64 protein-coding genes, 2 tRNA genes and 2 pseudogenes (1 of these 68 cut by a window edge) are annotated in these 56869 nt (G+C 40.5%); 14 read left to right on the top strand and 54 right to left on the bottom strand.

The window, feature by feature from the left end; all coding sequences use genetic code 11:
* The 4 genes from BAU16_RS09840 to BAU16_RS09825 form a co-directional block, all read left to right on the top strand.
* Positions 1–252, top strand: the 3' portion of a protein-coding gene (locus BAU16_RS09840; RefSeq protein WP_137605001.1) for a GntR family transcriptional regulator. The gene continues 129 nt to the left of window position 1, outside the view; the window shows 252 of its 381 coding nt (coding positions 130–381); its start codon lies beyond the left edge, outside the window; the stop codon is at positions 250–252.
* A gap of 1 nt (position 253) precedes the next feature.
* Positions 254–1132: an ATP-binding cassette domain-containing protein gene (locus tag BAU16_RS09835; protein WP_048604812.1), complete on the top strand. Its 879-nt coding sequence runs from the start codon at positions 254–256 to the stop codon at positions 1130–1132.
* A gap of 12 nt (positions 1133–1144) precedes the next feature.
* Positions 1145–2359, top strand: coding sequence for an ABC transporter permease (locus tag BAU16_RS09830; RefSeq protein ID WP_137605000.1), 1215 nt, complete (start codon positions 1145–1147; stop codon positions 2357–2359).
* Between the two features lie 194 nt (positions 2360–2553).
* Positions 2554–3945, top strand: a complete 1392-nt coding sequence (locus BAU16_RS09825; RefSeq protein ID WP_137604999.1) for an L-cystine transporter — start codon at positions 2554–2556, stop codon at positions 3943–3945.
* 67 nt (positions 3946–4012) lie between these two features.
* On the opposite strand, the gene BAU16_RS09820 is transcribed toward BAU16_RS09825, so the two are convergent.
* The 4 genes from BAU16_RS09820 to BAU16_RS09805 are packed head-to-tail and all read right to left on the bottom strand — an operon-like array spanning position 4013 to position 6602.
* Positions 4013–4309, bottom strand: coding sequence for an antibiotic biosynthesis monooxygenase family protein (locus BAU16_RS09820; protein ID WP_048604809.1), 297 nt, complete (start codon positions 4307–4309; stop codon positions 4013–4015).
* Positions 4310–4367: 58 nt separating this feature from the next.
* Positions 4368–5786 carry a signal recognition particle protein gene (gene ffh, locus BAU16_RS09815; protein ID WP_048604808.1) on the bottom strand — a complete coding sequence of 473 codons (1419 nt, stop codon included), beginning with the start codon at positions 5784–5786 and terminating at the stop codon, positions 4368–4370.
* Between the two features lie 14 nt (positions 5787–5800).
* Entirely contained in the window at positions 5801–6139 is a 339-nt protein-coding gene (locus BAU16_RS09810; protein WP_048604807.1) for a putative DNA-binding protein, read from the bottom strand.
* Positions 6099–6602, bottom strand: a complete 504-nt coding sequence (locus BAU16_RS09805) for a DUF523 domain-containing protein (RefSeq protein ID WP_137604997.1) — start codon at positions 6600–6602, stop codon at positions 6099–6101. The genes BAU16_RS09810 and BAU16_RS09805 overlap by 41 nt, the downstream gene beginning before the upstream one ends.
* A gap of 131 nt (positions 6603–6733) precedes the next feature.
* On the opposite strand from BAU16_RS09805, the gene BAU16_RS09800 reads away from it, so the two are divergent.
* From BAU16_RS09800 to BAU16_RS09790, 3 genes are all read left to right on the top strand, one after another.
* Complete coding sequence (locus BAU16_RS09800) at positions 6734–7441, top strand: response regulator transcription factor (RefSeq protein ID WP_048604805.1); 708 nt, start codon at positions 6734–6736, stop codon at positions 7439–7441.
* Positions 7438–9168, top strand: coding sequence for a sensor histidine kinase (locus BAU16_RS09795; RefSeq protein ID WP_048604804.1), 1731 nt, complete (start codon positions 7438–7440; stop codon positions 9166–9168). Before BAU16_RS09800 ends, BAU16_RS09795 begins: the two co-directional genes overlap by 4 nt.
* Positions 9169–9319: 151 nt before the next feature.
* Positions 9320–9721: a DUF4809 family protein gene (locus BAU16_RS09790; protein WP_137604995.1), complete on the top strand. Its 402-nt coding sequence runs from the start codon at positions 9320–9322 to the stop codon at positions 9719–9721.
* 86 nt (positions 9722–9807) lie between these two features.
* On the opposite strand, the gene BAU16_RS09785 is transcribed toward BAU16_RS09790, so the two are convergent.
* A complete protein-coding gene (locus BAU16_RS09785; protein WP_048604802.1) occupies positions 9808–10284 on the bottom strand; it encodes a GyrI-like domain-containing protein in 477 nt (158 codons plus the stop codon).
* 91 nt (positions 10285–10375) lie between these two features.
* Here BAU16_RS09785 and BAU16_RS09780 point away from each other — a divergent pair, with 91 nt between their 5' ends.
* A complete protein-coding gene (locus BAU16_RS09780; RefSeq protein WP_137604994.1) occupies positions 10376–11293 on the top strand; it encodes a helix-turn-helix transcriptional regulator in 918 nt (305 codons plus the stop codon).
* Between the two features lie 33 nt (positions 11294–11326).
* Here BAU16_RS09780 and BAU16_RS09775 read toward each other — a convergent pair whose 3' ends face one another.
* Positions 11327–12193 carry a phosphate ABC transporter substrate-binding protein PstS family protein gene (locus BAU16_RS09775; protein WP_137604993.1) on the bottom strand — a complete coding sequence of 289 codons (867 nt, stop codon included), beginning with the start codon at positions 12191–12193 and terminating at the stop codon, positions 11327–11329.
* Positions 12194–12371: 178 nt separating this feature from the next.
* Between BAU16_RS09775 and BAU16_RS09770 the strand changes: the two genes are divergently transcribed.
* Positions 12372–12575, top strand: coding sequence for a DUF4649 family protein (locus tag BAU16_RS09770; RefSeq protein ID WP_048604800.1), 204 nt, complete (start codon positions 12372–12374; stop codon positions 12573–12575).
* A gap of 44 nt (positions 12576–12619) precedes the next feature.
* On the opposite strand, the gene BAU16_RS09765 is transcribed toward BAU16_RS09770, so the two are convergent.
* Positions 12620–13801, bottom strand: coding sequence for a pyridoxal phosphate-dependent aminotransferase (locus BAU16_RS09765; protein ID WP_137604992.1), 1182 nt, complete (start codon positions 13799–13801; stop codon positions 12620–12622).
* Between the two features lie 162 nt (positions 13802–13963).
* Here BAU16_RS09765 and BAU16_RS09760 point away from each other — a divergent pair, with 162 nt between their 5' ends.
* Positions 13964–14689, top strand: coding sequence for a DUF2087 domain-containing protein (locus BAU16_RS09760; protein WP_048604798.1), 726 nt, complete (start codon positions 13964–13966; stop codon positions 14687–14689).
* A gap of 235 nt (positions 14690–14924) precedes the next feature.
* Positions 14925–15281, top strand: a complete 357-nt coding sequence (locus BAU16_RS09755) for a hypothetical protein (RefSeq protein ID WP_048604797.1) — start codon at positions 14925–14927, stop codon at positions 15279–15281.
* Between the two features lie 60 nt (positions 15282–15341).
* Here the strand turns inward: BAU16_RS09755 and BAU16_RS09750 are convergent, their stop codons facing one another.
* From BAU16_RS09750 to BAU16_RS09645, 22 genes are all read right to left on the bottom strand, one after another.
* Complete coding sequence (locus tag BAU16_RS09750; RefSeq protein WP_048605330.1) at positions 15342–15854, bottom strand: prevent-host-death protein; 513 nt, start codon at positions 15852–15854, stop codon at positions 15342–15344.
* 221 nt (positions 15855–16075) lie between these two features.
* Positions 16076–18259: a heavy metal translocating P-type ATPase gene (locus BAU16_RS09745; protein ID WP_371851509.1), complete on the bottom strand. Its 2184-nt coding sequence runs from the start codon at positions 18257–18259 to the stop codon at positions 16076–16078.
* 14 nt (positions 18260–18273) lie between these two features.
* On the bottom strand, positions 18274–20442 hold the full coding sequence (locus tag BAU16_RS09740; protein WP_137604991.1) for a heavy metal translocating P-type ATPase: 2169 nt from the start codon (positions 20440–20442) through the stop codon (positions 18274–18276).
* Complete coding sequence (gene copZ / locus BAU16_RS09735; RefSeq protein ID WP_048604795.1) at positions 20443–20652, bottom strand: copper chaperone CopZ; 210 nt, start codon at positions 20650–20652, stop codon at positions 20443–20445. It abuts the gene before it with no gap.
* A gap of 29 nt (positions 20653–20681) precedes the next feature.
* Positions 20682–21122: a CopY/TcrY family copper transport repressor gene (locus BAU16_RS09730; RefSeq protein WP_137604990.1), complete on the bottom strand. Its 441-nt coding sequence runs from the start codon at positions 21120–21122 to the stop codon at positions 20682–20684.
* A 183-nt stretch (positions 21123–21305) separates the two neighbouring features.
* Complete coding sequence (locus BAU16_RS09725) at positions 21306–22295, bottom strand: aldose epimerase family protein (RefSeq protein WP_137604989.1); 990 nt, start codon at positions 22293–22295, stop codon at positions 21306–21308.
* A 143-nt stretch (positions 22296–22438) separates the two neighbouring features.
* Positions 22439–22510 (bottom strand) — tRNA-Gln (locus BAU16_RS09720).
* 1 nt (position 22511) lies between these two features.
* Positions 22512–22595, bottom strand: a tRNA-Tyr gene (locus BAU16_RS09715).
* 90 nt (positions 22596–22685) lie between these two features.
* Positions 22686–22919, bottom strand: coding sequence for a DUF2969 domain-containing protein (locus BAU16_RS09710; RefSeq protein WP_048604792.1), 234 nt, complete (start codon positions 22917–22919; stop codon positions 22686–22688).
* Positions 22920–23064: 145 nt separating this feature from the next.
* The gene (locus BAU16_RS09705) at positions 23065–23715 is read right to left on the bottom strand and encodes a CBS domain-containing protein (RefSeq protein ID WP_048604791.1); all 651 of its coding nucleotides are present in this window, start codon (positions 23713–23715) and stop codon (positions 23065–23067) included.
* 3 nt (positions 23716–23718) lie between these two features.
* The gene (locus tag BAU16_RS09700) at positions 23719–24420 is read right to left on the bottom strand and encodes an ABC transporter ATP-binding protein (RefSeq protein WP_048604790.1); all 702 of its coding nucleotides are present in this window, start codon (positions 24418–24420) and stop codon (positions 23719–23721) included.
* Positions 24420–25196, bottom strand: coding sequence for an ABC transporter ATP-binding protein (locus BAU16_RS09695; RefSeq protein WP_048604789.1), 777 nt, complete (start codon positions 25194–25196; stop codon positions 24420–24422). Before BAU16_RS09695 ends, BAU16_RS09700 begins: the two co-directional genes overlap by 1 nt.
* Positions 25177–26151: a branched-chain amino acid ABC transporter permease gene (locus BAU16_RS09690; RefSeq protein ID WP_161527008.1), complete on the bottom strand. Its 975-nt coding sequence runs from the start codon at positions 26149–26151 to the stop codon at positions 25177–25179. The genes BAU16_RS09695 and BAU16_RS09690 overlap by 20 nt, the downstream gene beginning before the upstream one ends.
* A 9-nt stretch (positions 26152–26160) precedes the next feature.
* Positions 26161–27039 (bottom strand): branched-chain amino acid ABC transporter permease, encoded by an 879-nt coding sequence (locus BAU16_RS09685; protein WP_048604788.1) that lies wholly within the window; start codon positions 27037–27039, stop codon positions 26161–26163.
* 82 nt (positions 27040–27121) lie between these two features.
* Positions 27122–28303 carry an ABC transporter substrate-binding protein gene (locus tag BAU16_RS09680; protein ID WP_137604987.1) on the bottom strand — a complete coding sequence of 394 codons (1182 nt, stop codon included), beginning with the start codon at positions 28301–28303 and terminating at the stop codon, positions 27122–27124.
* 202 nt (positions 28304–28505) lie between these two features.
* Positions 28506–29384: an ROK family protein gene (locus BAU16_RS09675; RefSeq protein WP_048604786.1), complete on the bottom strand. Its 879-nt coding sequence runs from the start codon at positions 29382–29384 to the stop codon at positions 28506–28508.
* A gap of 56 nt (positions 29385–29440) precedes the next feature.
* Positions 29441–29884: a GNAT family N-acetyltransferase gene (locus BAU16_RS09670; RefSeq protein ID WP_048604785.1), complete on the bottom strand. Its 444-nt coding sequence runs from the start codon at positions 29882–29884 to the stop codon at positions 29441–29443.
* 16 nt (positions 29885–29900) lie between these two features.
* A complete protein-coding gene (gene yidD, locus BAU16_RS09665; RefSeq protein ID WP_082147279.1) occupies positions 29901–30179 on the bottom strand; it encodes a membrane protein insertion efficiency factor YidD in 279 nt (92 codons plus the stop codon).
* 127 nt (positions 30180–30306) lie between these two features.
* Positions 30307–30993, bottom strand: coding sequence for a 3D domain-containing protein (locus tag BAU16_RS09660; RefSeq protein WP_137604985.1), 687 nt, complete (start codon positions 30991–30993; stop codon positions 30307–30309).
* 409 nt (positions 30994–31402) lie between these two features.
* Positions 31403–31579, bottom strand: coding sequence for a DNA-directed RNA polymerase subunit beta (locus tag BAU16_RS09655; protein WP_069959643.1), 177 nt, complete (start codon positions 31577–31579; stop codon positions 31403–31405).
* Positions 31580–31592: 13 nt separating this feature from the next.
* On the bottom strand, positions 31593–32891 hold the full coding sequence (murA, locus tag BAU16_RS09650; RefSeq protein ID WP_048604783.1) for a UDP-N-acetylglucosamine 1-carboxyvinyltransferase: 1299 nt from the start codon (positions 32889–32891) through the stop codon (positions 31593–31595).
* A gap of 97 nt (positions 32892–32988) precedes the next feature.
* Positions 32989–33222 carry a DUF1146 family protein gene (locus BAU16_RS09645; protein ID WP_048604782.1) on the bottom strand — a complete coding sequence of 78 codons (234 nt, stop codon included), beginning with the start codon at positions 33220–33222 and terminating at the stop codon, positions 32989–32991.
* Positions 33223–33479: 257 nt separating this feature from the next.
* Between BAU16_RS09645 and BAU16_RS09640 the strand changes: the two genes are divergently transcribed.
* Entirely contained in the window at positions 33480–34124 is a 645-nt protein-coding gene (locus BAU16_RS09640; protein ID WP_137604984.1) for an HI_0552 family protein, read from the top strand.
* A 58-nt stretch (positions 34125–34182) separates the two neighbouring features.
* On the opposite strand, the gene BAU16_RS09635 is transcribed toward BAU16_RS09640, so the two are convergent.
* From BAU16_RS09635 to BAU16_RS09565, 15 genes are all read right to left on the bottom strand, one after another.
* Positions 34183–34605: a F0F1 ATP synthase subunit epsilon gene (locus BAU16_RS09635; RefSeq protein WP_048604780.1), complete on the bottom strand. Its 423-nt coding sequence runs from the start codon at positions 34603–34605 to the stop codon at positions 34183–34185.
* 13 nt (positions 34606–34618) lie between these two features.
* Complete coding sequence (gene atpD / locus BAU16_RS09630) at positions 34619–36025, bottom strand: F0F1 ATP synthase subunit beta (RefSeq protein ID WP_137604983.1); 1407 nt, start codon at positions 36023–36025, stop codon at positions 34619–34621.
* A gap of 26 nt (positions 36026–36051) precedes the next feature.
* Entirely contained in the window at positions 36052–36954 is a 903-nt protein-coding gene (locus tag BAU16_RS09625; RefSeq protein WP_048604778.1) for a F0F1 ATP synthase subunit gamma, read from the bottom strand.
* A 14-nt stretch (positions 36955–36968) separates the two neighbouring features.
* Positions 36969–38525 carry a F0F1 ATP synthase subunit alpha gene (gene atpA, locus BAU16_RS09620; RefSeq protein WP_048604777.1) on the bottom strand — a complete coding sequence of 519 codons (1557 nt, stop codon included), beginning with the start codon at positions 38523–38525 and terminating at the stop codon, positions 36969–36971.
* Between the two features lie 21 nt (positions 38526–38546).
* Positions 38547–39092, bottom strand: coding sequence for a F0F1 ATP synthase subunit delta (locus tag BAU16_RS09615; RefSeq protein ID WP_048604776.1), 546 nt, complete (start codon positions 39090–39092; stop codon positions 38547–38549).
* Positions 39079–39603 (bottom strand): F0F1 ATP synthase subunit B, encoded by a 525-nt coding sequence (atpF, locus tag BAU16_RS09610; RefSeq protein WP_048604775.1) that lies wholly within the window; start codon positions 39601–39603, stop codon positions 39079–39081. Before atpF ends, BAU16_RS09615 begins: the two co-directional genes overlap by 14 nt.
* A gap of 414 nt (positions 39604–40017) precedes the next feature.
* Positions 40018–40230, bottom strand: a complete 213-nt coding sequence (gene atpE, locus BAU16_RS09605; protein ID WP_048604774.1) for an ATP synthase F0 subunit C — start codon at positions 40228–40230, stop codon at positions 40018–40020.
* Between the two features lie 31 nt (positions 40231–40261).
* Positions 40262–40981, bottom strand: a complete 720-nt coding sequence (gene atpB / locus BAU16_RS09600; protein ID WP_048604773.1) for a F0F1 ATP synthase subunit A — start codon at positions 40979–40981, stop codon at positions 40262–40264.
* A gap of 310 nt (positions 40982–41291) precedes the next feature.
* On the bottom strand, positions 41292–41753 hold the full coding sequence (gene smpB, locus BAU16_RS09595) for an SsrA-binding protein SmpB (RefSeq protein ID WP_048604772.1): 462 nt from the start codon (positions 41751–41753) through the stop codon (positions 41292–41294).
* 14 nt (positions 41754–41767) lie between these two features.
* Complete coding sequence (rnr, locus tag BAU16_RS09590) at positions 41768–44092, bottom strand: ribonuclease R (protein WP_137604982.1); 2325 nt, start codon at positions 44090–44092, stop codon at positions 41768–41770.
* On the bottom strand, positions 44092–44856 hold the full coding sequence (locus tag BAU16_RS09585; protein WP_048604770.1) for an alpha/beta hydrolase: 765 nt from the start codon (positions 44854–44856) through the stop codon (positions 44092–44094). The genes rnr and BAU16_RS09585 overlap by 1 nt, the downstream gene beginning before the upstream one ends.
* A 181-nt stretch (positions 44857–45037) precedes the next feature.
* Complete coding sequence (gene secG, locus BAU16_RS09580) at positions 45038–45274, bottom strand: preprotein translocase subunit SecG (protein WP_048604769.1); 237 nt, start codon at positions 45272–45274, stop codon at positions 45038–45040.
* Between the two features lie 132 nt (positions 45275–45406).
* Positions 45407–45682, bottom strand: coding sequence for a GNAT family N-acetyltransferase (locus tag BAU16_RS09575; protein ID WP_048604768.1), 276 nt, complete (start codon positions 45680–45682; stop codon positions 45407–45409).
* Positions 45682–45954, bottom strand: a complete 273-nt coding sequence (locus BAU16_RS09570; RefSeq protein WP_048604767.1) for a (4Fe-4S)-binding protein — start codon at positions 45952–45954, stop codon at positions 45682–45684. Before BAU16_RS09570 ends, BAU16_RS09575 begins: the two co-directional genes overlap by 1 nt.
* 123 nt (positions 45955–46077) lie before the next feature.
* Positions 46078–47022 carry an alpha/beta hydrolase gene (locus BAU16_RS09565; protein ID WP_137604981.1) on the bottom strand — a complete coding sequence of 315 codons (945 nt, stop codon included), beginning with the start codon at positions 47020–47022 and terminating at the stop codon, positions 46078–46080.
* A gap of 228 nt (positions 47023–47250) precedes the next feature.
* Here BAU16_RS09565 and spxB point away from each other — a divergent pair, with 228 nt between their 5' ends.
* Complete coding sequence (spxB, locus tag BAU16_RS09560) at positions 47251–48972, top strand: pyruvate oxidase (protein WP_137604980.1); 1722 nt, start codon at positions 47251–47253, stop codon at positions 48970–48972.
* A 46-nt stretch (positions 48973–49018) separates the two neighbouring features.
* Here the strand turns inward: spxB and BAU16_RS09555 are convergent, their stop codons facing one another.
* From BAU16_RS09555 to BAU16_RS13810, 6 genes and pseudogenes are all read right to left on the bottom strand, one after another.
* Entirely contained in the window at positions 49019–49951 is a 933-nt protein-coding gene (locus BAU16_RS09555; protein ID WP_161527007.1) for a siderophore ABC transporter substrate-binding protein, read from the bottom strand.
* Between the two features lie 10 nt (positions 49952–49961).
* On the bottom strand, positions 49962–50720 hold the full coding sequence (locus BAU16_RS09550) for an iron ABC transporter ATP-binding protein (RefSeq protein WP_137604978.1): 759 nt from the start codon (positions 50718–50720) through the stop codon (positions 49962–49964).
* Complete coding sequence (locus BAU16_RS09545) at positions 50717–51673, bottom strand: iron chelate uptake ABC transporter family permease subunit (protein WP_048604763.1); 957 nt, start codon at positions 51671–51673, stop codon at positions 50717–50719. The genes BAU16_RS09550 and BAU16_RS09545 overlap by 4 nt, the downstream gene beginning before the upstream one ends.
* Positions 51670–52614, bottom strand: a complete 945-nt coding sequence (locus tag BAU16_RS09540) for an ABC transporter permease (RefSeq protein ID WP_161527006.1) — start codon at positions 52612–52614, stop codon at positions 51670–51672. Before BAU16_RS09540 ends, BAU16_RS09545 begins: the two co-directional genes overlap by 4 nt.
* A 256-nt stretch (positions 52615–52870) precedes the next feature.
* Positions 52871–52987 (bottom strand): annotated as a pseudogene (locus BAU16_RS13815) (hypothetical protein); the annotation flags it as partial.
* Positions 52980–53216, bottom strand: coding sequence for a DUF1694 domain-containing protein (locus tag BAU16_RS13810; RefSeq protein ID WP_371851508.1), 237 nt, complete (start codon positions 53214–53216; stop codon positions 52980–52982). The gene BAU16_RS13810 and the pseudogene BAU16_RS13815, both read right to left, overlap by 8 nt.
* A 349-nt stretch (positions 53217–53565) precedes the next feature.
* Between BAU16_RS13810 and BAU16_RS09525 the strand changes: the two genes are divergently transcribed.
* On the top strand, positions 53566–55182 hold the full coding sequence (locus BAU16_RS09525) for a SulP family inorganic anion transporter (protein WP_171000786.1): 1617 nt from the start codon (positions 53566–53568) through the stop codon (positions 55180–55182).
* A gap of 78 nt (positions 55183–55260) precedes the next feature.
* On the opposite strand, the gene BAU16_RS09520 is transcribed toward BAU16_RS09525, so the two are convergent.
* The 4 genes and pseudogenes from BAU16_RS09520 to BAU16_RS09510 form a co-directional block, all read right to left on the bottom strand.
* A complete protein-coding gene (locus BAU16_RS09520; protein ID WP_161527005.1) occupies positions 55261–55899 on the bottom strand; it encodes a restriction endonuclease in 639 nt (212 codons plus the stop codon).
* Positions 55900–55977, bottom strand: a pseudogene (locus BAU16_RS13805) (hypothetical protein); the annotation flags it as partial.
* A gap of 12 nt (positions 55978–55989) precedes the next feature.
* On the bottom strand, positions 55990–56160 hold the full coding sequence (locus BAU16_RS09515) for a hypothetical protein (RefSeq protein WP_161527004.1): 171 nt from the start codon (positions 56158–56160) through the stop codon (positions 55990–55992).
* 167 nt (positions 56161–56327) lie between these two features.
* A complete protein-coding gene (locus BAU16_RS09510; protein ID WP_048604759.1) occupies positions 56328–56699 on the bottom strand; it encodes a hypothetical protein in 372 nt (123 codons plus the stop codon).
* Positions 56700–56869: the final 170 nt, after the last annotated feature.

The following is a 56869-nucleotide window of genomic DNA, read 5'->3' as shown; positions in this document are numbered from 1 at the left end:
CAGTTGTTGATGAATCCAAACACGGTCAGTAAAGCCTACAAAGTCTTGGAAACGGAACAAGTATTGGTAACCGTCAAAGGCAAAGGTACCTTTGTCAAAACGATGACAGATTCCCCAAGAGATGAGGTTCGGATTTTGCAATTGAAAGAACAGCTCAAAGAATTAGTGATCGAAGCACTGCATTTGCAAATCTCGCAAGCTGAGTTGATTACTTGGGTCAAAGAGGCCGAAGAAAAGTTAGGAGGACAGTAGCATGAAAATTACGAATCTCTCAAAAAAAATCGGACAAAAACAAATTTTGGAAAAAATTGATTTTGTCCTTTATCCAAATGAAATTGTGGGACTAGTCGGTCGAAACGGTTCGGGGAAAACAACTTTATTTCGGACAATTGCCGATCATTACTTACCGGAGAGTGGAACGATCACCATCAATGACCGCAATTTACAACAAGATCCAGCATTAAAGGCACAGATTTTTTATATCGATGAAGTCGATAATTTTCTAAAAGCCTATTCGCTGAAAAAAATCGGTGAGTTTTACCGGGCAGCTTATCCTTTCTTTGATCAAGACCAGTTTCTAGCATTAACAAAAGAACATCAGCTACCGTTGCATCTTTCCTACCGCCGCATGTCAAAAGGAATGCAAGGCCTGTTCCAAATGATTCTGGCAATTAGCTCGAATGCCACGTATTTATTGTTGGACGAACCTTTTGACGGTTTAGACGTCATTATTCGCAAAAAAGTAATTGGGTTATTGTTAGGTCATATCGCGGATGGAAAACGCACGGCAGTCATCGCTTCCCACAATTTGCAGGAATTAGAAGGAATTATTGATCGTGCATTGCTCATCAAAGGACAGACGATCGTCAAAGATTACCGTTTGGAAACGATGCGGGAAACGGCAAAAAAATTCCAAATGGTCTTTAAAACTAAAAAAGTACCGCAAATCGTTAAAGACAATTCAAAACTGATTGCTTTCCAAGGACGGGTGGTCGTTGCTGTGTTTGAAAATTATGATACCCAATTAGCGGCCAAAATCTTGGCAGAACAGCCGTTGGTTTTTGAGGAACTACCGTTATCCTTGGAAGATTTATTTGAAGCAAATCTAAATAAAGAAGAACTTTACAGATAGGAGGAGTTATCGATGCTTAAAACGATTTATCAAAAACGCTACGGCAAGATTTTGATTGGCCTTATGTTGCTGATTATTGGCAGCTATGCACTAGATGGGTACAATACTGTAACCTCATGGCACCGAACCAATGACCATTATCAAGCAGAAAAAACAAAGAAAGAATATATCGAGCATCCAGAATATTATACGTATTGGGATGAGAATGCGCAAAAAGATGTCTCCTACCCTTCTTATGAAGAATATGTTGATCAAGCGTTATATGTTTTTCAATCGATGGAGGATGCTGCCGGAGCTCCTTCCGATCAAGAAAAACGCAAGGAATATGATGAAAACGAAACCTATTATCATGTTTCAGGTAGTCTCTTTTCCCGTTTAGTGATTTTACTTGTGGCACTTGCCGGATTTTTGCTCTTCTTTGTGGATGAGAAAACCGCCTTTAATCGTTTCTTATTCTCATTGCCCGTTAGTCGCAAAGAACTATTTCGTAAAAAAATCACCCATATTGCCTTCCCTCTTTTGGGTTCGGTAATTTGCGGGCAACTGCTTTACACCTTCATTTTCTATTTTGGGATTCCACAACCCTATATGAATGTGGAATTGACTCGGTTACTTTTTTCTGTCGCAAATAATTTCTGTTTGATTGTCTTAGCCTTGTCGTTGAGTATCTTTATTGGCTCAATGGTCGGAAATCTGATTTTCGGTCCTCTGACATGGCTCATCTTTATCGGCTATGTCAGCCTTGTTCCACAAGCCGTCAATTATTATATCAATTTAGGAGAATTGGCACAGGGCAACGATTCTCATGTCATGTCTAATTTAGGTAACCTGCTCTTTATTCTTGAAATTGGTAAAACCAGTGGACGTTGGTATATGGGACTGCTGGCACTCATTCTTAGCGGACTATTTTTATTATGGGCGTATCGAAATTTCCAAAAATTATCATTGGAACACGATGGGGATTACTTGCTGCATTCACATTCCCGCTTCCCAATCTTTTTACTCATGACCTTGTTTGTTTTCTCCATTCAAAATACATTTTTCAGCGGTTGGGACGATTACTTTTTTAGAATTTTAGAAAAGAAAGAAGCATCGATTTTTCCGCCGATTTTCCAAAGTTTGTTTGTTTTATTGGTTGTTGCAGGAATCTGCTTTACCCTCGTTTACTTCTCCAGTATCAAGACCTGGCTTCGCTTGCGAAAAGAACGCAAACTGGCATTACGTTAAATTTAATTCATCCTTTTTAAACCGGAAGAAAAGTTTCTTCCGGTTTTTTGTGATATCTTTTCATTATCACCGTACCTATTTTTGTATCGCACATAAGTTAGATTTATACTGATAGCAAAACCGGCTTATGATACACTCAGTCATGTATTAAAATTTGTTTTCATTAAAAATGATTAACCTATAGGAGGAAAAACATGGAATTATTTCTTACACTTTTGATTATCACGTTTTTTGTTGGACTAGTTTACGTTTTATACCAACTCAGCAAACGCCACGTTAAATTCTCAACACGGGTTTTCGCCGGATTGGGCATTGGGGTCGTTTTTGGCGGCATCGTCCAATTACTATTAGGAAACGGAAATGAAAGCATCACTTCGGCAATGTCTTGGATCAGTATCGTCGGTAGTGGGTATATCTCTTTCTTACAAATGTTGGTTATGCCTTTGGTTTTCATCTCAATCGTTGGCGCTTTTGTTAAAATGAAAGCTTCCGAAAAAATTGGAAAAATCAGTACAACGATTCTGATTTCACTTTTGGGAACTACCGCTATTTCAGCACTTATTGGTTATGGTTCGACGATTTTATTTGGCTTACAAGGCGCAAAATTTTCCGAAGGTGCTGCCGAAACAGCTCGGATTGCTGAACTTGCGACTCGTCAAGAAGCGGTTGCTGATTTGTCGATTCCTGAACAAATCGTCTCATTTATTCCAAAAAATGTTTTTGCAGATTTCGCTGGTACTCGTGCAACCAGCACAATTGGTGTCGTGATTTTCTCCGCATTCGTAGGAATCGCTTATCTGGGAATCAAACGCAAAGCACCAAAAGAAGCAGAATTTTTTGCGAATCTGATTGATAGCTTGTATAAACTGATTATGCGTATCGTAACTTTGGTCCTGCGCTTAACACCTTATGGTATTTTAGCTCTGATGACCAACGTCATGGCAACCAGCAACTTTACTGCTATCGTCAATCTTGGGAAATTTGTTCTTTCTTCCTACGTTGCTATTCTCGTTATGTTCCTTGTTCATTTGTTGATTTTGGCAACAGTCAAAGTAAGTCCTGTGACTTATTTGAAGAAAACCTTCCCTGTATTGAGTTTCGCTTTTTCTTCCCGTTCAAGTGCGGGTGCTTTGCCATTAAACATTGAAACGCAGCATAAAGCCTTAGGTGTTGACGAAGCAACAGCCAATTTTGCTGGAAGCTTTGGTTTATCCATTGGTCAAAACGGCTGTGCCGGTATCTACCCAGCGATGCTGGCAACGATTGCGGCGCCAACAGTTGGAATCAATGTGTTCAGTCTTGAATTTATTTTGATGTTAATTGCTGTCGTAACAATCAGTTCCTTCGGTGTTGCCGGTGTTGGCGGCGGTGCAACCTTCGCCTCATTGATTGTTTTAGGTTCAATGAATTTACCGGTTGCAATCGTTGGTTTAGTTATTTCTGTTGAACCACTGATTGACATGGCACGGACAGCATTGAACGTCAGCGACAGCATGGTTGCTGGTTTGGTGACCAGTGCCCGTATCAAAGAATTGGATCGGGATACTTTGAATGATGCGGATAAATTTGTCAGTGAAAATGCTTAACCATTTCAAAAAGGGTGTTTCTCAAATCGAGAAACACCCTTTTTCTATCGATTACTTATGTTACCTGCTAGTTTGGCAAATCGCTAAATCGTTCAACCTTCATTTTAAGTTTGTACTTTGTTCTAAGATCAGCAATTTGTTTCATCATGGGCGATTTGTGGTGAATAGCAATTGCTTCTTCATCTACCCAGCGATCAATCAATAGCACGGACTCCGGATCTTCTAATGGAAAGTAATAGTCATATTTTTCATTTCCTGCCTGCTTGCGAATTGCTTCCACGATTTTTTGGGAAATCATTTCCTCTGCAAACTTCCTTGCATTTCCATTCTTACCGGTATACAAAATATTCACTGTGATGCTCATCTTTTTCTCCTTTTGAAAAAGCTGCCGAAAATCGCTCATGATTACGACAGCTTGTTTCTTATTTCCGCTTTTTCTTTTTCTTCTTATTTTTCTTTATCATGCGGTTCATGGCCATTTTACCCAGTTTGCCTTTTACTCCGGTACCAAACATTTGATCCATACCGGGAACGTTCATATCCCCTTTGGACATTTTTTGCATCATGGTCCGAGCTTCTTTGAACTGCTTGATCATTCGATTGACTTCAACAACGTTATTTCCTGATCCAGCAGCAATCCGGCGGCGACGGCTAGGATTCAGCAGGTCAGGATTTTCCCGTTCTGCCGGTGTCATAGAAAAGACCATCGCTTTTTTCCGAGCTACGTCTTTTGGATCAACTTTGACATTTTCGATACCAGGAACTTGGTTCATTCCAGGAATCATTTTCAAAAGATCCTCCAACGGACCCATACCCATCACTTGATCTAATTGCTCGATAAAATCGTTGAAATCAAAGGAATTTTCCTTCATTTTCCGCGCAAGTTCTTCAGATTTCTTTTCATCAAAATCTTGTTGCGCCTTTTCGATCAATGTCATCATATCCCCCATACCAAGGATACGACTTGCCATTCGATCCGGATGGAAGACTTCAAGGTCCGTCAGTTTTTCACCGGTACCAGTAAATTTGATTGGTGCACCAGTGACTTGGCGAATCGACAATGCTGCCCCGCCTCGAGTATCACCATCTAATTTGGTGATGATTACCCCGGTAATACCCAGCTGTTGATTGAAACTTTCTGCTACATTGACTGCATCTTGCCCAGTCATCGCATCTACGACCAACAGGATTTCATTTGGCTGTGCCACTTCTTTGATTTGTTGCAGCTCTTCCATCAACGCTTCATCGATATGCAACCGTCCGGCGGTATCGATCAAAACATAATCATTTTTCTTTTCCCGCGCGACTGCCATCCCTTGGCGAACGATTTCGACAGGACTGACATCTGTTCCCATATCAAATACTGGTACATCTAATTGCTGTCCCAACACTTTCAACTGGTCAATCGCCGCTGGACGATAAACGTCGCCTGCAATCATTAATGGACGTGCTTTTTCCGTTTTAATCAAATGATTGGCTAATTTTCCGGCAAAGGTGGTTTTCCCTGCCCCCTGCAGACCTGCCATCATGATGACCGTCGGAATCTTTGGTGATTTTTCCAAACCAACCGTTTCAGAGCCCAATGTCTTGGTTAATTCTTCATCAACGATTTTAACGATTTGTTGTGCTGGTGATAAGCTTTCCAGTACTTCTGCACCGATTGCCCGCTCCCGTACATTTTTCGTAAACTCTTTGACTACCTGTAAGTTAACGTCGGCTTCTAAGAGAGCCAAGCGGATTTCCCGCATCATTTCTTTTACATCTGCTTCAGAAATTTTTCCTTTTCTCCGCAGTTTGCTCATTGCCTGCTGGAGGCGTTCTGTTAAATTTTCAAATGCCATCTCTATTCATTCCTTTATTCATCAATTTCTTGGATCTGTTTTACTAAATCAGCTAAGATTTCATCTTTTGGATAATGTGTCACAGCATACTCTGTCAATTGATCTAACACTTCACCCCGCACGATATAATCAGAAAACAAATGAAGTTTCTTTTCGTAATCCTCCAAAATTTTCTCCGTACGTTTGATGTTGTCATAGACTGCCTGACGACTAACGCCGTATTCTTCGGCGATTTCTCCTAATGAAAAATCATCGGCATAATAAAGTTCCATATAATTCATTTGTTTTTCCGTCAATAATGTAGAATAAAACTCAAAGAGGGCGTTCATGCGGTTCGTTTTTTCGATTTCCATCAACTTCCTCCATCATTTCCTGCCAATTTTCTTCTGAATAGACCTTGATTCCTTGCATAAGAAAGTAGGCCGTTGCTACGCCGACACCCGTTTTTTTCGTTCCCGAAAAGGTCCCGTCATAAATCATCTGACTGCCGCAAGAGGGGCTGCGTTCTTTTAGAATGAGCTGAGTGACTGCGGCTTCTTGTAATTTTTGATAGGCTGTACGGGCACCTTGCTTAAACATTTCCGTCACATTGGCGCCTTCTTTTGTCAAAACCTTCGCTTTGTCCTGCCAGACATCAAAGCCGTCACCGCCAACGATTTCTGCGGCCTCTCGTGGGATTGGTAGCCCTCCCAGTACTTCTGGACAAATTCTAATTGCCTGTCCTTCATCTACTAACCGGACCAAAGAAGGAATTTTTTGCGTTCCACCATCATAACGACAGAAGACACCGCCTAAGCAGGCACTGATTCCAATCATGAAAAACGCCTCCTTCTCTTGATGTTAGACCGATGTTTATTATAGCATTTATTTTGCATCGGCAATAGTACCAAAACCTAATAGTATGCTAAAATGAAAGTACAAATTTAAGGATTTTTAAGGAGCAGCAAATGAAAAACGTATTAATTGTTGACGATGAACCCTCAATCATTCGGCTTTTGACCTTCAATCTCGAAAAAGAGGGCTATCAAGTGACCGCTGTGTTGGACGGTCAAGAAGGATTGGACCAAGCTTTGACGGGTGCTTTTGATTTTATTATTTTAGATGTCATGCTGCCCTCCATTGACGGCATGGAAATCACAAAAAAATTACGTCAGGAAAAAATTGAGACACCAATTCTGCTGCTGACGGCAAAAGATGACACCATCGATCGAATTCTCGGATTAGAGATCGGTGCTGATGATTATTTAACCAAACCTTTCAGTCCTAGAGAAGTCACTGCGCGAATGAAAGCGATCAACCGCCGATTAAAACCACGGGAAACAAAAGAAACCCTTCCCGAAGAAAATCAACTTTTGCAAATTGGTGAGATTCAAGCCGACTTGACCAACTATCAAGTGTTTCTCCGAGGAGAGGCGATTTTTCTTACACCAAAAGAATTTGAACTGCTGGTCTATTTTATGAAGCGTAAGGATCGAGTCATTGATCGAGACACCTTGCTGGATCGTATTTGGAAATTTGATTTTACCGGTCAAAGCCGCATCGTCGATGTTCATGTTAGTCATCTGCGGGAAAAAATCGAAAAAGATCCAAAAAATCCTGATTATCTCTTAACGATCCGCGGCTTCGGATATAAATTTCAGGAGCCGAAAGAATGAGAAAAAAAATCGATCTGCTCCTCTGGTTTGGGTTGTTACTGCTGATTTTTTTTGGTGCATGGCGGTTAATCAGTAATTTTTATCAGCAGCAAGTGTTAAATCAGCAGGAACAATACCTTGAAAAAAAAGGAAATCTGTTGATTCGTCTTTCAGATGGCGGCAGCGACCAACAGGAGCTGGAGGTTTTAGCAGAAAACTACATTGAAAACTCCGATGAGCGGGTCACTTTATTGGATAAAGACGGAACTATTATTTTTGACACCTTTGACTCCTCCTTGTCCGGTACCCGCTCGGATCGTCCAGAAATCAAGGCCTTGCTGTCGGGAGGAAAACTGGGGATTTCCCTTCGTCACAGTCGAACGTTAGATCAGGAGTTGCTGTATGTTGCCTTGCCTTTGACACAACAAAATCAGTCAATCGGTATGCTGCGCATTGCCGAAACCACCGCCGGCTTTTTGGCAGAGGCTGAAACGGTCAAACGCTCTATTTTAATCGTCTATTCGATTCTGTGTTTTTTGATTAGTCTATTGCTTTTTTATTTTTTGCGGCAACGAAATCGACCAATCGAAACCGTTTTACCGGTATTAAAAAAAATGATTGCACAGCCGAATCAAACGGAAATGATTTTGCAACCTTCACCAGAATGGGAAGAATTGTATCAGACAGTCAATCAGTTGAGCGAACAAATGAGTCAGACCTATCAGGCCTATACCGCAACGGAAAACCAACTGTACACATTGTTAAATGAACTAATGATCGGTGTTTTTATAATTGATGAACAGCATCAGTTGGTCATGATGAATCCTACAATGAAGGAACAGTTGGGAATTTTTCAAGAAATTGATCCGGCTACGAATTTTGCGGAACAAATCAAAGACACGCAATTGATCCAATTGATTTATCGGGTAAACGAAGAAACACCGATTCATGAAGAAGTCACCATCCATGAACCTAACGAACGAGTGCTGGATGTCAATTTGCGCATCTTCAATGAACAACGACAGCTTTTAGGAATCTCCTATGACCTTACCCGTGTCCGTCAACTGGAAAAAGTGCAACAAGATTTCGTCAGTAATGTTTCCCACGAATTGAAAACACCCGTGACCTCTCTGATCGGTTTCACTGAAACGTTATTGGATGGCGCCAAAGAAGACCCAGAAACACTAACAGAATTCTTGACGATTATGCAAAATGAAGCTCGTCGACTGGAACGTTTGATTCAAGAAATCATTCAGCTTTCTAAAGGACAACAGAAATTGCCTTATCCCACCGAAACGCTCCAATTAATGCCTTTGCTGCAACAATTGATTGGCAGCTATCAAAGCCTACTAAAGAAAAAAAAGGTAACGATCAGGATTGATGGCGATAGCCAAGCCCTTTGGCAAACGAAGCGAGAATTATTTTATCCTATCGTTAAAAACCTTGTGGAAAATGCAATCCATTATTCACCAAATGAGAGTCAAATCACTATTAGCTTTCGATTGAAGGATGGACTGACCCTCAACGTGCAGGACCAAGGAATTGGCATCGACAGCGACGATCAGGAACGAATCTTTGAACGCTTCTACCGCGTGGACAAAGCCCGTAGTCGGCACTCTGGGGGCACTGGGCTGGGGTTAGCTATCGTGAAAGAATACACGCAACGCTTGGGCGGAGATATTACGGTTGATAGCCATTTAGGTGTCGGTTCAACGTTTGTAGTTCATCTACCACCTTTAACAGAATAAAGAAAAACCCACAAAAGCCGAAAATTTGCTTTTGTGGGTTTTTCTTTGGGCCCATTTTTATTTGAAAGCGCTCAATTATTTTTCTGAAAGTGGTTGATTGTTCCCGTAGCTGTGCTATGATAAATGCAGAAAGAACGGAGGAACATTTTTTATGAAAGATGCAGTAATCACGACAAAACATTCTCTACTGGACGGCGGCTGCAATGCCTGCGGCTTCGTTGAATGTACCACACATACGTTACAATACAACGGGCAAGAACTGCCTGTTTCTGATTTAGATGTCGAAAATCTGGTTGCCACAATCGTTCGTGCCAACCAATGGAAAGAATCCTACGAACCAGTTGGAATCGGTGACGATGCCGTTGTTTTCAAAAAAGAAATGCAAAAAGTAGCTGTGACCGAAAACGGCAAATTTTTGACCTATAAAAATACAACAGCAAACAAAAGTACTCTTGCTGAAAACAAACTTTGTGACGATTGTCTTTTTGACAAAGTCAATGAAGTGCTTGCCCTTTTCACTTTGCCACCTGTACAATTTTCATTTGCTGAATAATTATGCGCTAGTCCAATTTAAAAACAGCCGGCAATGCTGTCTTCTTGTTTTTCTACAAACAAGAAAACAGGTCGCTGGCTGTTTTTTTATTTACTTAAAGGAATGCGCAATTCAACTTCTGCATCCATCGCATTGCCGTTTAATAATGCTTCAACCACAAAAGTATCGCCTTTGTACAGTTCAGGATGTTCTGGTAAGATTTCTCCAAAAAACTCACTGATAAGTTGATCGAATAGTTTCCGACTAGGACCACCTTTTCCCTTTAGTACAATATATTCTCCTGCAGGGATGATACGTTCTTGCGCTTCAGGATCATTTGTTGTCGTGTTTGCTCCAGCAAAGTATTCCAAGACATCGCCTTTTGCTTCACTCAAGGCATAGCCGATTTTATCTGTGCTTTCTGCCATCAAAGCAGGAAATTTTCCGCTTTTAGCAAGAGAAAAGAAGTGTTGGCTTTTCTTTTCGGAAACTTCTTTTACATTTTCCAATGTAGGTAATGGTAATGCTGCTGGATATCCTTTAATTGCGGTTTCTTTAAATACTTGAATTTCATATTGAGTCATTTGTTTTGCCTTCTTTCATTTGGTATGAGTATACTATACCTGATTAAATACGACAACTAGCTGTCATATATTTCAGAAAAGGAAAAAAATTATGCGTATCGAACGATTGATCAGCATGATCATGATTTTACTAAGAAAAGAACTTGTCTCCGCACAAGAATTTTCGGAGCTATTTGGTGTCTCCAAACGAACGATCATGCGGGATGTAGAAGCACTTAGTCTGGCCAATATTCCAATTTACTCCCAACGGGGCAGAAACGGCGGCATCGGTCTGCTGCCAAATTACAAGGTCGATAAAAAATTATTAACGGCGCAGGATATTCAACATTTGCTGATTGCCTTAGGAAGTGTCCAGCAACTGATTGAAAGTCCAGAAATCAAAGCGACCATCACCAAAATCCAAGCAATGCAAGAGGAACAGACCGCAACGGATGCTTTATCGATTCAATATACCAGCTGGCTGGGAACAACCGAATTAAAGCTCCTTGCAGAAAAATTAAATCACGCCATCACGGCTCATGTTTTAGTAACTTTTGATTACTTCGACCGAGAAGGGCAGCTCAGTCAGCGAACCATCGAACCTTATCATCTTACATATAAAGGGGAACGCTGGTATTTGCAAGCATATAGTCTTGAACGAGATGCTTTTCGAATCTTTCGCCTTTCTCGCATGACCAATGTTCAAATTAGTCAAAAAACGTTTGCTCCTCGCTTTTTTCAGGCTCGACTCCTTGATTTGCCCAATGAAGGAATCTATCCGGGATTTACGATTCTCACACTGCAAGCCCACCATCTACTGCGGGATGTTTTAGTCGAACGTTTCGGTGAAGCAACGCTGAAACCAATCAATGAAGAAGAATTTCTGATTACCCTGCGTCTACCAAAAAACGAGGCCTCTTTTCGATTTTTGCTTTCTCTGGGTAGCCGTGCCAAAATCATTACCAGCGAAGAACTTTTTTTGACGGAATTTAAAAGCTATCTTCAAAACGTGGTCGCAAACTATATGTAAAACAGAGGCAGCTGACGCTGCCTCTGTTTCTCTTTAATTTAATTCTGTGACTTCTCCATCAACGGAGCGCTCCACCTTCATCTCAGTAATCGGCAGATACCCTAATTCTTTGACCGGTCCTTGTTGGATTTCTTCTTCCAGCATATAGTCTAAAAATTTCTTGACGGCTTCTTCTGGCTCTCCTTTTGTATACATGTGCTCGTAAGACCAGATTTTCCACTCATTGGTTTGGATTGTTTCCGGGGTTGGCTCTACTCCGTCAACAGAAAGCGTCTGTAGAGAATCATCTAAATAGGACAATGCAAGATAGCTGATTGCTCCCGGTGTCTCAGCGACGATTTTACGAACAGTTCCTGAAGAATCCTGTTCCTGTGATTGAATTGTTTGCGCACCATCCAAGCCCCATTTCTCAAAGGTTGCCCGTGTGCCACTACCGGATGCCCGATTAATTACGGCAATCTCTTGATTTTTCCCACCGATTTCTTGCCAATTCGTGATTTTTCCGGTGAAAATATCAACCAGTTGCTGTTTTGTTATATTTTCTACGCCATTTTCTTTGTTGGCGACTGGTGCCATACCCACTACTGCTACTCGGTGGTCGACTAATTTATCCGCATCAATTCCGTCCCGTTCTTCTGCGAAAACATCAGAATTACCGATGGTTACAGCACCTTCTGCTACCTGACTTAATCCTGTTCCGCTACCGCCACCTTGTACAGAGATCGAATAATTGGGATTTTCTGCGGTAAAACTGGTTTGAGCAGCTTCCACTAAGGGTTGTAATGCCGTGGAACCTACTGCAACGATTTTTGTTGTTTCCTCACTGCCATTTGAACCCGAACTGCCGCAACCTGCTAAAATTATTCCTGTTAACGCTAAAAAGAAGCCGATTTTTTTCACTTTGTTTCTCTCCCCTCTTGATTACATTCTTAGTGTACCAAGGGGATGTAAACCTCCGATTGACTTGTTGTAAAGGTTTGGTGAAGGGATGTAAAGTTTGTGTAAATCCTTCGAGTGTTTAAATAACTTATTTTTATAAAAAAGTGCTACACTTAATAAAAAAATGAGGTGATATTTTATGTTAGAAATCCATTATATCGTCAGTGATCATGCGGAATCTATCAAAACCTACCCAAAGGCCAGTGATTTTGTTGCCGCGCAATATAAGGAAGTGCCTGATTTACAGGACAATTATCCTGTAACCAAGGTTCTTATCGATGGCAAGGAAGTCCTGTTAGAAAATAAAACCATCGGCGGACTTTTTGACTATTTAAATCGCTAAAAAAAGCAGAAATCTCCTATTTTTTTCGGAGATTTTTGCTTTTTTTATTTTTGATTTTCAGGAGTTTGTAAATATTTCGCCAAGCGTTCCATCGCTTCTGTCAGATTTTCCATACTGGCAGCATAACTCAGACGAACATAGCCTTCTGCCTCTGGACCAAAAGCGATTCCCGGAATAAGCGCCAGCTGATTTTTTTCCGCTAAGTCGACGCAAAATGCCATTGAATCTTGAGTAAAGGACGCTGGAATTTTCGCAAAAATATAAAAAGCCCCGGATGGTTTGGCAACCTCAAAACCGAAGCCGGACATTTTTTCAAAAAGAAAATCCCGTCGCTCCCGATATTCCTCTCGCATCACTGCTGCATCGTTGATTCCTTGAATCAAAGCCTGAACCGCAGCTTTTTGTGAAATCGTCGAAGCCGCGGTCACCAAATATTGATGAACCTTGATGATTTCAGCAGTCAATTCTTTTGGTGCAAAAATGAAGCCAATCCGCCATCCAGTCATCGCATGAGATTTTGACAGGCCATTGATTAAAATCGTTTGCTCCGGTAAAAATTCGGCGATGGATACATGGGTTTGATCGTAGCTCAATTCACTATAAACTTCATCGCTCACAACAAAAACAGAATACTTTTTCAGTACTTCTGCTAAAGCTTGAACTTCTTCTCGGGAATAAGTTACCCCCGTTGGATTGCTTGGATAGTTTAAAATTACTGCTTTGACCTCATCCCCATGTTCCTGCAACGCTGCTTCCAAAACTTCTGGAGATAAAACAAAACCATTCTTACTGGTATCCATATAAACTGGCTGTGCATCAGCCAAAGTGATCACAGGTTCATAGCCAGGATAAATAGGTGCCGGCAGCAAAACCTTATCTCCTGGATTTAAAATTGCCAATAGCGAAGCAGAAATTGCTTCTGTAGCACCGATCGTCACTAAAACTTCAGATAACGGATCATAGCTTAAGCCGTATTTTTCCTTCAAAAAATGTGCTGCTGCCTGCCGAACATCAACTAGCCCCGACATACCCGTATAATGACTGAAGTTTTTTTCAATCGCATCAACCCCAGCTGCTTTAACATGCTCAGGTGTATTAAAATCTGGTTCCCCTAATGTCAGTTTAAGAATATCAGGAATACCAGAAACTTTTTCATCAAACTGACGGATCAAGGAAATATGGATGTTGTATACTTGTTTATTAAAACGTTGACTTAATTTATTCATAGTAATCAGCTCCTAGCTCTTATCCTACCATAAATTATCAGAAAAATTAATCATTTTTTAATCTAAAAAACAATCAAGGCGATTGTCGTCTGTATTGCAAACGAATTTAATTTATGTTAGCATTTATGTAAACAAGAATTAATCTCGTTTGGAGGAAAGCAAATGAAAACAGAAAAAGTGTATCAATCAACAGATTATTTGCAGGGATTTTTTACTGCCGATGATCGTTATGCCTGTTTGTACTGTGACCAAGTTTATGAGGAAGGGTTGATTTACACAGTAGAAGAACAGCCGATGACGGCAAAAAAAGCCATGGAATGCCATCTTGCTATGGCTCATAATGGCCCCTTAGCGGCACTTTTGGCACAGCCTCGGGAAATCAGCGGCTTAACAGAGAGCCAACAGGAAATAATCGCTCTTTTTTCGCAACAATTATCCGATGCGGTCATTGCTCAACGGCTGGGTATCTCCACCTCGACTGTGCGCAACCATCGCTTCAAGCTAAAAGAAAAAGAACGGCAGGCGCAAGTATTTTTAAGCATGATGCAACTGTTGCAGACAGATCATTACCTGCTTCCTCATATCGGTGCAAAAATGGTGGATGATCGCTATCAAATCACTGAAGCCGAAAAACAAAAAGTCCTAGCCAACTATCTGGATGAAAAGGGACGAATTTCACAATTTCCAAGTAAGGAAAAACGAAAAATCATCCTATTGACAGTGATTGCCCAACGGTTTGACCCTCAGAAAAATTATTCTGAGCCGGCTGTCAACGAAATTATCAAACAATTTATGGATGATTTCGCCACGATTCGTCGCTATCTGATTGAGTACGGTTTTTTAAAGCGAACAAAAGATGGCAAAACCTATTGGGTAGCAACCGAATAATTTTTAGCGGTCGCTTCAAAAGTGAATCGCTAAAAACGACAGCTTTCCATTATGAAGGCTGTCGTTATTTTATCAATAATTAATAACAAAACTTGAGTTGTCTTTCATTCCAGCAATAGTTTCCTTAAATTTTTATCATCTGCCAAAAGATTCCTTCAATAAGGTTGCTACTTTTATTTTTTATCCCTAGAATAAGGGAAAGCAAGTACTTTGCAAAGTAGTCAGGAGGTGTAATGTGTCCAAAAAAATTATACGATTACCTATCGTACTTTTTTGTTTGCCGGTTGTATACTTCTCACTTGTCTTGGATAATCATTACCACTCAAGCATTGGATTTTTCATTTCGTTATTTTTTGCATTAGCGATCGGGTTTTATTCAAAAGCTGCCCACCAAATGAAATGGTGGCTGGCGGGAAACTTATTGAGTACCCTTTTATCTTTGTTATTGCAAGCCAATCATCCAGAATGGCATTTCTTTTATCAACCGTTTCATCCCACGATCCTAGTTTTTGGCTTGTCACTTTTATATTTGATTCCCCAAATCGTTGGTATCGTCTGGGCATCTTTTCTACGAATTTCTTTGCCTCAGTAATCTTCATACATAGAAAAAAAGGCGATCTGCCCAACGGATCGCCTTTTGCTTATTTATAAGCTAGATTTCTTTGAGAAAAATTTTTTTGATAATCAATTTATCAAACATGCTGGAAGTGCTGTCTTGTTCTCCAATCACTTCTGCAATCACCGTTTTGCCATTGTGTTTTTTTCGCAATTGATAGGCGATTTTTCCACTTTCTTTTAATTCAGTAACCATATCTACCACCCCGCCGAAACCGGTTTTGCGGGTAATAAAACCTAATGCTACCATTCGTTCATCTAAGTTTTTTGCAGAAATCGTAGCTCCTGTAACCAATGTATGGTGCATAACGGATAAAAATTCATCCAACCCATCGACTGTGGTCAACTCGTCTTCTACTTCCGGCCGATTATTTAATTCCTGTAATAATGTCTCGTATTGTTCTTGGGTCAGCATCACACCCGCTACTTTTTCACGATTAAACACATATACCGCAGTCCCAGCTTCCCGTGCTTGATTGAACACGTCCATTGGTGATTTTTTGACCTCAGTGATGGAAGTAGTGGGAACCTCTAACTTCTTCAGTTCCATTTGTCTTGCTCCTTTTGATGTCGTCATTTTTTCTAACGTATATTGTTCCACGAAATTTCTCCACGCAGAACACAGATTCTTGCTTCAACGTTCATATTATAGCATATCTGCCCCCGGGAACTATAGGCGAACAGGGAAATTTTCCCCGATTCTATTCGTAAACAGCAACTTTTTCGCAAAAAAAAGAGAAGATTTTCTCTCATCTTCTCTCTAAAAAATAATTATTCACTTTTTATTTTTAATGTCATGGCATTGATCGCAACAATCACCGTGCTTAAGGACATTAAAATTGCTCCTACTGCCGGGTTCAAGATAATACCGATAGGTGCGAGAACACCGGCTGCCAGAGGAATCGCCAATATATTGTAGCCGGCACCCCACCAAAGATTTTGCACCATTTTTTTCCGGGTTTGTTTTGCTAAATCAAGAAAGTGAAGAATATCTTCGGGATTGCTGTTGGTCAAAACCACATCCGCAGAATCGATTGCCACGTCTGTTCCGGCACCAATTGCAATACCGACAGTAGCACGGGCTAAACTTGGGGCATCATTGATTCCGTCTCCCACCATTGCGACCCGTTTTCCTTTAGCCGTCAGTTGACGAACGATTTCTTCCTTACCATCTGGAAGCAATTCTGCATGAAAATTTTCTAACCCAATATAGTTTGCAACCGCAGCGGCAGCTTTTTGGTTGTCTCCTGTCAACATAACTGGTTCAATGTTTCGTTCCTTCAAGGCTTGAATAAAGGCTTTTGCTTCCGGTTTGATTTGATCTCCTAAAGCAATTAACCCAATCAATTGTTGATCAATCAGCAAATAGCTGATGGTGTTGCCTTGTTCTTGATATTTTTTCGTCTTCTCCCCGTCAAGGGACAAGTTTTCTTCCTTCAAAGCTTTTTCATTGATGATTTTTACTTGGTGGCCTTCAACGGTTCCTTCCAATCCAACACCGGAAATATTTTTAATATTTTCCCCAGAGTAAATCGCAACTTCTTTTTCTTTGATGTATTTCATAATCCCGGTTGCGATTGGGTGATTGGCGGAAGCTTCCATTGCTCCGATATATTTTAACACTTCTTCTTGACTGTACTCTTTCGCCAAGACATCAACACCTGTGACAGAAAAGGTTCCTTGAGTCAAGGTTCCTGTTTTATCCAGCAAAATCATATCTAACTCATGAGCATACTCTAAAGCATTACGATTTTTCAACAACAAGCCATTTTTTGCCGCAATCGACGTAGATCTTGCTACAACGAGCGGAATTGCTAATCCCAGTGCATGGGGACAGGCAATAACAAAAACCGTTACCATGCGATCCAATGCCGTAGCCAAATCAGCCACGATCAGCCAAATAACAAATGCCAGAATACCGGCAATCAGTGCGACATAAAAGAGCCACTTGGCTACTTTATCAGCCAGTCCTTCTAATTTGGATTTTTCTGATTGCGCTTTGCGGACCATCTCCATCACTTTGGCGAGGTAGCCGCTTTCCCCTGTTCCAGTAACTTTGATTTGAATCGTACCATTGCCATTGACAGATCCACCAATGACCTTGGCACCTTCTGCTTTTACCACGCCCCGTGATTCACCAGTCACCGCTGATTCATCTACAGTCGTTGATCCTTTTTCAATAACTCCGTCCGTTGGCATCTTATCACCGGCACGAACGATCAATTGTTCCCCTACTTTAATTTCTTGCAGGGAAACTTTCTCTTCTCCGTCTTTTGTTAGACGTGTGACAGTATCCGGTAGTAATTCTGCTAATTTTTTCAACGCATCACTGGCATTCGACACGGCATTCATTTCGATCCAATGCCCCAGCAGCATGATAACGATCAACGTTGCCAGTTCCCAGAAAAAGTCCATGACGTGTTCTCCATGAAGAAAATGATTGGCAACAAATGCGTAAAGACTGTAAATATATGCCACCGAAATTCCCATTGCAATCAGCGTCATCATTGCTGGATTTTTTTGTTTCAGTTCCATTTTGGCGCCGCTCAGAAATGGTTGTCCGCCATAGATAAACAAAACCGTTGCCAAAATCAATACTACCCAATCAGAACCGGGAAAGGTAAATTGAAAAGGTAACTCAATGCCCATCATCGGCGATAAAATGACAATAGGAATTGCCAACACCAGAGAAAGCCAAAACTTTTGTTTAAAATTCCCCATGTGCATCGAGTGATCCATCCCACCCATGTCATGATCCATATGAGACATATGGTCCATGTGGGACATGTCGTGGTGCTTATGATCCATCTGATGCATCTCATGGTCACTCATCTCATGGTTCCCCTTCTCGTGACTGCTGTGATGTTTCCTATTTTCTAGCTTATGCTCCTCATGATTATGCTCATGATGAGGCATTTCATGATTGTGGGGCATCTTCTTTTCTTCTTTCACCATCAACCCTTCTTTCTTTAAATTTTGGTACGATTTAAACTCAATGAATTTAATAAAACACTGACCGAACTAAAGGCCATGGCACCACCGGCAACGATTGGATTCAAAAAACCCAATGCTGCAAAAGGAATACCAATCGTATTGTAAATAAATGCCCAGAAAAGATTTTGCTTGATTTTGCGAATCGTTGCTTTTGACAGTTTAATCATTTGGCTAAGGTAGGTCAAATCACTGTGAATCAATGTAACATCCGCCGTTTCCATCGCAATATCCGTTCCGCTGCCCATTGCAATCCCCACATCTGCTAAAGCCAAAGCAGGCGCATCATTGATACCATCTCCTACCATGCCGACGACTTCTCCAGCTTCTTGTAATAATGCAACTTTCGCCGATTTTTCTTCCGGCAAGACTTCTGCAAAAATATTTTCCGATGAAATTCCTACTTGCTGCCCAATGTATTGGGCGGCCTTTTGGTTGTCACCGGTCAGCATGTATACCTTGATACCAGCTGCATGTAATTGCTTGATTGCGGCTTGAGAGGTTTCTTTAATCTCATCTGCCACTGCTACTGCGGCAAGAATCACACTTTCATCCGCTAAAAACATGATTGTCTTTCCTTGTGCCGTCCATTGTTCTGCTGCTTGTTGTAAAGAATCAGAAATTTTTTGTGTCAAAAATCGACGGGTACCGATTTGATAAGTTCTTCCTTGAATCATTCCTTGGATTCCTTTACCGGGAATTGCTTGAAATTGTTCTACTTCCAACCTGTCAATAGCTACTGTGTAATCAAGAATCGCTTTTGCTAAAGGATGTTCCGATCCAGCTTCTAAACTAGCAAAAATTGCTGCCGCTTGGTCATTTTCTGTAAGAAAATCCGTTACCACTGGTTGTCCTACTGTTATCGTACCAGTTTTATCCAAGATGACGCTAGTAATATGCGAGGCGGTTTCCAACGCTTCACCACCCTTAATCAAAATCCCATTCTTCGCACCTAAACCTGTACCTACCATAATTGCAGTGGGAGTTGCTAAACCTAGGGCACAAGGACACGCAATGACCAATACAGCAACACTATGGATAACCGCCGTTTGCCAATCTCCACTCAAGAAACCTGTCAAAAGCAATGTTATCGCTGCAACAATCAATACAACCGGCACAAAAATACCTGAGATACGATCGGCAATTTGTTGAATTGGCGCTTTTGATCCTTGTGCATCTTCCACCATACGAATAATTCGTGCCAATACGGTTTCATTGCCGACTTTTAGTGCTCGAATTTTTAAATTTCCTGTCGTATTGACAGTCCCGCCAAACACAGTAGAATCTTCCTTTTTTTCCACTGGCAGACTTTCTCCTGTCAGCATGCTTTCATCTACTGCAGTACTTCCTTCTAATACTTTACCATCGACGGGAATTTGTTCACCGGGACGGACGATAATTTCCATACCGGTTTCAATTAATTCAACCGGCAATTCTACTTCTTCTCCATTTTGAAACACCCGTGCCGTTTTTGCCTGTAGTTTCATCAACTGTTGGATTGCTTTGCTGGTTCTTGTTTTGGCAAGAATTTCTAAATATTTTCCTAATAAAATTAGAGCAATAATCATGCCGCTGCTTTCAAAATACAGTTCATGAACACGATCGGCAAAAAAGCCGTTATACACACTTAATGCAAAAGCCGCCGTTGTCCCCATCGCTACCAATACATCCATGTTCGGGGCATTGGTTTTGATTGCGTGATACGCCCCCTTATAAAAACGAGCCCCAATCAAAAATTGGATAGGTGTAACCAAAACCAATTGGACCAATGGCTGATGGAAAAACATCACCCATTCTTGATGATTGCCCAACAGCATCGCCACCATTGAAACCATTAGAGGTGCTACTAAAATTAGGCTGACAATTACATCTCGTTTCATTTTAAAAAGATAGTTAGCTTTTTCTGCCGCTACTTGCTGCCGATGAGCTTCATCATCCAAGATCGCCCCATAACCAATACTTTCCACACTGGCAATTAAATTCTCTGCCGTGGTCTCCGCAAATTGAACTGTCGCTTTTTCAGTGGCAAGATTCACTGTCGCCGCTTTTACTCCCGGCTGTGCGTTAAGCTCTTTTTCTACTCGTGCGGAACAGTTAGCACAGGTCATGCCGGTGATTACAAAGTTTTGAACTTTTGTTTCACTCATTTATAGCACCTCTGTTGGGTATCCGACTTCAGTGATCTTGTCTGCAATTTGTTGTCCCGAGATTTGCGCTTCATCAAATTTCACAGTTCCGGCATTTTTCTTCAGCTGGATCTTCACCTTTTGAATTCCGGGTAATTCCTTGATACCATTTTCTACCTTTGCGACACAATGTTCACAGTTCATTCCTTTAATTGCAAATGTTTGTTTCATAAAAAATCTCTCCCTTTGAATTAATTTTTTTAATGATGGGCTTTGCAGTTGCACTGCCCGGGAATACAGTTACAGATGATTTCAGGAACGGCTTCTTTTTTCGCTAGAACTTCTTGAATTTTATCAATATCTTCTTGCGTTAACGCTGCTTCTGAAATCAAATCAGCGATCGTTCCTCCCACTCGTTTTGCGCAGATATGGGAAAATAATGTTTCCGTGGCACTTCGCACAGTTTCTGCTTCACCGACTGTTGGATGATAAATAAATTTTTTCCCTTCCGTTTCTGTCCAAACGGCTTCTTTTTTTACCAGACGTCCCAGCAATGTTTTAACCGTCGCCAGTTTCCAATCCATCGTCTCTGAAAGCAGATGATCGATTTCTTGGGCCGAAGCTGCACCCAATGTCCACAATACCCGCATGATCTCCCATTCGGAATCGCTAATTTTGATTGGTTCACTACTTGTGATCATAGAATCCTTCCTTTCTTCCGATGAATGGAACAAACTTTCCCTTCAATTTATTAAAGGTAAAATCATTTTTGTTTACAAACGTAATCGATCTAACAAAATGAAGTTTACACTTGTAATCGAAAACTGTCAACCCAAAAGACAAAAAAAGACTCCTGATTTCTCAGGAGCCGAATTTCTTACTTGTTAAAATACCACATGATACGTGGTTTTTGAATAAAATGGTTGCTCAGGGCGCAACACGATGTTTCCAAATTGCGGGTATTTTTCCGTACCAGGAACTTCTTGCGGTTCGATGGCAATTCCTCCATGATCCACCATTTCCCCATGCTTCATCGATGTGCCGGCTTCAGAGGACCCCGTCGTATAGATGACCACTGCCGATGCGGTCGTTTGAATTTCCAGTCGAACTTTTTCGTCGGGACTCGTCAAAACTAAATCATTAGCAGCTTCATGATCTAAAAGAAACGGGTCATCTAAATAGGTATTCCCAATTTTACGGCCAGCAACAAAATCAAATTTGGTTCCAGCCACATCAACTTTTTTCCCTGTCGTTGTCACATCCGGATTGGTTTCAGCAACCTGTTTGGCACCTACTTGCAAGGTATGCTCATTGATTGAATTGGCAGGTGAACCAGTTAAATTGTAATAGCCATGATTGGTAGGATTATATATTGTTGGTTTATCCGTTGTCGCAACATATTCAATTTGGTAGTTATTGTCATTATCCAAGCGATACGTGATTTTAGACGTAACATTTCCAGGAAATCCATCTTTTCCATCTGGATAGGTCAAGCTAAAAACCACCCCCGCATTGTCTGCTTCTTCAAAAGGTTCTGCAGACCACATTTGTGTATCATAGCCTTCAAAACCGCCATGAAGCGTATTTCCGCCATCGTTATCCGGAGTCTGATAGGTTTTTCCATCAATCGTATATGCCGCACCTGCGATTCTGCCGGCTACTGGACCGATAGTTGCTGCATAATAGCGAGCCTTTTTATGTTCCTCGATAGTTTTGAAACCTACCAATAAGTCTCGTTCCTGTCCTTCAACTGGGACGATCCATTCTAACGCCCGTGCCCCTTGCGGACTGACCGCTAGTTTCACCCCATGAGTATTTTCAATCAAAAAATAGGTTCCATAGGTTTCATTTGTTTGCTTTTTTACACGTACCATTTTTACACCTTCCTCATAAAAAATAAAGCCTTTTCATTACTAGTATAGACGTACCGGAAAGTCTCGTCAATTGTATAGTAAAATTTAGTAAATATTTTCCCAACAAAAAAACGAAACCCATGAAGAGCTTCGTTTCTAAATGACTGGGGTAGCTGGATTCGAACCAACGCATGAGGGAGTCAAAGTCCCTTGCCTTACCGCTTGGCTATACCCCAATGGTGGAGGAGAGTGGATTCGAACCACTGAACCCGAAGGAACGGATTTACAGTCCGTCGCGTTTAGCCACTTCGCTACTCCTCCAAAAAGGTTTCTTAAAAAACCTGACTACGTTATGATACAAAAAAACCTATGAGTTTGCAAGTGATAATTTCAATTTTTTTTACAATTTTTTTAATCGTGCAAATTGTGTTGCAAAATAATTGCTTCGACTGCTGCATCAAAGTTTTTATAGGAACCTAAGTCTTCTTCCCCTAGAAAACTTTCAAATTCTTTTGCACTAACTGTCAATACTTCACCAATCATTTTTTTACCAATAATCAATTGTGTGACTTCATATTCTTTGCCTTTGATCGTTTTTTTTGTTTCTTCCAAACGAACTTCAATATCTTTGTTTTTCTTTGACATGTCCTCACCTCGTCTTCATCTTTTTTCTGTCAGGATGACCCTTGCTTATTTTATCATATTTCACAGAAATTAACAGGTTTTCCGTTAGTAAACCAAACAAGGCCAGCTGACGACTAGCACTGCCTCTAGTGTCAACTGGTCTTTTTTATTTATGACCGCTCGTCAATACTGCATCTACTACAAGATAACCGGCGTTTGTCAAAATTTCTCGTACCCGGTCAACTTCACGGCTTTCCACTTGGATTTCCACGATCGTTGATAGCGCCATGCGATTGACGACAATCGTCAAAATACTTAAATCATGATCTGTTAGAACTTTTGCCAGCTCCGCCAACACACCTTTGTGATCTTCGGTGATTTGAAGGGTCACACGAGTTCCTCCGTCATTATAACCGGTGATTTTCAAAAAGGCATCAAAAATATCATTGTTGGTAATCATTCCAACGACCCGATCTTCATCAACTACCGGTAATACACCAATGTTGTTTTCCCGCATCTCAAAAATAGCATCTTCCAGTAACGCATTCGGCGGAATCGTCTGAACATTTTTTTCCATTACATCGCCGACGGTGGTTTTGTTTAACAGGTAATTTACTTCATACACACTTAGGCTCGTCGCTTTTGAAGGCATCGCTGCAGAAATAATTCCTTCGGTGATTAATCCCACCAACCGCTCGTCCTTCAAGACTGGTAATCGGTGGATATCATGCTGCTTCATTAAATCGACCGCATCAAAAATCGGTGTTTCTGGATGAACAACAACCAAGTCTTTCGACATAAAATCACTTACACTCATCTTTTACCCTCCCAAATAAGCTTTCTTCACTGCTTCACTAGCTAAAAGTTCTTGCCCCGTTCCTTCTAAAACAACTTTCCCTGTTTCCAAAACGTAGCCGCGATCCGCAATGGACAGTGCCATTTTTGCATTTTGTTCAATCAGTAAAATCGTTGTACCTTGCTGCTGAATTTCTTGAACGATGGAAAAGATTTCTTTGATAAAAATTGGTGCCAACCCCATAGATGGTTCATCCAGTAAAAGAAGTCGGGGTTTTGACATCAATGCCCGGCCCATTGCCAACATTTGTTGTTCCCCACCGGATAAAGTAGAAGCGTCTTGGGTTCTTCTTTCCTTCAAGACGGGAAATTTTTCAAATACCTGTTCATAATCCTGCTTAACTTCTTTATCTTTCCGTAAAAAAGCACCCATCTCTAAATTTTCTTGAACGGTCAGTCCGGAAAATACGTGGCGACCCTCTGGTACCTGAGATAAGCCTTCCGCAACAATCTTTTGCGGAGCTTCTTTGACAATATTTTTTTCTTCAAATAAAATCGTTCCATTGGAAGGACGAATCAAACCGGAAATCGTTCGTAAAATCGTTGTCTTGCCAGCACCATTTGCACCGATTAACGAAACGATTTCGCCTTTTTTCACTTCAAAGGAAACGTCATGCACCGCCTGGATCATCCCATAATGAACCGATAAATTTTCAACCTTTAGCATTACATTTCGCCTCCCAGATACGCTTCGATTACTCGCGGATTTGATTTGATGGCCTCTGGATCACCTTCTGCAATCACTTGTCCATATTCCAGTACATAGATTCGCTCACAGACTTCCATAACCAGACTCATGTCATGTTCAATCAATAAAATCGTCAATTGAAAATCTTGTTGAATCTTACGGATCAATTCGGTTAATTCTGCGGTTTCTTGTGGATTCATGCCGGCTGCCGGTTCGTCAAGAAACAATACTTTAGGTTCCGTTGCCAATGCCCGCACGATTTCTAAGCGACGCTGTTCCCCATAAGGCATATTTTTTGCCAATGTATCGGCTTTTTTTTCCAATCCAAAAATTGCCAACAGCTCCAATGCCTTTTGATGCAATTTTTCTTCATTTTTATAAAATTTTGGCAAACGAAAAATACTTGTGAAAAAGTTGACCTGATGTTTGCCGTTCATGGCGATCAACACATTTTCCATCACAGTCAATTCTTTGAACAAACGAATATTTTGAAACGTACGGCTCATACCTTTTTCAGCTACACGATACGGCTTGATCCCATTCAATCGTTCCATTGTTCCTTGATGATCCAGCAACACATCACCTTCACTGGGTTCATAAACACCCGTCAAAAGATTGAAAAGAGTGGTTTTCCCCGCACCATTTGGACCAATCAAGCCCACAAGTTCATTGGTTTCTAAATACATGCTGACATGGGAGACAGCTGCAAGTCCACCAAAGTTTTTTGTCAAATTTTTAACGTCCAACAGAGGCATCTGAATCATCTCCTCTCTTAAATTTATTCATTATCCGTTTCACAGAGAATTCCCAAGTGCCTAATAGCCCACCTGGTTTAAAAATCATAATGATGACTAACGCTAAGGCATAAATAATCATTCGTAAAACACCAAAGTCTTGCAGGAACATATTCAAAATTCCCAACACGACAGCCGAAACAACAGCTCCCGTAGTACTGCCCATTCCGCCGAAGACGACGATAATCAAAATATCGATTGATTTCATAAAACCATAATCTTTTGGAAAAACTGATTGTTGAAATCCGGCAAACAAGGTACCGGCAATACTAGCAGTGACAGCGCCGACGACAAACGCTACTACTTTGTATTTCGTCGTGTTGACACCCATTGATTCCGCAGCAATTTCATCTTCACGAACCGCTAATGTCGCCCGACCCGGTCCACTATGAACAAAGTTAGCTACCACGATAATCGTTAGGACGGTAAAGAGATACACCATTTCCCAACTTGTAAAAGGCAAAATCCCAAAAATTCCAGCGGCACCTTTTGTAAGATCCGACATGTTGACAATCAAGATTCGGATAATTTCCGCAATTCCCAATGTCGCTATCGCAAGATAATCACCTTTTAAGCGCAGGGTGGGAATCCCGACCACTACCGCAACGATACCAGAAATCACCATCCCCACCAGCATTCCTGAGAAAAAGCCAAGATAGGTTGGATTATTGATTGCCATAATCGCCCCGGAATAGGCACCGATCGCCATAAATCCCGCATGACCTAAAGAAAACTGCCCAGAAAATCCGATAATCAAGTTCAATCCAACAGCTAAAATGATATTAATTCCGATATTCACGATGATTCGATTCGTAAACAGCGTGATAATTCCACCATTATAAAGAGCCAATAAAACGCCATAGATCAGCAGCGCAACCGCCAACCAACCTAAATTATATTTCAGATTTTTTTTCATGGTTGACACCTACACTTTCTCTTTGATATTTTTCCCTAAAATACCGGCCGGACGAATCAGCAGAATCAAAATCAAAACGATATAAACAATAGCATCTTTAAAGTCGGAAAAGCCAAGAGCCGTCGCAATCGTTTCAATCAGTCCAATGACAAAGCCCCCAAGCGCAGCACCAGGAATAATTCCAATTCCTCCCAGAACCGCCGCTACGAAGGATTTCAGCCCGGGAACAACTCCCATCAATGGATCAATTGAATTGTAGTAAAGTCCAATCAGCATACCGCCAGCCGCCGCCAGCGCTGAACCTAGTGCAAAGGTAAAGGAAATCGTTCGATTCACATTGATGCCCATCAATTGCGCTGCATCCGGATCAACACTCACTGCCCGCATCGCTTTTCCCATCCGAGTTTTTTTGACGATAACTTGTAGTAAAATCATTAAAAACAACGAGATAAATAAAATCAATAATTGAATATTGCTCACTTCGATAAAGCCTAATTGATAGGTCTTTCGTTCAATCACTTGCGGAAAAGAGCGTGTGTTAGCGGAAAAAAAGTACGTCATGACATTTTGCAACAAAAAGGAAACACCGATTGCTGTGATCAATGCCGAGATCCGCGTCGATTTTCGCAAGGGACGATAGGCCAAAAATTCAATGGTCACACCTAAAATTCCGCAGACAATCATAGAAAGAATCAAGGCTGGAAAAAAGCCCAACTTTAATTGATTGATCAAAAAGTAGCCAATAAAACTCCCAATCATATACACTTCGCCATGCGCAAAGTTGATTAATTTGATAATCCCGTAAACCATTGTATAGCCTAGTGCCAACAAAGCATAAATACTTCCCAAAAACAATCCATTGATTAATTGTTGGATCATTGTTTCCATTTCATCACATCCACCCTATCTGTTTTTGTAAAAAAGGTGGAGCTACCTCCACCTTTTCTCAGTTCATTTGTTTTGTTCATTACTAATCCAAAGTTACTGCTTCAGCAGAAGTTTCTTTTCCTTCCGTCATACCCAAAACGACCGCTGCTTTTTCTGGATTGTGGTTTTCGTCCATTGAGATATTCCCGGTAACACCAACAAAGTCTTTCAATTCAGTAAGTCCAGTCGTAATTTTGTCTGAATCAGCAGAATCTTGATCTTCCATTGCTTGTTTCAGCATATAAACCGCGTCATAGGCCAAGGCAGAAAATTGTGAAGGTTCTTCATTGTATTTTCCTTTGAAGGCTTTGATAAAAGGTTCCACTTTGTCTGTTGCTGGGGCTTTGGTTGAGAAGTGGGCGGTATAATAAACATCCGTCACATTTTCAGCACCGGCAATTTCAACAAGTTTCGCATCACCAAAACCATCGGCTCCGATGATTGGCTGGGTGATACCCATTTCCCGAGCTTGTTTGATGATCAGACCATCTTCTGCATAATAACCAGGAACAAACAAAACATTAAAGTCTTCTTTTTTAATTTTTGTCAGAACTGCTTGGAAATCTTTGTCGCCAGCGGTAAAGTTTTCTTCCATTACAATGTCGCCGGTATATTCTTCTTTAAATGCTTTTGACAACCCAGTTGCATAATCGCTGGAATTATCTCCTAAAATAACTGCTTTATCAGCTTTCATAGTATCGTTAGCATATTTTGCCAAGATTTTTCCTTGGAAGCTATCTTGGAAACAAGAACGGAAGCCATATTTTTGTACCTCATCACCAGAAAGTGTGATGGAATCATCCGTTCCAGATGGTGTAATTAACGGCACCTGTGCATCTGTAGCACTTGGCAGCGCCGATTTTGTGGCACCGGAAGTCGCAGGTCCAATCATTGCGACAACTTTACTATTCGTTGTAAGATTTGCCGCAACGGTTCCGGCTTCGTTATTATCTGATTTGTTGTCTTTTTCAACAATTTCTAATTTCTTTCCTAATACCCCGCCATCCGCATTGATGGTCTCAACGGCAAGATCGATTCCTTGTTTTTCAGCACTGCCATATGCAGCAACCGAACCTGACAATTCCAAGTTCACGCCGATTTTAATCGTGTCACCTTCTTGTTTGTTTCCGCCGCCTGATCCGCCAGCGCTATTATCTGCTTTTGGTGCAGCGCTACAAGCACTTAATAAAAAAGCCGCCGCCAAAAATACCAATTTCTTTTTCATAAAAATCAACCTCCCATTTCTCCCTTGAATATGTTAACCAATATACTGAAAATTTTCGGAAAAGTCAATGAATTTTCAGAATATTTATTTTTTTCTGAATAGCACAAAAGATTAGGTTACACTAATGATATTATCATCAACAGCACATTTATACAAACAAAAAACAGTTGTCGCAGATTTCTCTGAAACAACTGTTCCTTTGTTACGCTTCTCCTTGTTGACGGGCATAAAAGTTGGCCGCCGCTCCTACAAGATTGGCATCATTGCGGTATTCGCAAAGAAGAATTTCCGGTACAAAATCTTTCAAGCCCTGTTCCTCTAATTTTTTTAACATCCGTTGATTGATTTCATCTACGAGGCCTTCCTTGGCGCTGACACCTCCGCCTAAAATAATTACTTCCGGATCAAAAGCAAACTGGATACTGAACAAGCCCTGAGTCAAATAATCATAAAATCGATTAACCTCTTCTTGAGCAACCAGATCTCCCTGCTCAGCTAAATCAAAAACATCCTTACCACTCTTAGCTGTTCGTTCAAGTCCCATGCGATCACAATAGCGCCAAGCCATTTGAACTGCAGTTCCTAATTTTGAAAAAGTTTTGCCGTTATCAAGATACATCAGCCCAAATTCTCCACCATATAAATGGGCACCTTTAGTAATTTGTCCTTTAGTAAACAAAGCACCCCCTACTCCAGTTCCAATTACGACAAAGGCGACATTTTGATAATCTTTGCCCGCTCCGTTGTAAAATTCCGCCATTCCGGCACAGTTGGCATCATTTTCAATCGTCACTGGTAAACGGAACAAACCAGCCAACTCATCAAAAATATTGAACCCATGAATATAAGGAATTGCACTGATACCATCAATTCGTTGCAAATCAACGTTCACCACACCTGGTGCAGAGATACCGACACCTGTAATTTTTTCCGTGGCTTGTTCCTGCACTTCCTTTAATTTTTCTTTCATTTCATCCCATGTGGCAGGAGTTGGAAATTGGTCGACACGACTCAATTTCTCCCCAGTCCAATAACCATATTTTACTGCTGATCCTCCAAAATCAAATACCAAAATTCCCATAATAAAAAAACCCTCTCTTTTTTAGTAAGCGGTTACGCTTGATTGTCAAAAAAATTTCAAAGTTTCCGTGATAAAATCACTTGATTTCGCAATCGTTCCCCATTTTCGTAAATTGGTTCAGAATAATGAGTGACAAAATAATCTTGAATAATTGCTTTTTGCTGAAACTTTTTCTTCCTATAAAGATGCAGTGCTGGTGACGACAAGTCACCTGTTTTGATAAGAACCTCTTTTAATGGTGCTTGCTTGCGCATCTGTTGAAAGCTTGCCTCCAACAATTTGCCACCGATCCCTTTTCCCTCGTGGTCTGAAGCTACTGACAGATTTAAAATCTCCCACTCCGACCTTTCTTGAAAAACAATGATCCCAATAATCTTCGTTTCTGCATAAACCAAGATCTGGCTGTCAGAAAGATAGCCTTCGACCATTCCCCGATCAGGATCGGCCTCCAGCAGCAACGCCCAAGGAAGTTCCTCAGAATCCTTCAATCTTCGAATCATTTTTTCTCCCTTTAAATCATTTCTTTCTTTTATAAGTATAAACCGGTTGAATTTTATCACTGGTATTACGCTTTAGTGTAAATTTTGTGGGTACATAATCGATTCCACCTTTGACAAATGGATGGCAACGAAGGATTCGTGCTATCCCCATCAAACTGCCCTTTAGCCCACCATGAACCCTGAGCGCCTGAAGTGTATAACCGGAACAGGTGGGATAGTAACGGCATCTAGGAGGAAACAGCGGCGAAATAAAGCGCTGATAGCCTCGTACCAATAAAATCAAAAAGCCTGTCATTTCTTCCCTTCTTTCAAAAAAACTATACCTTGTTTTCTAAAGAGAAACAAGTCCTAAACATGTTCCTTCTGAAATTCTAAACAAAAAAAGCCTCAGCTTTTAACTGAGACTTTCATCCTTTTGATTGTTAGCTCAAAATGGTTACTGTCACTTGGCGACGACCCCAAGAGTTACACTCTGCGGCTGTTGGAAAGTGGACATCAATGATATTTCCTTGAATCGCTGAACCAGTATCTACCGCATAAGCTTCCCCATATCCTTCCACATAAAGGCGAGTCCCTAAAGGAATTACGCTGGGATCTACTGCAACCGCCATTGGATTTTCTAGTAGATTTTGTCCCGTTGCTGTTACGGTTCCTCCGCCTAAAGCATCCGCCGGGTCAGAACTGTACGCAGTTGATTCCATAACCATTGTTTGACCACTTGGTTGGCTTTCTTCTGCCACTGCTTCCTCGGCAACCTTCGCTTCTTCCGCGGCCTGTTCTTTTGCGGCCTGTTCTGCTTTTTCCTTCGCAGCTTTTTCGGCTGCGGCTTTTTCTTTCGCTGCCTTTTCCTTTGCAGCTTTTTCTTTTGCCGCTTTTTCAGCTGCGGCTTTTTCTTTTGCTGCAATATCAGCTTTCACTGCAGCTACGGCTTCGCCATTTGCAGTCAACGCCAGTAAAGAGCTGGATAATTCTTTTGCAGAATCATTTGATACAATCTCTGTATCAATGGTTGTTTTTTCATCTTGGGTTTCAGCAGCGTATACCGGTAAAATATTTCCGATTGCTAATACGGCTGCAGTCATCATAACAGGAATTAAACGTGTCTTCATAGTTAATATTTTCCTCCTAATTTCGTACGAGATGTATCTTAGCATGGAAGAAACAGTCGTAGGTTACGAGGATATTAAGGCTCATTAACACAAATGATGAAACCCTTTTCTAAAATGTCATAAAAGAAATATTCTCAGTGCTCTTTCATGAAAATGAGAATCGTACCATAAACAAAAAGCATTATAACAGGAAAAAAACAAAAAAAATTAAAAATAAAGAAGATTATTATTCAACGACGAAACAATTCAAAAAAGGAAAATTTAGACCAATATTGACCTTCATTTTCTAAAAAATCACTTTAAAAACGCCAATATTACATATTTTTTACAAATAAGTCAGAAGAATAAAACGATTTCTTCACAAAAAGAGCCAGACAGTAAAACTGTCTAGCCCTTTCAAAGGATAAAATTATTTCATAAAGTCAAGAATGTGCGTCCATAATTGCGGATTGAAGACCTTCAGGGGCATTCCATCACCGATGACGCCATAGCCAATCATCGTACCGACAATAAAAAGAATAAATGCCAGCAAAATGACAAGAAATATCTTGATCAACGTTGTTAAGACATACCGATTCGTCCTCATTCATGCACTTCCCTTATGCGTTTGTAACTGGAGCTTTGGCAGATGTTCCTTCCACAGCGACCCGTTCCACATTTGCACCTAATTTTTCTAATTTTTCATGGAATTTGTAGTAACCACGATCAAGGTATTTCAAATTACGAACTCGAGTTATTCCTGTTGAACGTAGCCCTAATAAAATCAACGCTGCTGCTGCGCGTAAATCTGTTGCATACACCAATGCGCCTTGCAACGCATGTCCGCCTTCGATTACTGCAATATTTCCATCGATTTTCACATGGGCATTCATTCTACGCATTTCTTCCAGATGTTGGAAACGATTTTCGAAGACTGTTTCTGTCACGATGCTCGTTCCTTCAGCCAACATTTGGATTGCAGTCATTTGTGCCTGCATGTCTGTTGGAAAACCTGGATGCGGCATCGTCTTCACATCAGTAGGTTTGATATGCTTCGGACCGATTACCCGCAAACCTTCTTCTTCCTCAATGATTTGCGCACCCATTTCAGATAATTTCGAAATCAATGGACGGTTGTGTTCAGAGATACCATCTTGAATCAAGATATTTCCTTCCGTCATCGCCGCTGCAACCATGAAGGTCCCTGCTTCAATTCGATCTTGAACGATAGAGTGGGTTACTGAATGAAGATGATCGACACCTTCGATTCGCATTTTTTCTGTCCCTGCACCATATACTCGTGCACCCATTTTATTTAAGATATTAGCCAAGTCAACGATTTCTGGTTCGCGAGCCACGTTTTCAATGACTGTCGTTCCTTTTGCTTTGACAGCTGCCATCATAATATTTTGCGTTGCACCAACACTTGGAAAATCCAAATAAATCATATTTCCAACTAATTCATCAGCAATTGCTTCGATATAACCATCTTTTTGGATAATCTTTGCACCCAACGCCTGGAATCCTTTTAAATGCAAGTCAATCGGACGTTTACCAATGGCACATCCTCCTGGCATTGCAACCTTCGCATGACCATTACGAGCCAACAATGGCCCCATAACTACGATAGAGGCCCGCATTTGACTAACCAGTTCATAAGGAGCTTCTACACTTAATGACCGTGAAGCATCAACAGTCACTCGATTTTTTTCTTCATCAAAAAAAACATCCGCATTTAGGTGATGAATAACTTCATTCATCGTTAAAACATCGGATAAAATAGGGACATTATCTAAAGTTGTAACGCCTTCTTCAGCCAGCAACGTTGCAGCCAAAATCGGCAAAACGGCATTTTTCGCACCTTCGATTTTTACTGTTCCTCGTAGTTGATTCCCGCCTTGAACAATAATTTCTTCCATTAAAATTCCCTCCAGAATATGCTCTGAGCGAATTATTTCACTCAAAATCTTTTTTATTATACCACAATTACCAACGAAAAGGACCCTTTTTAATCGATTACTGAATCATCAAAAAGAGATTTCTGACTAACGCCATCAGCTCCAAAAAAAAGGAACTTGCGCCATACCCAAGTGCAATAGCGATAAACACAAGGACCATCCGAATTTGTGTGGTATACAGCGGTTTAAAAAATGTCTCGATCCGCAATGAACGTAAAGACCAAAAAGCGAGATAAATAAATGCGAGATGACTAACGATTCGAACGATTGCATCGATTCCATAAACTTGCATTTTCTGTCTCCTTTTTCAAAAAATTTACGATAGATAAATAATAACATAAAATACGAATTAAAAAAAATACTTTTCACTTTTTCAGTCTTTAAACGGTTTTTTAAAAGTCTTTTTTGAAGAAAAACCCGAGATTCCGCGTTTTATTCAAAAAAAAAGCTTTCTAATTATTGGAATCTATCATTTTTTTATAATCTTTTCCCTCCTAGAGTAAAAATTGTTATAATAAAAAGGCACCTAAAGTGAAAGGAACTGAGTTTATGGAATTGACAAATCAAGATTTTCAGTTATTTGATCGTGAAACTTTTGCTTTCAAACAATTGAAACTTACCTATACAGAAGCTGAGATTGAACAGCTGAAAAATGAGTATAAAACAGTCTGGGATAAATGGAAGGCGGTTAACTTGGCCAGTAAGGAATTACTGACTGTCGAATTGGGAAAACCAAAAATCGAAAGTTGGACGAATGGTTGGAATTTGCGGAATCATTTCTGGTGTGCATTACGTGGCGCCGATCGACTCAAACAAGCCCCTTGTCTTGCTGTTCTTTTGAATAAAAAGAACCTGCAAATCTATTTAATGTATCAGCATTATAAGAGTGATGAAAAGCAACTCTCAAAAAAACGCTACAATCAGCTTTTAGAGGAATTAACTGATTGGAGTAAAACGATTGATGAAACAACTTATTTTATTTGGTCCAATGAAGAGTCTGAATTAAACGATCATCTTCCCTTAGCCGATTACCTTGCTTCGACACAGCGGCAACAAGAATTTACCCAAGGATTGGAAGTATCTACTTTCCAACTAGGTGTGCAACTTCCCGCTGGTGAAATCAAAAACGTCGAACAGAAAATTGCAACCTATTTAACAGAGTTGTACCCTCTTTACCAAAAATTAGTCGATTAGAATCGCAAAAAGCCTACTCACGAAAGGAAATCCCTTAGTGAGTAGGCTTTTTTAGAAATCAGCCGTGTTTTGAAACATTGATCCGATTGATTGCGCGGTGCAATGCGACTGTCGCCCGTCGTAATTGGTCGACATCTTCAACTTGCTTGGCTTCTTCAATCAGTTTTTCTGCACGTTGTTTTGCTCGTTCAGCACGAGGTACATCAATGTCCCGTTCTCGTTCGGCACTATCAGCAATAATGGAAACGATATTGTCTCGAACTTCCATAATGCCGCCATTCACTGCAATCCAGTCCACGTGCGTATCAGAATCTGTTCGCTTGACACGAACTTCATCGATTTTCAAAGGCACGATGATTGGTGCGTGTTTTGCCATGATCCCAATCTCACCGTTAGAGGTATTCGCCACAACGATTTTTGCATGGTGATCATAAACGAGTCCAGCCGGAGTTACCACATTAACTGTCAAATAGTTATCCATGGGGCACCCCTTTCTAGTAACCTAATTTCTTAGCTTTTTCAGCCGCTTCTTCGATTCGTCCTACATTTCGGAAGGCTTCTTCTGGAAGATCATCATATTTACCATCTAAAATAGCTTTAAATCCTTTGATTGTATCGGCAACCGGAACATAAGAGCCCGGTAATCCGGTAAATTCTTCAGCCACATGGAAGTTTTGTGAAAGGAAGAATTGAATTCTCCGCGCACGAGCAACCAATGTTTTTTCTTCATCGGATAATTCGTCCATCCCTAAAATAGCGATGATGTCTTGTAATTCACGATAGCGTTGCAGTACGTGCTGTACTTCTGTCGCTACTTGATAGTGCAATTCCCCAACAATTTCCGGAGCCAAAGCACCTGAAGAAGATGCCAATGGATCAACCGCAGGATAAATCCCGATTTCAGTTAATTTACGTTCCAAGTTGGTTGTTGCATCCAAATGGGCAAAAGCCGTTGCCGGTGCAGGGTCCGTATAGTCATCGGCAGGAACATAAATTGCTTGAATGGATGTAATGGAACCTTTTTTCGTTGAAGTAATCCGTTCTTGCAGTTGCCCCATTTCAGTTGCCAGCGTTGGTTGATACCCAACGGCAGATGGCATCCGACCTAGCAATGCAGAAACTTCTGAACCAGCTTGAGTAAAACGGAAAATATTATCAATAAAGAGCAGCACATCTTGGCCTTCTACATCACGGAAATATTCCGCAATCGTCAAGCCGGTCAACGCAACCCGCATCCGGGCACCAGGTGGCTCATTCATTTGTCCGAACACCATGGCGGTTTTTTCGATAACGCCGGATTCTTTCATTTCAAAGTAAAGGTCATTTCCTTCACGAGTTCGTTCCCCAACACCGGTAAACACGGAGATACCACCATGTTCTTGTGCGATATTGTGGATTAATTCTTGGATCAAAACGGTTTTACCAACACCAGCACCACCGAACAAACCAACTTTCCCACCTTTTAGATAAGGAGCAAGTAAATCAATGACCTTGATTCCTGTTTCTAAAATTTCGGTACTTGTGCTTAATTCGTCAAAATCTGGCGCTTTTTTGTGGATTCCGCTGCGTTTTGCATCTTCAGGAAACGGTTCTTCCAAATCGATCGTATTTCCTAAAACATTGAATACACGACCTAGAGTTTCTTTCCCAACTGGTACAGAAATCGAACTACCTGTGTCGATGACTTCCGTTCCCCGTTGCAAGCCGTCTGTCGATTCCATAGCGATAGTTCGGATGACACCATCGCCAAGTTCCAAGGCAGCTTCTAAAACGACTTTTGTTTTTTTTTCGTCATTCTTGTAAACAACTAATGCGTTGTTAATATCTGGTAAGGATTGATCTAACGAGAATTCCACGTCAACAACGGGACCGATTACTTGAACAATCTTGCCTGAACTCATTTGTTTTCCTCCATTCATTCTCGAAATTATTCTAGTGCGGAGGCACCGCCGACAATTTCGGTAATTTCTTGGGTAATTGCCCCTTGACGTGCGCGATTATAAGAAATCGTCAAATCATCAATAATATTTTTTGCATTATCTGTTGCTGTTTTCATTGCGGTCATTCCAGCAGCATGTTCTGCAGTTTTTGCATCAACGATCGCCCCATAGATCAAACTTTCCGCATATTGTGGAAGTAACTGGTCTAAGATGTCCTCTTTCGAAGGTTCAAACATATATTCTTGCTCATAGGTTTGTGCTTCTTCTGGATCTAAATCAGTGATGGGCAGCATTTTTTCTACCCGAAACTGACTGGTCAATGAGTTGATGTGGTGATTGTAACAAACATACAATTCATCAAAAACTTCATTTTGATACATTGTTGTTGCCATTGTCACGATTTTACGTACTTCTTCAAAGCTAGGCTGATCCGAAAGATTCCGCAATTCATAAGCAAGATTGACGCCTCGCGTTTTGAAAAAATCTGCACCTGTTCCGCCAATTGCAATCATGACATACTCATCTGGAGATTTATGGTCATCTGCCAGCATCGTCATCATTTGTTTCAAGATCGAGCTGTTATAACCGCCTACTAATCCTCCATCGGATGTAATCACGATATAACCAGTCTTTTGAACCGGACGACTGATCAGCATGCTGTTGAAATCAAGACCTTCTTTATTCGTTTCCTTATTGATGTCAGTGATTTGACTGGCAGTTAAATGGGTTACGACTTCCCGGACTTTTGAAGCATACACCTGAAATTGCTTCGAGTGAGCTTCTGATTTCGTCAATTTTGCAGCAGAGACCATTTGCATGGCGTTGGTGATTTGACTGGTCTTCTTAGTAGAAGCAATGCGTTGCTTGATTTCATTTAGAGAAGCACCCATGTTTATTCACCTCTTTACGAATGTTCGATTGTTGACATTTTTTCCTGTGCAGAAGAGGTATTCGCATTTGATGCCATAAAGATTTCTTTTGCTTCTTTGATGGCTGCATCGATGGTTTCTTCTGCTGGTAAATCTTTGGTTTCACGAATCGTTTCGAAAATATTTGGATGGTTGGCATCTAAATATTCAAAAAGTGATTCTTCAAAATCCAAAATACTTCCCACTGGAATACTGTCAATAAATCCATGTGTCAGTGCATACAAAATGATGACTTGTTTTTCAACAGCAAGTGGTGCATGCAATTTTTGTTTTAAAATTTCTACTGTTCGACGTCCACGATTTAATTTGGCTTGCGTTGCAGCATCCAAATCAGAACCAAACTGTGTGAAGGCTTCTAGTTCACGATAGCTGGCTAAGTCCAAACGCAATGTACCGGCAACTTTTTTCATTGCTTTGATTTGCGCGGAACCTCCTACACGTGAAACGGACAATCCAGCATCTACGGCAGGTCGAACACCTGAATAGAACAAATCACTTTCTAAGAAAATTTGTCCATCTGTAATAGAAATTACGTTGGTTGGAATATAGGCAGAAATGTCTCCTGCTTGTGTTTCAACAAATGGCAAGGCAGTCATTGAACCACCGCCTAATTCATCACTCAATTTTGCAGCACGTTCCAATAGACGAGAATGCAGATAGAAAACATCCCCTGGATATGCTTCACGACCTGGTGGCCGACGTAACAGCAACGAAAGTTCACGATAAGCGACCGCTTGTTTTGACAAGTCATCAAAGACAATTAAGACATGCTTGCCGTTATACATAAATTCTTCACCCATTGCAGTACCTGCATATGGAGCGATATAAAGTAATGGTGCTGGTTGAGATGCCCCGGCAGCGACCACGATCGTATAATCCATTGCACCAAATTTGCGCAAGGTTTCAACTTGTGCCCGAACCGTTGAATCCTTTTGACCGATTGCAACATAAATACAAATCATATTTTGACCTTTTTGGTTGATGATTGTATCTACAGCAATCGACGTTTTCCCGGTTTTCCGGTCACCAATGACTAACTCCCGTTGTCCACGACCGATTGGTACAAGGGCATCAATGGCTTTCAGCCCAGTTTGCATTGGTTCAGAAACGGATTTCCGTTGCATAACGCCTGGTGCTGAAGCTTCCACTGGACGTGATTTGTCCGTATTGATTGCTCCTAATCCATCAATAGGTTGTCCTAATGGATTAACGACTCGTCCAATCATCGCTTCCCCAACAGGAACTTCCATGATTTTTCCAGTTCGTTTTACTTTATCACCTTCACGAATGGTTTCAAAATCTCCAAGGATAATGATCCCGACATCGTTTGTTTCTAAGTTTTGTGCCATGCCGTAAGAACCGTTTGAGAATTCAAGCAGTTCTCCACTCATGGCATTTTCAAGACCGTGAGCCCGAGCAATACCGTCTCCGACATAGGTCACGGTACCGATTTCTTCAACTGTTAATTCGCTTTGAAAATTTTTGATTTGTTCTTTGATCAAGGCACTGATTTCTTCAGCTTTGATGGCCATTCGATTCACCTCTTTACATATCTATTGTTTGCGTAATTGGGTGCGCAAACCTTCCAAACGGTTTCTGATGCTGCCATCAATGACTTGATGGTTTGCCTCAACGATCACACCGCCGATTATTTCTGGATCAACACGCTCCGTCAACTCCGCTTTTTCATAACCAAGACGCTGAGCGATTTTCACCGCTACTTGCGCTTTTTGCTTCTCAGTTAATTTTACGGCAGTCGTGATGGTTCCTGAGATCACATTTTTTGCTTCGTTATACCGACGCTCATATTCATCGATAATCAAGATAAGATCATCCATGCGATTGTAGCGGTAAACGACTTCGAGAAAATTCTTAACGATCCCATTGTATTCTTGAAGGATTTGCTCCATGATCGTACGTTTACTAGTTAAATCCAAACGGACATCACTCAGAATATTACCCAGATCCGGAATTTCTTGAAAAACATTGCGTAACGATACAAGTTCTTGATAAACAGTTTCTGACTGCTGTTCTTCGACCGCCAGTTCAAACAGCGCTCTGCCATAACGTTTACCAACTGTGAATTTATCTAGTTTCATTAGATGATCCTAGACTTTCAATGTATTGATTGATTAAAGATTCATGCATTTCAGGAGAAAGCTCTTTGTTTAATATTTTTTCAGCTATTTGCAAAGAAAGCGTCGTAACGTCGTCTTTCACCGCATTTAAAGCTGTTTCTTTTTCCAAAGAGATATCGGATTTTGCCTTTTCTTTTAGGCGGATCACTTCGTCTTTGGTTTCATTTAAAATATTTTGACGGCTCAATTCTCCACTATCTTTCGCGTTTTTGATGATTTCAGCGGCTTCTGAACGAGAACTCATCAATTGTGTCTGACGCTTCTCTTCAAGTTTAGCAGCATTAATCCGCGATTCTTCTGCTGAATCTAAATCATTGGCGATCTTATCTTCTCTTTTTTTCATTAAATCGGCTATTGCACTCCAAGCGAAGTGTTTCAACAGCGCGAGTAAAATAACGAAAGCTCCACTTACAGTGATTATATTACCAAGCATTGTATTTTGGACTTCCGCAAGTACCAGCTGATTTAGCATAAGCGTATCTCCTTGTTCATATTCAGGTAGGAAATTTTTTCAAATTTCTTTCCATTTTCACGCCGTATATAATTCCACTAGATCTCTTAAAAAAAGTGGAACTGACATCCTTGTTCATATTCAGGTAGGAAATTTTTTCAAATTTCTTTCCATTTTCACGCCGTATATCATTCCACTAGACCTCTTAAAAAAAGTGGAACTGACATCCTTGTTCATATTCAGGTAGGAAATTTTTTCAAAATCCCTTCCACATTCCAGACGCCCTATCTCATTCCATTAAACATCATGGAAAAAGGGGAACTGACATCCTGTTCATACTTTCAGTGAAAATTGTTTTTCTTCAAAATTGTCTGTCTCAAGAATCATGCAAAAAAGCAGAACACGGATATCAAACAGTTCTGCCTCTCTTCTTAATTAACGGAAGACTAGAAGTAAAGCAACAACCACACCTAGAATAGGAACAGCTTCGACTAGCGCTACACCGATAAACATAGTTGAACGTAATTGTGTTGCCATTTCTGGTTGGCGTGCCATAGATTCAATCGTTTTAGAAATAACTTTTCCGTTACCATAACCTGCCCCGATTGCTGCTCCGACGATTGCGATACTTGCTGCGATAAAATTCATAATTTTTTTCCTCCTAATTGTAAGTCCTAGTTTATTCTTCTGCCTCAATCTTATGGCTCATAAATACCATAGATAAAGTGACGAACACGTATGCCTGAATGGCACCAATAAATAATGAGAAACCGATCCAAATCATTTCAAGAGGGATAACGAAAGGTAAAGAAATCCATCCGACTTGGTTCATCATACTTGCGATCAGGCCTAATAAAACCTCACCCGCAAAAATATTACCATAGAGACGCAATCCTAATGTGATTACGTTTGTGAATTCTTCGATAATTTTGATAGGCAGTAAAAAACTGACCGGCTTAAAATAAGAATTCGTAATATACCCTTTTAATCCAAATTTCTTTACCCCAAAGTAATGCGTTAAAGAGATCATTATCAATGCAAGAGTAAGTGTTACAAATGGATCAGCAGTTGGGCTTTTCCAAAAAGTGATCTCATCACGAGTCACGATTTTTGTCACAAGTCCAATTTCATTGGCAACAAAAACAAACAGGAACATAGTCAATGAAAGCAAGTGAAAGTTGTTGACTTCATTTCCGGGTAAGTTATCAGAAAGAATCCCGCGGACAAAGTCGATCACCCATTCAATAAAATTCTGTTTGCCTTTTGGTTTGAGCTGCAGATTTCTCGTACAGGCAAAAACTAAGACGAATACGATAATACACGTGATTGCTACCATCAAGGTCACCGTACCGTCAAACCAAATTGGACCAATATGAAACATTAGTGATTTGTCTTCCAATATTTCTCACCTCTTTTCCCACAAGTTCCAGAGACTTCTGGTTAATAATTGCTGTAATGCCAGTAGGTTGATAACCAATCGGTATCATACCACCACCACTGAAAAATTTCAAAACATTTTCAGCAAAAATTAGACAAATTTGCTCATTTGAATAATAGCATTTTCAAATAGGTATAATAAGAAAAGATAATGTATCCTCTTTCCTGAAATTGGAAGTTGATATACAAGTATCTTCTGAGTAAATGCTATCAAAAATCATCAACTTTAGAAAGCAATAACCATCAGATTTGAAAAAAACATTATAAGAATTCTATGAGAAATTTTTGAGGGCACGTTTGATCTGTCTTTCTTGATCTTTTCGTTTCAGCGTTTCCCGCTTGTCATATTGTTTCTTCCCTTTTGCTAACCCAATCAAAACTTTGGCATACCCGTCTTTGATATACACCTTCAAGGGAACGATCGTCATACCGTTGCTTTGTGTTTCTCCCACTAGCCGGGCAATCTGCTTTTTGTGAAGCAATAATTTCCGTGTGCGTAGTGGATCATGATTAAAAATATTCCCCTGTTCATAAGGGCTGATATGCACATTTGATAAAAAAGCTTCTCCATTACGGATCCGAACGAAACCGTCTTTTAAATTGATTCGGCTATTACGAATCGATTTGATTTCCGTTCCCTGCAAAACGATTCCGGCTTCCATCGTATCAACGATGGTATAGTCATGGCGTGCTTTTTTATTTTGCGCAATCAATTTTCCTTCACCTTTTGGCATAGGTCCACCTCCAGTTATTTACCTTTTTTCTTGATGCCTTTATAAAATGGCTTCTTCTTTTTCTTTCCTTTGATACTTCCTTTTGCGCCGCCACGGTTCTTATTATAAGAGCGTTCTTTTTTCTCATCACTGCCTACTTTACGCCGTTTTGGTTTTTTACGGGCTTGCTGAATTGGTTCGACTTCTTCAGCGGACAACAACTCAAAATCGATTTCCCGTGTTTCCGGATCAGCTTTCACGACTTTGACTCGTACTTTTTGACCAATTTTAAAGGTCAATCCCGTTCGTTCTCCTACCAAGGCCAAATGATTTTCAATAAAGTGGAAGTAATCCTGCTTCAGTGCATTGATATGAATCATACCCTCAATAGTATTTGGCAGCTCGATAAAAATACCAAATTTCACGACGGAACTAATGATTCCATCGTACTCTTCATCAATATGATCCGCCATGAATTCGGCTTTTTTCATACTGTCAACTTCACGTTCCGCCTCAACTGCCCGACGCTCCATTTGAGAACTATGCACAGCAATATCCGGCAATTTTTCTGCCCATTGTTGCTGATTTTCTTCTGAGGAATCCTCTGTATAGGAACGAATCAAGCGATGAACAATCAAATCTGGGTATCGGCGAATTGGGGAAGTAAAATGCGTATAATATTCCGCCGCCAATCCGTAGTGCCCGTAATTTTCTTCGGAGTATTTGGCTTGTTGCATGCTCCGCAATAGCATGGTATTGATCACCGGTGATTCCGGCTTATCTGCGACATCTTCCACTACCTTTTGCAGATCCTTAGGTGTGATTGACCCTTTGGACTGTTTGACGACTAAACCGACTGCAGCGGCAAAATCGAAAAAGCGACGCAATTTGTCTTCTTTTGGTTCTTCGTGAATACGATAAATAAAGGGAAATTTTTGTTTGGAAAAATGTTGCGCCACTGTTTCGTTGGCTGCCAGCATAAAGGATTCAATCATCCGCTCTCCAATACCTCGTTCACGAAGAAGGATATCTAAAGGATGCCCTTTCTCATCAACCAAAACTTTTGCTTCACGATCTTCAAATGAGACAGCTCCGCGATTGGTCCGCATTGTCTCTAAAATCTGATGCAATTCTGCCATTGTTTCAAACATTGTTGTTAATTTTGCGTAGCGGGTTCGAGTTTCTTCTTTTCCTGCAAGAATCTCATTAACTGCCGTATAGGTCATCCGTTCTGCTGTTTGAATGATACTTTGGAAAATATCATAGGAAACGATTTTTCCGGCAGCATCAATCTCCATCTCACAGCTCATTGTCAGCCGAGGAACATGAGGATTCAACGAACAGATGCCATTAGAAAGCCGTTGCGGCAACATAGGGATTACACGGTCCGTCAGATAGACACTGGTTCCCCGTTCGAATGCTTCGCCATCCAACTTGCTGTCAGGAGTCACATAATAAGAAACATCCGCAATATGGACGCCTAGAAAATAATTGCCGTTTTCTAATTTGCGCACCGTAACCGCATCATCCAGATCCTTTGCATCTTCACCATCAATGGTAACGATTTGTTGATTCCGCAAATCTCGACGTTCTGGAAAATCAGCTGGATCAATTTGATCGGCGACTTGATCAGCTTCTGTCAAAACTTCTTCCGGAAATTGAGTAGGGATTCCATTGGCTACAACGATAGACAAGATATCCATTCCAGGATCATTTTTGTGTCCGATTACTCGTTTGACGATACCTTCTAAACTAGTAGCATACCCTTTTTCCGGATAATGAGAAATCTCCACAATCACAATGTTGCCGTCTACAGGGCGGACGCCTTCTGCTGCAACGTACACACTTAAGTGACTGATTTTTTTATCCTTGGGAACTACTACCCCATACAAATCGGTTTCCTTGATTTCATCTTCTGGAAACAGGGTAAATTCACCAACGACTTGTGTCATACTCCGTCGTCGAATCTCCACGACTTTTCCTTCCGCTCCCCGATCTCCAAAAGGATCTGATGGCTTCATGATATCAATTGCGACAGTATCCCCATCCATTGCGTAACCCGTTGCTTCTTTAGGAATATAAATATCCTCTTCCTCTGGATCGACCGTTACAAAGCCAAAGCCTCGTTCATTTCCTCGGAAAATCCCTTCGACTAAAATTTGTTTCTGCGGTAATTTGATTTTTCCCTTTTTAGTAAATACGAGAGTTTTTTCTCTTTCCATTTGGGCAATTGTCTGCACTAAGGCTTTAAAATCTTCCCCTTTTTGTAACTGCAGTCCTTCAGCGATTTCTTCAGCTGAAAAACTTTTTTTACTGTTTTCTTCAATAAACAGCAAAATTTTTTCTTTAATATTCTTCACTAATTTCCCTCATTCCAAGCGAGTGCTTCGATAAAGTCCAGTACATCTCGCTCAAAGTTTTTATGTACGGGATCGACAGTGATTACATGTCCACTGTTAGGGTACCATTTCAAGGTCAATTTGGTTTGCAGGAGTTGCTGAGCGGTTTGAAAGACCGTTTTCGGATCAATCATCTCGTCTTTCCCCCCCTGTGCCAAGAAAACCGGGCTATTCGTATTGACCAACTGACTTCCTGTTTGCTCACCAAATGCTTCGATGGTAGTTAATTGCTGTGCTACACCAGATTTTATTGTTGCCAGTTTGTCTGCCAATTGCGCTTCTGTAAGCTGACTATACTTGTACACTTGCTGTGCATAAGTCACAAAACTTTCCGGTACCGTATTGTTTGTTTTTAAGACTGGCGAACAAAACGCCCCACCACCAATAATTGCACGATCTTTTGTCGTCAATGCCTGCATCGCAAAAATTCCGCCCATAGATAAACCGAACACAGCAATTTGCTGATGCCCTTTCTCCTTTAAAAACGCAAGAGCTTCTAGTACATTTTCCCACCAGATCTCCGGTGATTCTTGTAAAATATCTAGCGGTTCCAGCGTACCATGTCCTTTAAACATCGGTGAATAGACCGTATACTCGTGTTTTTCTAAGAAGCGATGCAGCATCCGCACATCATTTGGGCTGCCTGAATACGCATGCAGCAGTAAAACTGCTCGTGGCCCTTTTTCACTAAAAAGTGTTTTTGGTAAATTTTGTTTTACTCCCATTTGTTCCACCTCGCAACCCCAATTTTACCATACTTTTGCTAAAGCACTCAGCTTCTCGCATTTAAGGATTTTTTTGCATAAAAAAAGTGAAGCACAAGTCAATCGTTCTGTTGATTTGTGCTTCACCTATTGGTTTTATTCTCAGAAATGAACCTCTTGCTCATCCTGACTTCTTCTCTGATTAATGAGAAGATAGATACACTAATACAAAAAGTAAAATCAACCATACAGCACCCATGATTGCTGTTGAGCGTTGCATCACGGCTTCAAATCCCCGTGCTTTTTGCTTGCCAAACAACTGATCTGCACCGCCGGTAAAAGCACTTGCTGCGCTATTTTGTTTGCTTGGTTGCATCATGATCGCAATGACCATTAGAATAGATAAAACAATTACTACTCCGACAATTAAATTATACACAAAACTGTCCTCCTCAATTTTAGAAGTCATCCTTTATAAGATAGCATACTCTTGCTTTTTTTTCCATAGAAAGATGTCTTTCAAAAAAGCCTGTTGACAAGGATCAACAGACTCACTACATGTTTTTATCGTTTATTTTCGCAAAACATCCTGATACTCGCTTTTTTCGGAGAATTCTTTTTTGGCAAACGGACACAGCGGTATGATTTTCAGACCATCGCGACGTGCTTTATCGACACCACTGCGAACTAATTTTTCCGCCAGTTTTTGCCCGCGATAGGTTGGATCAACAAAGGTGTGATCGATGATCATGATTTCTTCTCCTGCATCTGCCCAGGTCATTTCACCGATTTCTTCCCCTTCGTCATTGTACAAAGCAAACCGATTTTTTTCTTCTTTGATTTCCATTACTTTTCGTCCCTTCGAATATATTTGAGCGCTCCTGTTGGACAGGTATTAATAACCTGAACCGCATGATCTGCAATCCCATTATCCGGAATGATCCACGGACGGCGGCCTACTTCAAATATTTCTGGATTTCCACGAACACAATTTCCTACGTGGGCACAAATCTCTTTATTGTAATAGATATCTACGGTTTCGCCAGAGTATTTGCGATACCCTTCTGCTAATAACGTCTCTTCTGTTACTTCAACCGAGCCGATTTTATTTCCCTCCATCACCCAGCGCCTCCTCACTTTTGCCTACATTTTAACAGTAACTTTCAAAAGTGACAACTAATTGTTCCAAGGACAGTTGCTAGAACAATTAAATCGATGGATAGCGATTATTTCGCTGTCTTATCAAGAGATTTCTAAATAATCAGCGATAAAATCTTCGATGGTTTGCCAGTATTCTTCCGGATACAATTCTTTTGCTTGTAAATGACCTGCGTTATCAAAAATCTTCAAGATTTTTTCTCCCGCGGTGGCCTCCATCAAGGTTGCGGTTTCTTTTACCGGTACAAACTGATCTGTTGCCCCTTGTAAAAATAAAACCGGCAAATGATTGCTACCCAATTGTCGCGTTACAGATGCTTGTCGCAAGGAATAACCGGCTATTTTTTTGGCATAGCTGTTGGCAAGAACCATGAAACGCTTCACGGGATATTTGGTCAAGCGTTGCAGCATCCAATAAAATTCGCTGTAAACAGAAGTATAACTGCTGTCGGCAATCAACCCTTTCACATTTCCCGGCAGCTTTTCTCCGCTAGCCATCAAAACCGCTGCAGCTCCCATAGAACCGCCATGCAGTAAAATGTCCGCCTCCGGTTCTTTGGTCAAAACTTGCTGAATCCATTCAATCAAATCCAAACGATCCAGCCAACCTAACCCAATGATTTCTCCTTGACTTTGACCGTGAGCACGCAAATCCGGTACTAACACGCTATACCCTTTCTGATAATAATAAGCGGCAACATCCGACATATCTTGAAAGCCATTGCTGCGATACCCATGAACACAGATTACCCAAGTTTTCGACGGTTGTACAAAAGCCTTGGCTTTCAATTCCAGATCATCAGCTGTTGTGCAACGCCATGTTTTTCCCAAGAGCCAAAACGCCTCCTCTTGCGGAGTAAACTCTCCAGCTTGCCAGTCTGGATTCAATAAGTGATGCCCTTCTTCTAAATACCACTGATTTTGCCGTTGAAGAACAGCATCTGTAAAAAAACGTGCCCAATGACGCAAATAAAATCTTGCCGCCACAAACAGCACGAGAATTAGTCCAACAATAATAAGTACTATCATCCACATGATCCTTCATCCCTTCGCCTTTCTATTTCAGTTTAGCATTTTCTTTCAAGTTCCGGCAATTAATCCTGTGAATGTTTGAAATAAGTTAATTTTTTTGAAATACGATATACTTGTAATAAGAACGTTTCCAAAAAGTCTACTTACTTTGAGTAAGAATGTTTGAACAAACGATTTTTTAGGATTACAATGGCACCATAAAAATCATGAAAGAAGTGATCATTTATGTCAAAAATCAATGCAAGTGTCGCAATGGTCAAAGTTATGGCAGATTGGGGAATCGATCATATTTATGGTATTCCTGGAGGCTCCTTTAACTCAACGATGGACGCACTTTATGAAGAACGCCAAGCAGTGAAATATATCCAAGTTCGCCATGAAGAAGCCGGCGCTCTCGCTGCTGCGGCAGATGCAAAATTAACCGGCAAAATCGGGGCAGTATTTGGTTCAGCTGGTCCCGGTGCAACGCATTTGATCAACGGTCTGTATGACGCTCAAATGGACAGCGTTCCTGTTTTAGCATTATTAGGACAAGTTCCTTCGACTTCAATGAACTACAATGCGTTTCAAGAACTAAATGAAAATCCAATGTTTGCAGATGTCAGCATTTATAACCGAACCGTGATGACACCGGAAAGTCTGCCTCATGTTATTGACGAAGCCATCAAAGCTGCCTATGAACAAAAAGGTGTCGCTGTCGTAACTATTCCTGTGGATTATGGTTTTGCAGCCATCGAGGATACCTTTGTTTCTACTGCCCATACGCATCAAACAGGTCTGCCAATGCCAACAGAAGAACAACTAGCAAAAGTTCTGCCTTTGATCAAGGAAGCGAAACAACCCGTGCTTTATATTGGACAAGGCTTACGGGGACATTTCGAAACCGTCAAAAATTTCTCTGAACACTTTAGTATGCCGGTAGCCTCCGCAGTTTTAGGAAAAGGAATCGTACCAGAATCCTATGAAAACTTTTTAGGTTTTGCGGCTCGGGTAGCGACAAAACCCGCTAATGAAGCGTTGGCAGTCGCGGACTTGATTTTATTCGTCGGTAGTAATTTTCCCTTCGGTACTTATTTCTTTAATCCTGAAGCAAAATTCGTACAAATTGATATCGACGGATCAAAATTTGGTCGCCGTCATCCAGTAGATGTTGCAGTTTTAGGTGATGCCGCTACGGCACTTGAGCACTTGATTGCAAACGGTGACCCGCGTCCGGCGGATCATTGGCTGCACGCCAATCAGGAAAATATTAAAAACTGGCATCAATGGCGTCATAGTTTTTACGACGACGATCGTGCTCCTTTACGTCCAGAACCAGTTTTCAAAGAAATCAATCGAATCGCTGAAGAAGATGCAGTTTTCGTTGTCGATGTCGGCAATGTTACCTTAAGTTCTGTGCGTCATTTGGAAATGAATGGCAAACAAGCCTTTACGACTTCTGGCTGGTTCGCTACGATGGGTTATGGTGTTCCTGGCGGAATCGCAGCCCAATTAAGCTATCCTGATCGCCAAGTCTTTACAATCTCCGGTGATGGCGGATTTGCAATGAACATGCAAGACATAATCACTCAAGTAAAATACAATTTGCCTATCATCAACATCGTTTTGACGAACGATTCATTAGGTTTCATTGAAGCCGAACAAGAGGACACAAATAAAGCCTATTTTGGCGTACTTTTACAAGATGCTGACTTTGGTAAAGTCGGTGAAGCATTAGGTGCAAAAGGCTTTACAATTACTTCTTACGATCAACTAGCACCTGCTTTTGAAGCAGCGAAAAATTCTGATCGTCCTGTCGTTATCGACGTGAAAATCGCCGATGATCGTCCATTGCCTGTTGAAGCACTGGAATTAGATCCCGAAAAATTCAGTTCCGAAGAAATCAAAAAATTCCAAGAACGCTATGAAGTGACCGACATGCCAAGTTTGACAGAGTTGCTTCACTAAAAGAGAAAAAAAGTCTATGCGATTCAAGCTCGCATAGACTTTTTGTTTACTCAAAAACTTGATTGACATCCTCCAACATAATTTCAAGAGACTCTAACCCGCTGCCTGACAGATACCAAACTTGGGGATCAAGATTGATCACCTTTCCATTTTTACCGGCATTCGTTTGTTGCACCAGTTGGTTTTCAACAAGCTGACTTTCACTCGTATCTCCACCGATTGCTTTGGTGCGGTCGATCACAAAAAGAATATCAGGATTTTTTTCCAACAGGTATTCATAGGAAACACTTTGTCCATGGGTAGAGGCTTCGATGTTATCATCTGCTGTTGGAAACCCGAATGTATCGTGAATAATACCAAATCGTGAACCCATTCCATAAGCAGATAAACTGCCTTCATTTACTAAAACAATTAAGGCTTTCTCCTCAGTTGCTTCTGCCTGTTCTTTTGTTTTTGTAATTTTTTGTGAAAGTTCAGTGATTTTTTCTTCTACCAGTTCTTTTTTATCAAAAATTTCTCCGATTATTAAAATATTATTCTGGATTGACTGCCAAGTATCCGTTGCATCTACACTTAAAAATAGCGTAGGGGCGATGGCGGACAATTCCTTTTCAAAATCCTTCTGGCGACCGGAAATGATGATTAGATCCGGTTGCATCTGATTGATTTTTTCCAAGTCTGGTTCTTTGATTCCACCAGCAGAATCCACTGTTTGATAGGCTTCTAAATAATCCGGCATGTTCGTTGTCGCCGCACCGATGATTCGATCTCCTACACCCAAAGCATCCATCGTATCAATAGCACTATTGTCAAAAACAACTACTTTTTTTGGGTTCAGGGGAATAGTGGTCTCTCCTTCGGCAGCCGTCACTGTTATTTCTGCTGGTTTGGCGGCGACACTTTCTTTTGCTCCCTGACTCCCGCAAGCAGTCAAAGCAAAGGCGGCTGCGATTAAACTTCCTACTATCATTTTTTTCATTTTTTTCCTCCTATTGAAAGTACATGCAAAAGCGTTTCCCTTCGATTTCATAAATTTTTATTTTCATTCCGTAAAGCCGATTAATGATTTCCGGCTGAATGATTTCCGTGGTTGGCCCTGAGGCAAAAAGTTTTCCTTCCTTCAATGCCACAATATGATCGGCAAATCCGGCAGCAAAATTGATGTCATGTAAAACGATTACTACGGTTTTCTTTTCCTTTTGAACCAAATCTTTCAGTAAATGCATCATTTGGTTGGCGTGATTCAGATCCAAATTATTCAGCGGTTCATCCAATAAAATATACTCAGTATCCTGAGCCAAAATCATCGCAATGTACACCCGTTGAAGTTGTCCGCCAGATAGCGTATGGATTGATTGTTCTGCCATTTCCTGCAAAGACATTTGCTGGATGGCCTGTTGAATAATCTGCTGATCATTTTTGGTCAGTTTTCCTCGACTATAAGGATATCGTCCAAATGCCACCAGTTCTCGAACCGTGATATTCAGCTGAATGCCATTGCTCTGCTTTAGAATTGCCAACTTTTTTGCCAACTCTTTTGATCGCCAAGTTCGCAATTCTCCATGATCCAAATAAATTTCTCCACTTGATTGTGGTTGGATACGACTGACAAGGGAAAGAAAGGTACTTTTTCCAGCACCATTTGGACCGATGAATGCCACCAGTTGCTCTTGAGGAATTTCTAAATCAATCTCCTGCAAGACCATTTTTCCCTGATATTTTTTTGAAAGTCCTTCTGTTGAAATCATCCACGTTTCCTCTCTGACAAAATTTTTCCGATAAAGAAAATTCCACCGATAAATTGAATGATGGTACTAATAGTCGTTGTCCATTGAAATACTTGCTCCACCAAAAATTGTCCGCCAATCAAGAGAATGCTGCCAATCAGAAAACCTCCAATAAAAAGCTGGCGATGATGAAACGTTTGAAAAACTTGATAGCTGAGGGTAGCAACAATAAAACCAAGAAAAATGGTGGGGCCAACTAATGCAGTGGCCGTTCCGGTCATTACAGCGACCCCCAACAAGCACCACTTTTGAAAGGCCGCCAAAGAAATTCCCAGATTCACGGCATGATCTCTTCCCAAGTGCAGAACATCTAGTTCAGGCGAGACCAGCCAAAAAAACAGACTACAGCCAAAAATCAAAACTGCTGCCATGAGCAAATGTTGACTAGGAACATTGCTGAAGCTGGCAAAAAGGCGTCCCTGCAGCAAATCGTATTCATTCGGGTCCATAATCACTTGTAAAAAGCTGCTGATACTGGAAAAAAAAGTTCCCGCAATCATTCCCACCATTAATAATAAAAACAATTCCCCTGAATGCTTGTCCATAAAAAAACCAATAAATAAAACACTGAGCACTGCCATAATTCCGATGTTCACTAAAAACAAGCTCGTCGTTTCCTGACTTAACATTGTGACACCGCCTACAAAAAAGAACAACAACGTTTGAATCATGACATAAAGGTTGTCCAGTCCCAAAATCCCTGGGGTCAAAAATTGATTTCTCGTTAGTGTCTGAAAAACAATGGTACTAATCGAAGAAACCACAGCCACTAATAAAAAAGCGGTAATCTTTTTTCCCCGTAAACGCAGGGCAAACGCCCAATTTCCATAAGTCTGGTAGGTCAGATAAAATAAAATCAACACTAACAGAATCAGAAACAACCACACCATTTTATTTTTCAACCAGCGGTTCATTTACGTTTCCTCCAAAGCAATAAGAATATGAATAATCCACCACCTAGAACTCCCACCATGACACTTACTGGAACTTCATAAGGCGGGATAATGATTCGCGCTAAAATATCACAGAATACAAGAAAAATACTACCCGTGATGGCTGTCATACCTAACGTGCTTTTTAAATGATCTCCATAGAATAGGGAAACCAGATTCGGAACCACCACACCAAGAAATGGAATATTTCCCACCATGATTAAAACAGCGCTGCTCCCTAAAGCAACCAAAGCAAAAATTCCCCATTGCAACACTTGGTAATTCATTCCTAAATTTTTTGCCGTTGTTTCTCCCAAACCTGCAATCGTTATCTGGTATCCAAAATAATAAAGAAGAAGGAAAACCGGAATCGTCACATACAACAACTCATAACTCCCCTGCATGACAGTGGAAAAATTTCCCTGCATCCAGGAAGAAACGTTTTGCACCAATTGAAATTGATAGGCAAAAAAAGTAGCAATCGAACCAATGATATTGCCAAACATTACTCCTGTCAGAGGGAGAATCATTTGATCGCCTTTCGGCAGCCAACGCCGCAATCCCAGAAATAATAAAACGCCGGCGTAAGCAAAAAGAAAAGCCACCGAAGAACGAAGCAAAATAGAATGATTGGGTAAAAAGAGCATCACCAATAGAATTCCCAAACGGGCGCTATCCATCATACCAATCGTATTTGCTGATACAAAACGATTTTGCATCATATGTTGCATGATCATTCCACATACCCCTAATGTTCCTCCCGCTAACACCAAACTAATGGTACGAGGTATGCGTGTTTGCATAAGCAAAAACCATTCTATTTCATTTCCTGCAAGAATATCTGCGAACGTCACTTCATGGACACCGATAAACAGTGAAACGAAAAACAATACCACCAAAACGAGAAAACTGATTTTTTTCATAGTCACTGCCTTTTCTTTTTTAATTGAGAATGATTATCACTCTCGTCACCTTAGTTTATGTTAAAAAAACAAATAATTCAACAGGATTTTGAATTAAAATTGATAAATTTGCTAATAATAGCCATTAACAGTTTCTCTTTCATAAGATGCGCCCAATTATAATAACTAGCCATCATCTTTTTGACACAAAAAAAGCTTCTCTTTTTTCTGATAACAGTAAAAGGAGAAGCTTTTAGATTCATTCACTCAAAAATAATTATTTGTTTTTCAAGTTGTAGAAAGATTTCAAACCTTTGTATTCTGCAACGTCACCCAATTGGCCTTCGATACGTAATAATTGATTGTATTTTGCAATACGGTCAGTACTACCTGTGATTTTTTTCTTCTATATACTCTCTTATACTCCCTTCTGATTCGGCAGTTGCATCATTGACAATCGTAAAATCAGCGGCATTTTTTGAAGCCAGACCACTAAAAACACGTTGCAGTTCTTCAGAGACTGCACCATTGATCAATAATTTCCCATCAGGATGTTGCTTGATCTCTTCGACCAAATTCTGTTGATCTTGTTTATTACGCATCTCTCCTACGGTCATACTCACACAGCAACGCTCCCGAAATGTTCCCAAGTATTTTCTCTGCTCCTCTGGATTGATTCGTGGCGAGAACCATAACGTCCTTTATCTAAGTACTGCTGCACTTCATCTTTTGCCAATCTATTCACTTCCTTATAAATAAGTTTTTTCTTTAAAATCAGTATGTCAAAAAGGAAAAAAACTTACTGACACTTTGCCAAGCTAACAAGAAATCCCTTTCACAGAAAAACTATCCAAAAACCATTGTACTTTTATTTGGATTATCTTATAGTTGAAGATGGTTTAAAAAAAATTTTTATCAAAAGCCCGTCAATAAACGGGCTTTTGTCGTATTTTCAAAAAGGAGTGTTTTACAATCAAGCGTTATAAAAATTTGTTACAACAAGAGTTTCACCATTATTCAAAGGACAAACTGCAAAAAGATCTATTGGCTGGATTGACGGTCGCTGCTGTCGCATTGCCGTTAGCGTTAGCCTTTGGTGTTTCCAGCGGCGCAGATGCTGCAGCTGGAATGATCACAGCTATCATTGCTGGTGTTGTGATTGGCAGTTTGTCTGGAGGATTTTATCAAATCTCTGGTCCGACTGGTGCCATGGCCGCCATTTTGATGGGGATCATCGCCGCACAAGGGCTCGCAGGCGTATTAGTCGCCACCTTCATTGCTGGAATCCTGTTATTGCTTGCAGGCTTATTCAAACTAGGTACACTTACTTCCTTTATTCCTTCGCCGGTTATCACAGGCTTTACTTCAGGAATCGCCATTATTATCGCACTAGGACAAATCGATAACTTTTTAGGTACGACCTCTGTCGGCGAGACAGCTATCGCAAAATTGCTGAGTTATAAAACAGATTTTACACCGCATTTACCTACTTTATTATTAGGACTGATCATCTTATTCATATTGATCTTTTATCCCAAAAAATGGAACCAAGTTTTACCAGCTTCCCTTGCAGCAATTATTCTAGCGACTATCGCTGCCTTCATTTTTAAATTACCCGTAGCAAAAGTGGGCAAGATCCCCACCTCATTGCTGACAAATGAACGACTGAATCTTGCTGCAATCGATCTTCCCTTAATCAAGCAATTATTTTTTCCCGCAGTCAGTATCGCGATGTTAGGAATGATTGAAAGTCTGCTCTGCGGTGCTTCAGCCGGACGAATGACCGGAAAAGATCTTGACAGCAACCAAGAATTAATTGCTCAAGGAATCGGCAATATTATTTTGCCTTTTTTTGGCGGGATTCCCGCAACGGCAGCAATTGCACGAACTAGCGTAGCTATCAAATCAGGTGCCCAAACACGATTGGCTGGAATTTTTCACGCACTCTTCTTATTTCTATCCATGATTATTTTTGCTCCAGTTATGTCACAGATTCCGATGGCCGCACTTGCCAGCGTCTTGCTTATCACAAGCTGGCGGATGCATGAATGGTCCACGATCAAAACGATGATTCTCCAAAAAAATCGAACCGCGCTGTTGCTGTTTTCTGTTACGATGTTGAGTACGATCATTTTTGATTTAAGTATCGCGATTGTTATCGGCATTATTTTCAGCTGCATTTTCTTTATCGCTAAAAGTGCAAAAATCTCGATCATCACAGAAGAGATCGATTGGCAAAGAATTAATTTGCCACCTTCTACTGTCGGTTCTGATTGGGCGGTTATCTATATTACTGGACCATTATTCTTCATGTCTACCAATCAATTAAAACAAGAACTCGATCAAGTCGTAGATAAAGAAGGCCTCATCTTTTCACTTCGCGGTGTACCTAGTATCGACTTGACCGCGTTAGATACTTTTGCTGATTACTTTTCAATCGCCGCGTTGCACGATCAAAAATTAGTCTTTACTTCGATGCAGCCAGAAGTAGAAAAACAATTCCAACAACTTTGGCAAAAAAATACGGATCGTCCTATCCAACATCCAACCGTTGCTCATGCACTTCATGCATTGCATCAAGAATATTAGATCCTAAGAGCTTGGGACATAAGTCCCAAGCTCTTTTTTGATATATTCTCTTACGTTATCAGCTGCGGTCAAATCGAATTACTCATCCTCAGTAAAGAAATCCGAATCAATTGCATGTGCTTCAATAATTTGCTTAACGTCTACCCCGACTTTATGGCGAATCATTTCTTTGGCTAATTTCTCCCCATCAATTAGTATAATCTTCGCTAATTTTAAATGATTACCGTATTCTCTTGCTTCAGAAGAGAATTTAGCGGTTATAATAAATACGCCTTGGTTCAGACCTTCGTAACGATCATCCATTGCACCTTTAACCTTTTGGATTTCAGGACGTCCAACTGTCCTTGTAGGATTCCAACGTTTTGCTTGAACATAAATATTATGAAAGCCTAATGGATCTTCATTGATGATCCCATCAATACCGCCATCACCACTTTTGACTGTCAATAAACTACCGTCTCCATATCCCTTTGCATTGAGCAGCTTCAGCACAATTTTTTCGAAATAAAAGGGAGAGTTTTCAAGAATTTTCGCAAGAATATCTTCTCTGAGTTCTGCATCAATTAACGCTACTTTGCTGATAATTGCTTCTTCAGGAGTTTCCTCATCGTTGCTTGGATCTTCTGTATCAGCATTTCCACGCGACTTATTCTTAAATTTTCTAAAGGATTCAAACTGCATTAACTTCTTATTATCAACAAAATCCTCTTTCAGCAAATTATAACCCACATCAGTAATGCGATAAATTCCACGACTAGGGATTACAACAGCTCCCGCCTGTTTTAAATAAGATAACGACCAGCCTAATCAATTATTGAACTGAATGATTCCCGATTCAAGTCGAAAATTTATTTGTTCTTGAGTTAAGTTCAATACATTTGCAACTTCTATTCTAATTTCTTTGACAACTTTTGGTGATCCATCAGCTAATACTTGTAAAGTATATGGATACAATTCTTCGTATGTCGGTAAATTCACTACTATCTACTCCTCCAAAACGATAACAAACCATAACTTCTGCTTTCTTACAAAACAATATAAGTAAATCACGGTTCAAAAACATCGATGTTTTGACGTTTTTGAATCCTGGTGGCTATAACTATCTTTACTGGGAAGCCTATATTTACCACATTGAACAGATCAATTTATGAAATTCTATTCAACATATGTCCTTCAAATAATATTATTTTTTCTATTTTTTTTGCCTTAAATGTTTCAAATTCGTAATAGATTGTAAAATAATTTTCTTTATTTTTATTGGTTAATAACGCTAAGAAGAAGGCTTGCTTTCCATGCGAAACAGATGCAATAGAAGTTACAGTCTCTGCTTCCATGCTCCATTGTTCTAGATCTGCTAAATTTTTGATTTCCTTTCCATCGGGCAGGACTATGGACAGGTGACTTGTTGAGTCTAATTGTAATTCCGTTAGATTCTTTGTTAACAGATTAATTGAATACGTTTCAATAAATTTATTCTTTGGCGAATTATTACAATTACTATTAGTAATAATTTTCAAATTTTTTCCTCCATTCTGCTTTTGTTACCTACATAGTATCATATTTCAATTTTATGGCTACCTACCGACCTTTTATACTTATCAATACTCAATAGCCCCCCCTCATTTTGACACAAAAAAACCTGCGAGAATTTCTTCTCACAGGCTTTTGGCTCTTTGTCAAATAGTGT

This window comes from Enterococcus sp. JM9B, from assembly GCF_009933265.1.
In the GTDB taxonomy this organism is placed as follows: domain Bacteria; phylum Bacillota; class Bacilli; order Lactobacillales; family Enterococcaceae; genus Enterococcus_C; species Enterococcus_C songbeiensis.
Note: the sequence above shows the minus strand (reverse complement) of the source record. Positions and strands in the feature narration are given on the sequence as shown.

Bases quoted from the DNA above. Each gene is read 5' to 3' on its own strand.
- BAU16_RS09835 (WP_048604812.1), top strand. From the start codon at position 254: ATGAAAATTACGAATCTCTCAAAAAAAATCGGACAAAAACAAATTTTG.
- BAU16_RS09655 (WP_069959643.1), bottom strand. From the start codon at position 31,579: ATGAGGACGAATCGGTATGTCTTAACAACGTTGATCAAGATATTTCTT.
- atpA (WP_048604777.1), bottom strand. From the start codon at position 38,525: ATGGCCATCAAAGCTGAAGAAATCAGTGCCTTGATCAAAGAACAAATC.
- BAU16_RS09825 (WP_137604999.1), top strand. From the start codon at position 2,554: ATGGAATTATTTCTTACACTTTTGATTATCACGTTTTTTGTTGGACTA.
- yidD (WP_082147279.1), bottom strand. From the start codon at position 30,179: ATGACAGGCTTTTTGATTTTATTGGTACGAGGCTATCAGCGCTTTATT.
- BAU16_RS09750 (WP_048605330.1), bottom strand. From the start codon at position 15,854: ATGGAACTGAAGAAGTTAGAGGTTCCCACTACTTCCATCACTGAGGTC.
- copZ (WP_048604795.1), bottom strand. From the start codon at position 20,652: ATGAAACAAACATTTGCAATTAAAGGAATGAACTGTGAACATTGTGTC.
- BAU16_RS09820 (WP_048604809.1), bottom strand. From the start codon at position 4,309: ATGAGCATCACAGTGAATATTTTGTATACCGGTAAGAATGGAAATGCA.
- BAU16_RS09725 (WP_137604989.1), bottom strand. From the start codon at position 22,295: ATGGTACGTGTAAAAAAGCAAACAAATGAAACCTATGGAACCTATTTT.
- BAU16_RS09660 (WP_137604985.1), bottom strand. From the start codon at position 30,993: ATGAAGACACGTTTAATTCCTGTTATGATGACTGCAGCCGTATTAGCA.
- BAU16_RS09585 (WP_048604770.1), bottom strand. From the start codon at position 44,856: ATGGGAGTAAAACAAAATTTACCAAAAACACTTTTTAGTGAAAAAGGG.
- BAU16_RS09570 (WP_048604767.1), bottom strand. From the start codon at position 45,954: ATGGAGGGAAATAAAATCGGCTCGGTTGAAGTAACAGAAGAGACGTTA.
- BAU16_RS09640 (WP_137604984.1), top strand. From the start codon at position 33,480: ATGGAATTGACAAATCAAGATTTTCAGTTATTTGATCGTGAAACTTTT.
- BAU16_RS09680 (WP_137604987.1), bottom strand. From the start codon at position 28,303: ATGAAAAAGAAATTGGTATTTTTGGCGGCGGCTTTTTTATTAAGTGCT.
- BAU16_RS09780 (WP_137604994.1), top strand. From the start codon at position 10,376: ATGCGTATCGAACGATTGATCAGCATGATCATGATTTTACTAAGAAAA.
- murA (WP_048604783.1), bottom strand. From the start codon at position 32,891: ATGGAAGAAATTATTGTTCAAGGCGGGAATCAACTACGAGGAACAGTA.
- BAU16_RS09765 (WP_137604992.1), bottom strand. From the start codon at position 13,801: ATGAATAAATTAAGTCAACGTTTTAATAAACAAGTATACAACATCCAT.
- BAU16_RS09690 (WP_161527008.1), bottom strand. From the start codon at position 26,151: ATGAAAAAAAATCTGAAATATAATTTAGGTTGGTTGGCGGTTGCGCTG.
- BAU16_RS09555 (WP_161527007.1), bottom strand. From the start codon at position 49,951: ATGAAAAAAATGATAGTAGGAAGTTTAATCGCAGCCGCCTTTGCTTTG.
- BAU16_RS09550 (WP_137604978.1), bottom strand. From the start codon at position 50,720: ATGATTTCAACAGAAGGACTTTCAAAAAAATATCAGGGAAAAATGGTC.
- BAU16_RS09645 (WP_048604782.1), bottom strand. From the start codon at position 33,222: ATGCAAGTTTATGGAATCGATGCAATCGTTCGAATCGTTAGTCATCTC.
- BAU16_RS09710 (WP_048604792.1), bottom strand. From the start codon at position 22,919: ATGTCAAAGAAAAACAAAGATATTGAAGTTCGTTTGGAAGAAACAAAA.
- BAU16_RS09575 (WP_048604768.1), bottom strand. From the start codon at position 45,682: ATGGAAATCAAAGAAGAAAAAAATCGGTTTGCTTTGTACAATGACGAA.
- BAU16_RS09675 (WP_048604786.1), bottom strand. From the start codon at position 29,384: ATGGGAATTTTGGTATTTGATTTTGGAGGATCAGCAGTAAAATATGGT.
- smpB (WP_048604772.1), bottom strand. From the start codon at position 41,753: ATGCCAAAAGGTGAAGGAAAATTGATTGCGCAAAATAAAAAAGCACGC.
- BAU16_RS09670 (WP_048604785.1), bottom strand. From the start codon at position 29,884: ATGATTCGAAGATTGAAGGATTCTGAGGAACTTCCTTGGGCGTTGCTG.
- BAU16_RS09705 (WP_048604791.1), bottom strand. From the start codon at position 23,715: ATGAGTGTAAGTGATTTTATGTCGAAAGACTTGGTTGTTGTTCATCCA.
- BAU16_RS09790 (WP_137604995.1), top strand. From the start codon at position 9,320: ATGAAAGATGCAGTAATCACGACAAAACATTCTCTACTGGACGGCGGC.
- ffh (WP_048604808.1), bottom strand. From the start codon at position 5,786: ATGGCATTTGAAAATTTAACAGAACGCCTCCAGCAGGCAATGAGCAAA.
- atpE (WP_048604774.1), bottom strand. From the start codon at position 40,230: ATGAATTTTATCGCAGCAAGTATCGCAATCGTCGGAGCAGCAATCGGG.
- BAU16_RS09635 (WP_048604780.1), bottom strand. From the start codon at position 34,605: ATGGATAACTATTTGACAGTTAATGTGGTAACTCCGGCTGGACTCGTT.
- BAU16_RS09745 (WP_371851509.1), bottom strand. From the start codon at position 18,259: ATGGTGAAAGAAGAAAAGAAGATGCCCCACAATCATGAAATGCCTCAT.
- BAU16_RS09730 (WP_137604990.1), bottom strand. From the start codon at position 21,122: ATGATCACAAGTAGTGAACCAATCAAAATTAGCGATTCCGAATGGGAG.
- BAU16_RS09695 (WP_048604789.1), bottom strand. From the start codon at position 25,196: ATGCCTCTGTTGGACGTTAAAAATTTGACAAAAAACTTTGGTGGACTT.
- BAU16_RS09795 (WP_048604804.1), top strand. From the start codon at position 7,438: ATGAGAAAAAAAATCGATCTGCTCCTCTGGTTTGGGTTGTTACTGCTG.
- BAU16_RS09565 (WP_137604981.1), bottom strand. From the start codon at position 47,022: ATGATAGTACTTATTATTGTTGGACTAATTCTCGTGCTGTTTGTGGCG.
- BAU16_RS09700 (WP_048604790.1), bottom strand. From the start codon at position 24,420: ATGCTAAAGGTTGAAAATTTATCGGTTCATTATGGGATGATCCAGGCG.
- BAU16_RS09540 (WP_161527006.1), bottom strand. From the start codon at position 52,614: ATGAAAAAAATCAGTTTTCTCGTTTTGGTGGTATTGTTTTTCGTTTCA.
- BAU16_RS09810 (WP_048604807.1), bottom strand. From the start codon at position 6,139: ATGGAAATCGAAAAAACGAACCGCATGAACGCCCTCTTTGAGTTTTAT.
- BAU16_RS09760 (WP_048604798.1), top strand. From the start codon at position 13,964: ATGAAAACAGAAAAAGTGTATCAATCAACAGATTATTTGCAGGGATTT.
- atpD (WP_137604983.1), bottom strand. From the start codon at position 36,025: ATGAGTTCAGGCAAGATTGTTCAAGTAATCGGTCCCGTTGTTGACGTG.
- BAU16_RS09770 (WP_048604800.1), top strand. From the start codon at position 12,372: ATGTTAGAAATCCATTATATCGTCAGTGATCATGCGGAATCTATCAAA.
- BAU16_RS09740 (WP_137604991.1), bottom strand. From the start codon at position 20,442: ATGAGTGAAACAAAAGTTCAAAACTTTGTAATCACCGGCATGACCTGT.
- BAU16_RS09805 (WP_137604997.1), bottom strand. From the start codon at position 6,602: ATGATTGGAATCAGTGCCTGCTTAGGCGGTGTCTTCTGTCGTTATGAT.
- BAU16_RS09545 (WP_048604763.1), bottom strand. From the start codon at position 51,673: ATGAACCGCTGGTTGAAAAATAAAATGGTGTGGTTGTTTCTGATTCTG.
- BAU16_RS09800 (WP_048604805.1), top strand. From the start codon at position 6,734: ATGAAAAACGTATTAATTGTTGACGATGAACCCTCAATCATTCGGCTT.
- BAU16_RS09830 (WP_137605000.1), top strand. From the start codon at position 1,145: ATGCTTAAAACGATTTATCAAAAACGCTACGGCAAGATTTTGATTGGC.
- BAU16_RS09615 (WP_048604776.1), bottom strand. From the start codon at position 39,092: ATGAAACTAGATAAATTCACAGTTGGTAAACGTTATGGCAGAGCGCTG.
- atpF (WP_048604775.1), bottom strand. From the start codon at position 39,603: ATGCTAAATCAGCTGGTACTTGCGGAAGTCCAAAATACAATGCTTGGT.
- spxB (WP_137604980.1), top strand. From the start codon at position 47,251: ATGTCAAAAATCAATGCAAGTGTCGCAATGGTCAAAGTTATGGCAGAT.
- BAU16_RS09785 (WP_048604802.1), bottom strand. From the start codon at position 10,284: ATGACTCAATATGAAATTCAAGTATTTAAAGAAACCGCAATTAAAGGA.
- BAU16_RS09625 (WP_048604778.1), bottom strand. From the start codon at position 36,954: ATGGGTGCTTCTCTAAATGAAATCAAGCAACGCATTGCTTCTACTAAG.
- BAU16_RS09685 (WP_048604788.1), bottom strand. From the start codon at position 27,039: ATGGAAACAATGATCCAACAATTAATCAATGGATTGTTTTTGGGAAGT.